At 71.8% G+C, this 57,671-nt stretch carries 43 protein-coding genes and 1 pseudogene (2 of these 44 running past the window's edge); 29 read left to right on the top strand and 15 right to left on the bottom strand.

What is annotated here, in order from left to right; all coding sequences use genetic code 11:
- The 5 genes from ABTY62_RS25095 to ABTY62_RS25075 all read left to right on the top strand — a co-directional run.
- On the top strand, window positions 1–2,380 hold the 3' portion of the coding sequence (locus ABTY62_RS25095; protein WP_352131684.1) for a SpoIIE family protein phosphatase. 125 nt of this gene lie to the left of the window's left edge; the window shows 2,380 of its 2,505 coding nt (coding positions 126–2,505); its start codon lies off the left edge, out of view; the stop codon is at window positions 2,378–2,380.
- Between the two features lie 99 nt (window positions 2,381–2,479).
- Window positions 2,480–3,580, top strand: coding sequence for a sugar ABC transporter substrate-binding protein (locus ABTY62_RS25090; RefSeq protein WP_352131683.1), 1,101 nt, complete (start codon window positions 2,480–2,482; stop codon window positions 3,578–3,580).
- A 5-nt stretch (window positions 3,581–3,585) separates the two neighbouring features.
- Entirely contained in the window at window positions 3,586–4,368 is a 783-nt protein-coding gene (locus ABTY62_RS25085; protein ID WP_352131682.1) for an ATP-binding cassette domain-containing protein, read from the top strand.
- The gene (locus ABTY62_RS25080) at window positions 4,365–5,579 is read left to right on the top strand and encodes a sugar ABC transporter permease (protein WP_352131681.1); all 1,215 of its coding nucleotides are present in this window, start codon (window positions 4,365–4,367) and stop codon (window positions 5,577–5,579) included. Before ABTY62_RS25085 ends, ABTY62_RS25080 begins: the two co-directional genes overlap by 4 nt.
- Window positions 5,580–5,697: 118 nt before the next feature.
- Window positions 5,698–7,593 (top strand): ABC transporter ATP-binding protein, encoded by a 1,896-nt coding sequence (locus ABTY62_RS25075; RefSeq protein WP_352131680.1) that lies wholly within the window; start codon window positions 5,698–5,700, stop codon window positions 7,591–7,593.
- Window positions 7,594–7,720: 127 nt separating this feature from the next.
- Here ABTY62_RS25075 and ABTY62_RS25070 read toward each other — a convergent pair whose 3' ends face one another.
- The 3 genes from ABTY62_RS25070 to ABTY62_RS25060 all read right to left on the bottom strand — a co-directional run bounded on the left by ABTY62_RS25070 (window position 7,721) and on the right by ABTY62_RS25060 (window position 9,776).
- Window positions 7,721–8,215 (bottom strand): inorganic diphosphatase, encoded by a 495-nt coding sequence (locus ABTY62_RS25070; protein ID WP_311730008.1) that lies wholly within the window; start codon window positions 8,213–8,215, stop codon window positions 7,721–7,723.
- An 82-nt stretch (window positions 8,216–8,297) separates the two neighbouring features.
- Window positions 8,298–9,113 carry a carbon-nitrogen hydrolase family protein gene (locus tag ABTY62_RS25065; protein WP_352131679.1) on the bottom strand — a complete coding sequence of 272 codons (816 nt, stop codon included), beginning with the start codon at window positions 9,111–9,113 and terminating at the stop codon, window positions 8,298–8,300.
- A 222-nt stretch (window positions 9,114–9,335) separates the two neighbouring features.
- A complete protein-coding gene (locus ABTY62_RS25060) occupies window positions 9,336–9,776 on the bottom strand; it encodes an SPW repeat protein (protein ID WP_352131678.1) in 441 nt (146 codons plus the stop codon).
- Between the two features lie 122 nt (window positions 9,777–9,898).
- Here ABTY62_RS25060 and ABTY62_RS25055 point away from each other — a divergent pair, with 122 nt between their 5' ends.
- Complete coding sequence (locus ABTY62_RS25055; RefSeq protein WP_502997512.1) at window positions 9,899–12,889, top strand: helix-turn-helix transcriptional regulator; 2,991 nt, start codon at window positions 9,899–9,901, stop codon at window positions 12,887–12,889.
- 215 nt (window positions 12,890–13,104) lie between these two features.
- Complete coding sequence (locus ABTY62_RS25050; RefSeq protein ID WP_352131676.1) at window positions 13,105–13,896, top strand: S1 family peptidase; 792 nt, start codon at window positions 13,105–13,107, stop codon at window positions 13,894–13,896.
- Window positions 13,897–14,011: 115 nt separating this feature from the next.
- Here the strand turns inward: ABTY62_RS25050 and ABTY62_RS25045 are convergent, their stop codons facing one another.
- Complete coding sequence (locus ABTY62_RS25045) at window positions 14,012–14,383, bottom strand: 5-carboxymethyl-2-hydroxymuconate Delta-isomerase (RefSeq protein ID WP_311730013.1); 372 nt, start codon at window positions 14,381–14,383, stop codon at window positions 14,012–14,014.
- Between the two features lie 121 nt (window positions 14,384–14,504).
- On the opposite strand from ABTY62_RS25045, the gene ABTY62_RS25040 reads away from it, so the two are divergent.
- Window positions 14,505–14,636: a hypothetical protein gene (locus ABTY62_RS25040; protein WP_311730014.1), complete on the top strand. Its 132-nt coding sequence runs from the start codon at window positions 14,505–14,507 to the stop codon at window positions 14,634–14,636.
- A 106-nt stretch (window positions 14,637–14,742) separates the two neighbouring features.
- Window positions 14,743–15,327, top strand: coding sequence for a winged helix-turn-helix domain-containing protein (locus tag ABTY62_RS25035; protein ID WP_352131675.1), 585 nt, complete (start codon window positions 14,743–14,745; stop codon window positions 15,325–15,327).
- A 90-nt stretch (window positions 15,328–15,417) separates the two neighbouring features.
- Here the strand turns inward: ABTY62_RS25035 and ABTY62_RS25030 are convergent, their stop codons facing one another.
- Complete coding sequence (locus tag ABTY62_RS25030; protein ID WP_352131674.1) at window positions 15,418–17,631, bottom strand: MMPL family transporter; 2,214 nt, start codon at window positions 17,629–17,631, stop codon at window positions 15,418–15,420.
- A gap of 262 nt (window positions 17,632–17,893) precedes the next feature.
- On the opposite strand from ABTY62_RS25030, the gene ABTY62_RS25025 reads away from it, so the two are divergent.
- From ABTY62_RS25025 to ABTY62_RS25015, 3 genes are all read left to right on the top strand, one after another.
- Window positions 17,894–19,177: a sensor histidine kinase gene (locus tag ABTY62_RS25025; RefSeq protein WP_352131673.1), complete on the top strand. Its 1,284-nt coding sequence runs from the start codon at window positions 17,894–17,896 to the stop codon at window positions 19,175–19,177.
- Window positions 19,178–19,379: 202 nt separating this feature from the next.
- Window positions 19,380–20,834: a hypothetical protein gene (locus ABTY62_RS25020; RefSeq protein ID WP_352131672.1), complete on the top strand. Its 1,455-nt coding sequence runs from the start codon at window positions 19,380–19,382 to the stop codon at window positions 20,832–20,834.
- 5 nt (window positions 20,835–20,839) lie between these two features.
- Window positions 20,840–21,997, top strand: a complete 1,158-nt coding sequence (locus ABTY62_RS25015) for an ARPP-2 domain-containing protein (protein ID WP_352131779.1) — start codon at window positions 20,840–20,842, stop codon at window positions 21,995–21,997.
- 136 nt (window positions 21,998–22,133) lie between these two features.
- Here ABTY62_RS25015 and ABTY62_RS25010 read toward each other — a convergent pair whose 3' ends face one another.
- The gene (locus ABTY62_RS25010; RefSeq protein ID WP_352131671.1) at window positions 22,134–24,272 is read right to left on the bottom strand and encodes a DUF6571 family protein; all 2,139 of its coding nucleotides are present in this window, start codon (window positions 24,270–24,272) and stop codon (window positions 22,134–22,136) included.
- Between the two features lie 207 nt (window positions 24,273–24,479).
- On the bottom strand, window positions 24,480–25,358 hold the full coding sequence (locus tag ABTY62_RS25005) for a hypothetical protein (protein WP_352131670.1): 879 nt from the start codon (window positions 25,356–25,358) through the stop codon (window positions 24,480–24,482).
- A 176-nt stretch (window positions 25,359–25,534) separates the two neighbouring features.
- Between ABTY62_RS25005 and ABTY62_RS25000 the strand changes: the two genes are divergently transcribed.
- The 5 genes from ABTY62_RS25000 to ABTY62_RS24980 all read left to right on the top strand — a co-directional run bounded on the left by ABTY62_RS25000 (window position 25,535) and on the right by ABTY62_RS24980 (window position 29,430).
- The gene (locus ABTY62_RS25000) at window positions 25,535–26,176 is read left to right on the top strand and encodes a TetR/AcrR family transcriptional regulator (protein WP_352131669.1); all 642 of its coding nucleotides are present in this window, start codon (window positions 25,535–25,537) and stop codon (window positions 26,174–26,176) included.
- The gene (locus tag ABTY62_RS24995) at window positions 26,173–27,261 is read left to right on the top strand and encodes an acyltransferase family protein (protein ID WP_352131668.1); all 1,089 of its coding nucleotides are present in this window, start codon (window positions 26,173–26,175) and stop codon (window positions 27,259–27,261) included. The genes ABTY62_RS25000 and ABTY62_RS24995 overlap by 4 nt, the downstream gene beginning before the upstream one ends.
- A gap of 18 nt (window positions 27,262–27,279) precedes the next feature.
- On the top strand, window positions 27,280–27,627 hold the full coding sequence (locus tag ABTY62_RS24990) for a VOC family protein (RefSeq protein ID WP_352131667.1): 348 nt from the start codon (window positions 27,280–27,282) through the stop codon (window positions 27,625–27,627).
- A 435-nt stretch (window positions 27,628–28,062) separates the two neighbouring features.
- Entirely contained in the window at window positions 28,063–28,293 is a 231-nt protein-coding gene (locus ABTY62_RS24985) for a hypothetical protein (RefSeq protein WP_352131666.1), read from the top strand.
- A gap of 33 nt (window positions 28,294–28,326) precedes the next feature.
- On the top strand, window positions 28,327–29,430 hold the full coding sequence (locus tag ABTY62_RS24980) for a hypothetical protein (RefSeq protein ID WP_352131665.1): 1,104 nt from the start codon (window positions 28,327–28,329) through the stop codon (window positions 29,428–29,430).
- 16 nt (window positions 29,431–29,446) lie between these two features.
- On the opposite strand, the gene ABTY62_RS24975 is transcribed toward ABTY62_RS24980, so the two are convergent.
- The 4 genes from ABTY62_RS24975 to ABTY62_RS24960 all read right to left on the bottom strand — a co-directional run bounded on the left by ABTY62_RS24975 (window position 29,447) and on the right by ABTY62_RS24960 (window position 32,427).
- The gene (locus tag ABTY62_RS24975) at window positions 29,447–30,847 is read right to left on the bottom strand and encodes a PT domain-containing protein (RefSeq protein ID WP_352131664.1); all 1,401 of its coding nucleotides are present in this window, start codon (window positions 30,845–30,847) and stop codon (window positions 29,447–29,449) included.
- Between the two features lie 95 nt (window positions 30,848–30,942).
- The gene (locus tag ABTY62_RS24970) at window positions 30,943–31,491 is read right to left on the bottom strand and encodes a TetR/AcrR family transcriptional regulator (RefSeq protein ID WP_352131663.1); all 549 of its coding nucleotides are present in this window, start codon (window positions 31,489–31,491) and stop codon (window positions 30,943–30,945) included.
- A complete protein-coding gene (locus ABTY62_RS24965; protein ID WP_352131662.1) occupies window positions 31,484–31,909 on the bottom strand; it encodes a DUF4260 family protein in 426 nt (141 codons plus the stop codon). The genes ABTY62_RS24970 and ABTY62_RS24965 overlap by 8 nt, the downstream gene beginning before the upstream one ends.
- Window positions 31,910–31,998: 89 nt before the next feature.
- Window positions 31,999–32,427, bottom strand: a complete 429-nt coding sequence (locus tag ABTY62_RS24960) for an ATP-binding protein (RefSeq protein WP_352131661.1) — start codon at window positions 32,425–32,427, stop codon at window positions 31,999–32,001.
- A 138-nt stretch (window positions 32,428–32,565) separates the two neighbouring features.
- Here ABTY62_RS24960 and ABTY62_RS24955 point away from each other — a divergent pair, with 138 nt between their 5' ends.
- The 3 genes from ABTY62_RS24955 (at window position 32,566) to ABTY62_RS24945 (ending at window position 34,407) form a co-directional block, all read left to right on the top strand.
- Window positions 32,566–33,450 (top strand): helix-turn-helix domain-containing protein, encoded by an 885-nt coding sequence (locus ABTY62_RS24955; protein WP_352131660.1) that lies wholly within the window; start codon window positions 32,566–32,568, stop codon window positions 33,448–33,450.
- A 10-nt stretch (window positions 33,451–33,460) separates the two neighbouring features.
- Complete coding sequence (locus tag ABTY62_RS24950) at window positions 33,461–33,664, top strand: DUF397 domain-containing protein (RefSeq protein ID WP_352131659.1); 204 nt, start codon at window positions 33,461–33,463, stop codon at window positions 33,662–33,664.
- A gap of 83 nt (window positions 33,665–33,747) precedes the next feature.
- Window positions 33,748–34,407 carry a response regulator transcription factor gene (locus tag ABTY62_RS24945; protein WP_352131658.1) on the top strand — a complete coding sequence of 220 codons (660 nt, stop codon included), beginning with the start codon at window positions 33,748–33,750 and terminating at the stop codon, window positions 34,405–34,407.
- Between the two features lie 21 nt (window positions 34,408–34,428).
- Here the strand turns inward: ABTY62_RS24945 and ABTY62_RS24940 are convergent, their stop codons facing one another.
- Window positions 34,429–35,397: a helix-turn-helix transcriptional regulator gene (locus ABTY62_RS24940; RefSeq protein WP_352131657.1), complete on the bottom strand. Its 969-nt coding sequence runs from the start codon at window positions 35,395–35,397 to the stop codon at window positions 34,429–34,431.
- A 137-nt stretch (window positions 35,398–35,534) separates the two neighbouring features.
- On the opposite strand from ABTY62_RS24940, the gene ABTY62_RS24935 reads away from it, so the two are divergent.
- From ABTY62_RS24935 to ABTY62_RS24900, 8 genes are all read left to right on the top strand, one after another.
- Window positions 35,535–39,221 carry a S8 family peptidase gene (locus ABTY62_RS24935; protein ID WP_352131656.1) on the top strand — a complete coding sequence of 1,229 codons (3,687 nt, stop codon included), beginning with the start codon at window positions 35,535–35,537 and terminating at the stop codon, window positions 39,219–39,221.
- Window positions 39,222–39,409: 188 nt separating this feature from the next.
- Window positions 39,410–42,535: an alpha-N-acetylglucosaminidase gene (locus ABTY62_RS24930; protein ID WP_352131655.1), complete on the top strand. Its 3,126-nt coding sequence runs from the start codon at window positions 39,410–39,412 to the stop codon at window positions 42,533–42,535.
- Between the two features lie 79 nt (window positions 42,536–42,614).
- Window positions 42,615–45,329: a DUF4132 domain-containing protein gene (locus tag ABTY62_RS24925; protein WP_352131654.1), complete on the top strand. Its 2,715-nt coding sequence runs from the start codon at window positions 42,615–42,617 to the stop codon at window positions 45,327–45,329.
- 33 nt (window positions 45,330–45,362) lie between these two features.
- Window positions 45,363–46,502 (top strand): ATP-binding protein, encoded by a 1,140-nt coding sequence (locus ABTY62_RS24920; RefSeq protein ID WP_352131653.1) that lies wholly within the window; start codon window positions 45,363–45,365, stop codon window positions 46,500–46,502.
- A 7-nt stretch (window positions 46,503–46,509) separates the two neighbouring features.
- The gene (locus ABTY62_RS24915; protein ID WP_352131652.1) at window positions 46,510–48,906 is read left to right on the top strand and encodes a DUF5682 family protein; all 2,397 of its coding nucleotides are present in this window, start codon (window positions 46,510–46,512) and stop codon (window positions 48,904–48,906) included.
- On the top strand, window positions 48,903–50,105 hold the full coding sequence (locus ABTY62_RS24910) for a VWA domain-containing protein (RefSeq protein ID WP_352131651.1): 1,203 nt from the start codon (window positions 48,903–48,905) through the stop codon (window positions 50,103–50,105). The genes ABTY62_RS24915 and ABTY62_RS24910 overlap by 4 nt, the downstream gene beginning before the upstream one ends.
- On the top strand, window positions 50,102–52,201 hold the full coding sequence (locus ABTY62_RS24905) for a YehQ family protein (RefSeq protein WP_352131650.1): 2,100 nt from the start codon (window positions 50,102–50,104) through the stop codon (window positions 52,199–52,201). The genes ABTY62_RS24910 and ABTY62_RS24905 overlap by 4 nt, the downstream gene beginning before the upstream one ends.
- A 70-nt stretch (window positions 52,202–52,271) precedes the next feature.
- Window positions 52,272–54,311 (top strand): hypothetical protein, encoded by a 2,040-nt coding sequence (locus tag ABTY62_RS24900; protein ID WP_352131649.1) that lies wholly within the window; start codon window positions 52,272–52,274, stop codon window positions 54,309–54,311.
- A 29-nt stretch (window positions 54,312–54,340) separates the two neighbouring features.
- Here ABTY62_RS24900 and ABTY62_RS24895 read toward each other — a convergent pair whose 3' ends face one another.
- The gene (locus ABTY62_RS24895) at window positions 54,341–54,868 is read right to left on the bottom strand and encodes a DinB family protein (protein ID WP_352131648.1); all 528 of its coding nucleotides are present in this window, start codon (window positions 54,866–54,868) and stop codon (window positions 54,341–54,343) included.
- A gap of 169 nt (window positions 54,869–55,037) precedes the next feature.
- Here ABTY62_RS24895 and ABTY62_RS24890 point away from each other — a divergent pair, with 169 nt between their 5' ends.
- Window positions 55,038–55,634, top strand: coding sequence for a hypothetical protein (locus ABTY62_RS24890; RefSeq protein WP_352131647.1), 597 nt, complete (start codon window positions 55,038–55,040; stop codon window positions 55,632–55,634).
- A gap of 57 nt (window positions 55,635–55,691) precedes the next feature.
- Here ABTY62_RS24890 and ABTY62_RS24885 read toward each other — a convergent pair.
- A pseudogene (locus ABTY62_RS24885) lies at window positions 55,692–57,071 on the bottom strand (alpha-amylase); the annotation flags it as partial.
- Between the two features lie 80 nt (window positions 57,072–57,151).
- Window positions 57,152–57,671, bottom strand: the 3' portion of a protein-coding gene (locus ABTY62_RS24880) for a sugar ABC transporter permease (RefSeq protein ID WP_352131646.1). 311 nt of this gene lie beyond the right edge of the window; 520 of the gene's 831 nt are visible here — the last part of the coding sequence; the start codon falls outside the window, past its right edge — the gene reads right to left on this strand; its stop codon occupies window positions 57,152–57,154.

The following is a 57,671-nucleotide window of genomic DNA, read 5'->3' as shown; positions in this document are numbered from 1 at the left end:
GCGGCTCACCGAGACGGCCGGCGGCCCGCGCGCCCTGTACGGCCTGCCGACCAGCTATCCGCTGTCCGGGCGCTCCCCCGTCGCCGACGCCTTCCGCACCGGCCGGCCCCAGTGGTCGACCTCCGCGAAGCTCGCCGCCTACGGGGAGGGCGCCCAGCGGGCCCTCCCGGCCGATATGTCGCTGGGCGCGCTGCCGCTGGGGGCGGACGGCAGACGGCTGGGCTGTCTGGTCGTGGTGTATCCGGGGGACGGCTTCGACGCCGAGCAGCGCAATTTCCTGGAGCTGTACGCCGATCAGATCGCCGCCCAGCTCAAGGCGGGCGACCGGGCAAGCGGCGGGGCCCCGGCCCGGACCGGGCCGCTGTCGGTGCTGCGCTCCGCGCTGGACCATCTGCACGTCGGCTCGTTCACCCTGGTGCTGGACACCGGGCGGATCGACGCGGACGCGCAGCTGCTCGAGCTGGTCGACATCGCCCCGGAGTCCTTCGACGGGCGGGTGGAGACCCTGCTGGCGCACACCGTGCCGGAGGACCTGCCCGCGCTGATGTCCATCGTCGAGCCGGGCCAGATGGCGCTCGGCAGCCGTGACCTGGAGTTCCGTATCCGCCGGCCGACCGGCGAGCTGCGCTGGCTGCGGCTGTGCTGCCGGATCCAGGGCGATGCCGTGGGCACCCCGGAGCGGCTGCTCGGCCTGGTGGCGGACGCCTCGTATCTGCGGCCCACCGCCGACGAGGTCTCCCGGGTGCAGCGGCTGTCCGCGGCGCTGGCCAACGCGATGACCGTCCGCGACGTCAGCCTGGTGGTGACCGCGGCGCTGCGCGAGCCGCTGGGGGCCGACCGGGTGGCGCTCGCCGAGCTGGAGGGCGACCGGCTGGTGGTGACCGCCCTCGACCCGCCGGAGCCCAGCGCCTGGCCGGGGATGTGGCGGTCCGAGTGGCGGTCGGAGTGGCCCGATGTGCCGCTCCGCGCGCTGCCCACGCTGGAGACCGCGCTGCGCGAGGGCCGGATCACCCTGCTGCCCCCGGACGGCGGCCTGGAGCCCGGCCTCGCGGACATGGGCGCCGGCGGCCTGGCCGTCCTGCCGCTCCCGGCCCAGGGCCGGGTGGTGGGGGTCTGTCTGGTCGGCTGGGCGGAGCCGCACCGGTTCTGCCCGGAGGAGCGGTCGCTGCTGACCGCGACGGCGGGCCTGGTGGGGCAGGCCCTGATGCGCGCCCACGCGTACGACGCCGAGCACGAGCTCGCCACCATGCTTCAGCGCAGCCTGCTGCCCCGCCGGCTGCCCCCGCTCCCCGGCGGGGTGGCCGTGGCCCGCTATCTGCCCGCGATGAGCGGTCTCGAGGTGGGCGGCGACTGGTACGACGTCATCCCGCTGCCCAACGGCCATGTGGCGCTGGTGATCGGCGACGTCCAGGGGCACAGCGCCGGGGCCGCGACCATCATGGGCCAGATACGCACGGCCATCAGGGCCTACGCGGTGGAGGGCCACCCGCCGGACGTGGTGATCTGCCACGCCAACCGGCTGCTGGTCGGCATGGAGACGGAGCTGTTCGCCACCTGCGCCTATGTCGAGCTGGACATGGAGGAGGGCGACGCCTGGTTCGTCCGGGCCGGACATCTGCCGCCGCTGCTGCGCCACCCGGACGGCACCACCGAGGAGGTGGAGGCCGAGGGCGGGCCGCCGCTGGGGGTGCTCGCCGACGCGGAGTTCGCCATGACGGCGGTCGGGCTGGCCCCGGGCACGGTGCTCACGCTGCTGACGGACGGCCTGGTGGAGTCCGCGGCCCTCCCCCTGGACGACGGCCTGCTGCGGGTGCGACGGGCGCTCTCGGAGGCGGACCCGTCCGACGCCGGGCGGCTGGCCGACTCGCTGCTGGGCGACCTCAGCCGGCGCGACGACGATGTGGCCCTGCTGTTGCTGCGCTACGACGGGATGAAGGTCCGGCCGATCCGGGCCGGGTGGGCGGTGTGGCGGCTGCCCGACGCCGTGATGCACGCGCGCCGCTTCACCGCGCGCACGCTGCGCTCCTGGCGCGTGGCGGAGGAGTCCGACATGGTCCTGCTCGTCGTCTCGGAGCTGGTCACCAACGCCCTGGTGCACACGCAGGGCCCGGTGCGGCTGGACCTCACGCTGGCCGGGGACCGGCTGCGGATCGCGGTGAGCGACGCGTCGCCGCGGGCGCCCGCCAAGCCGGTGCTCGTGGACTGGGAGTCGACCGGCGGCCGGGGCCTGCTCCTGGTCGAGGCGATGTCGGCGACCTGGGGCTCGGTGCCGGTCAGCGGCGGCAAGCAGGTGTGGGGCGAGCTCGTGGTCGCCGCGGGCCGGACGGCCGACGGGGACGGGGACGGGGACGGGGACGGGGACGGGGACGGAACGCAGTGAGCCGGACCCGAGCCGGGCCGGAATCCGGATCCGGAGCCGGAACCGGAGCCGGATCCGGAGCCGCCCCGCCCGGTGCCGGGTGAGGAGGTGCTTCGCACCGTGAGAGCCCATCGGCGCCATGCCGCCCTCCTCGCGGTCGCGGCCTCGCTGGCCCTCGCCCTGGGCGCCTGCGGCAAGGCGGCCGAGTCCGGCACCGTCGTACGGCCCGTCCCGCCCCCGACGACGGGCCACCCGACGATCGGCCTGCTGCTGCCGGACAGCACCACCCCGCGCTGGGACCGGTTCGACCGGCCCCTGATCGAACGGCGGATCGGGCAGTTGTGCCCCGCCTGCACGGTGCAGGCGGTCAGCGCCCAGGGGGACGTGGCCCTCCAGCAGCATCAGGTGGACTCGATGATCATCAAGGGGGTGAACGCCCTGCTCCTGGTCCCCGTGAACGCCAAGGCGATGCACCCCGCCGTCGAGAAGGCACGGAACGCGCGCATCCCCGTCGTCTCGTACGACCGCCTCGCCGAGGGCCCCATCTCGGCCTATGTCTCCTTCGACGGCCAGGAGGTCGGCAGGCTCCAGGCGAAGGCGCTGCTGAGGGCCATGGGCCCGCGGGCGCGCGGCGCCGGGATCGTCATGATGAACGGCGACCTGGCCGACCCCAACGGGGTCGCGTTCAAGAAGGGAGCGCTGTCCGTCCTCCACGGCAGGGTCAGGATCGAGAAGTCGTACGACACGGCGGGCTGGCGGCCGGAGAACGCCTACACCAACATGTCCGGCGCCATCGCCGCGCTCGGCCCGCACCGCATCGACGGCGTCTACGCCGCCAACGACGGCATCGCCTCCGGGGTGATCGCCGCCCTCAGGGCCAACAGCATCCGGCCGATACCCCCGGTCACCGGCCAGGACGCCGAACTCGCCGCCGTACAGCGCATCGTGGAGGGCAAGCAGTACATGAGCGTCTACAAGCCCTTCAAGCCCGAGGCGTACGCCGCCGCCCGGATCGCCGTCAACCTGGCCCGGGGCTCGGGCCCCGGCCCGATCGCCCGGGACCGGGTCCGCGGCGACATCCCGGCCGTGCTGCTCCACCCGATCCCGCTGACCGTCCACAACATCCGGCAGACGGTGGTCAAGGACGGCATGTACACGATTCGCCAGATCTGCACCCCGGAGTACCGGCCGGCCTGTGTGAGGGCCGGGCTCATGCCCTAGGGGAGATGGTTACCGTGCCGGCTGCACCTCTGCTGGCGTTGCGCGATGTCTCCAAGCGGTTCGGCGCCGTCCAGGCGCTCGCCGACGTCGAGTTGGAGATCCACACCGGTGAGGTCGTCGCCCTGCTGGGGGACAACGGCGCCGGCAAGTCCACCCTGGTCAAAGTGATCGCCGGGGTCGGCCCCGCCGACCGGGGCGTCTTCGCGTGGGAGGGCCGCGCGGTCCAGGTCAAGCGCCCCCACGACGCGCAGAGCCTGGGCATCGCGACCGTCTACCAGGACCTGGCGCTGTGCGAGAACCTCGATGTCGTCGGCAATGTCTTCCTCGGCCGCGAGGTGCGCAGATTCGGCATCCTCGACGAGGTGGAGATGGAGCGCCGGACCCGCGAACTGCTGGCGGCGCTGTCCATCCGCGTCCCCGACGTACGCGTCCCGGTGGCCACCCTGTCCGGCGGCCAGCGGCAGACCGTCGCGATCTCCCGGGCGCTGCTGGGCGAGCCCAGGCTCCTGCTGCTCGACGAGCCCACCGCCTCCCTCGGCGTCGAGCAGACCTCGCACGTCCTCGACCTGGTGGAGCGGCTGCGCGACCACGGTCTGGGGGTGCTGCTGATCAGCCACAACATGGGCGACGTCAAGGCCGTCGCGGACCACGCCGCGGTGCTGCGGCTGGGGCGTAACAACGGCTTCTTCGATGTGACCACCACCTCCCAGGAACAGATCATCTCCTCCATCACCGGCGCCACCTCCCATGCCCGCCGGCCGCCCCGCGCCGGGGAGGCGGGGCCGTGAGCGCCCGCGCCCCGGCGCCCGCCCGGCGCGCCGAGGACGGCGTGTTCGGCGAGTTCCGGCGGCGCCTGGGCAGCGGCGAACTGGGCTCGCTGCCGGTCGTCCTCGGCCTGATCCTGCTCTGGGCCGTCTTCGAGATCCTGAACAGCAACTTCCTCTCGCCGCGCAATCTGTCCAACCTGAGCGTGGACATCGTGGGCACCGGGCTGATCGCGGTCGGCGTCGTCTTCGTGCTGCTCATCGGGGAGATCGATCTGTCGGTCGGCTCGGTCAGCGGGCTGGCGGCGGCCGCCTTCGCCGTGCTGAACGTCAACCAGGGCCTGCCGGAGTGGCTCGCCCTGGTCATCGCGGTGCTCCTGGGCGCCCTGATCGGCGTCGTGCACGGGTTCTTCTTCGCCAGATTCGGCGTACCGGCCTTCGTCGTCACCCTCGCCGGCCTGCTGGCCTGGAACGGCCTCACCCTCTACCTCCTCGGCCAGAGCGGCACGATCAACCTCCACGACCAGGGGCTCGTCGCCAAACTGACCAGCTACTACTTCCATGACATCGCCGCCGCCTACGGCCTCGCCGCCCTCGGCCCCACCGCCTTCTTCCTCGCCGCCTACCGCGACCGGTGGCGCCGCAAGGCCGCCGCCATGCCGTACCGGCCGCTCCACGAGATCGCGGTGCGCACCGGCGCGATCGCGGTGGTCGCGTTCGCGGCCGCCTATGTGCTCAACCGGTTCCAGGGCCTGCCGCTCGCCCTGCTGATCTTCGTCGTGCTGGTGGCCCTGCTGGACGTGCTGCTGCGCCGTACGCCCTACGGCCGCTCGGTCTACGCGCTGGGCGGCGGCGTCGAGGCGGCCCGGCGGGCCGGGGTCCGGGTGGCGTGGGTGCGGATCTCGGTCCTCATGGCGTCGGGCACGATGGCCGCGCTGGGCGGCCTGTTCCTGGCCTCGCGGATCACCTCGGTCAGCCAGCCCTCCGGCTCCGCGATCCTGCTGCTGAACGCCCTGGCGGCGGCCGTCATCGGCGGCACCAGCCTGTTCGGCGGCCACGGCAGGACGTGGAGCGCGGTGCTGGGCATCCTGGTGATCGAGTCGCTCGCGTCCGGTATGGCCCTGCTGAACATCCAGTCGGCCCTCCAGTTCATGATCACTGGCGGGGTGCTGCTCGCCGCCGTCGTCCTCGACTCGCTCTCCCGCGGCTCCCAGAAGACGCGCGGCCGGGCCTGACCCCGCCGGCCGGGGCGCCGCGCCATGCCCCGTTCGGGTGGATCCGCGCCGTATGCCGGACGCCGCGGTGGGCCGTACGGCAGCGTGTGGGGCCGACGCACCGCCGCAAGGGGGATCCATGGCGACCCAGACCTCCGACCAGCCGGCCGAACGGCCCACCGAGGAGCTGCGGTACCGGTCGGCCACGCTCGCGGCGCTCGAGCGGAACCCGATCAACAGCCGGTCCATGGCGCGCAGGCTGCCGCTGCTGGTGCGGCGGGCGCTCGCGCTCGGCTGGCAGGTGGACCGCAGGGCGGTGGTCGCGCTGGTGCTGTGCCAGGTGCTGTCGGGGTTCTTCGAGGCGTTCGGGCTGCTGGCCACCACCGGCACGATCACGGCACTGATCTCCTCCGGTCACATGTCCGACCGGCTCCAGGAGGCGCTGCCCTCGCTCGCGGTGCTCGCCGGGGCGGCCGGGTTACGGGCGCTGCTGGGCATCGGCGTGTCCAACATCTCCACCCGGCTGGCCCCCCGGATCTCCCGGGAGGCCGAGATGCGGATGCTGCACGCGGCGATCAACGCCGAACTGGCGGCGTACGACAACCCCGGGTTCAACGACAAGTGGGACGCGGCCGACCGGGGCGCCGTCGTCGCCCAGGACCTGATCATCGAGTCCCAGCAGCTGACGGCCTGCCTCGCCTCCCTGGTGGCGGCGGCGGGCGTGGTGACCGTACTGCACCCGGCGCTGCTGCCGCTGCTGCTGCTCGCCGCGCTGCCGCAGGGCGTGGCCGGGATGAAGGCGGCCCGGGTGCACTACGAGACCTCGCGCGCGATGAGCGCCGAGCGGCGCACGCTCGGGCTGCTGCGCTGGTACATGGTCGACAAGGACATCGCCGACCAGCTGCGCTCGGGCACCATGGCGGCCTTCCTCCTCGGCCGCTACCGCGCCATCGGCGCGCGGGTCGACGCCGCGACCGACCGGGCGGCCCACCGGGGCGCGCGGTACGCGGTGCTGGGCGCGCTGGCCGGAGGGGCCGCCTCCGGGCTGGTGTGGGCGGCGCTGGCGCTGCTGCTGGGCTCGGGGCGGATGTCCGTCGCCTCGGCGGGGACCGCGGTCTTCGCGCTGCGCACGGTGGGCTCCTCGCTGCGCGGCATGGTGGGCTACGGCACCCGGCTGTTCCGCACCGGACTGTATCTGGACGACTGGGCGGAGTTCATCGAGGAGGCGGGCGGCCACCGGGTGCGGCGCGGCGGGCGGGTCGCGTCCGCGCCGAAGGTGGTCAGGGCCGAGGCGGTCACCTACCGCTATCCGGAGTCGGACGCGCCGGCCCTGGACGAGGTGAGCGTGGAGGTCCGGCGCGGCGAAGTCCTCGCCCTGGTCGGCGAGAACGGCTCCGGCAAGACCACGCTCAGCAAGCTGCTCACGGGGCTGTATCTGCCGTCGGGCGGCGCGGTCACCTGGGACGACGTCAAGACCGGGGACCTCGACCCGGACGCGCTGTGGCGGCAGACCGCGGTCGTCCCCCAGGACTACGCCCACTGGCCGCTGACCGCCCGCGAGAACATCACGCTCGGCCAGCCGCACGGCGGGGACGAGGCGGTGAGGGAGGCCGCCGCGCACTCCGGGGCGCACGAGGTCCTGGACGGGCTGCGCAGCGGCCTGGACACGCTGCTGGCCCGGCAGTGGTGGGGCGGGGTGGAGCTGTCCGGCGGCCAGTGGCAGCGGATCGCCCTGGCCCGCGCCTTCCACCGGCCCGCCGGGCTGCTGGTGATGGACGAGCCCACCAGCGCCCTCGACGCGCGCGCCGAGCACCGTATCTTCGCGGGGCTGCGGCGGCTGGCGGAGGACCGCGCGGTCGTCCTGGTCACCCACCGCCTGGCGAACGTCGCGGTCGCCGACCGCATCGTGGTGCTGGACCGCGGCCGGGTGATCCAGCAGGGCACCTTCGGCGAACTCGTCGACGCGCCCGGGCTGTTCCGGGAGCTGTGGACCCTCCAGAACGACCGAGGCCCGGCGCCCGAACCCACGCCCTGACGCCGGCACCGGGCTGCTCCTCGATGGGCGGCTCCGCCGCGCGGGGTGCTCCGCCCCAGCCCCCGGGCGGCCCACCCCGACGCCTACGGCGGGCTGCTCCCCTCCCCGCCAGGCACCGCACGACCGCTCACCCGGCCAGCCCGGCCGCCGCCGCGCGCTGCCGCGAGGCGGCTATTTCGTCGTACGCCCGGTCGCGGCCCTCCCAGTGGGAGCCCTCGACGGACTTGCCGGGCTCGAGGTCCTTGTAGACCTCGAAGAAGTGGGTGATCTCCATCCGGTCGAACTCCGAGACGTCGCCGATGTCCCGCACCTCCGCATAGCGCGGATCGTGGGCCGGGACGCACAGGATCTTCTCGTCCGGGCCCTTCTCGTCGCTCATGCAGAACATGCCGATGGCCCGGCACTCGATGACACACCCGGGAAACGTCGGCTCACCGACCGTGACCAGCGCGTCCAGCGGGTCGCCGTCGCGCCCCAGGGTGTGGTCGATATAGCCGTAGTCGGCCGGGTACTTGGTGGCGGTGAACAGCATCCGGTCCAGCCGGATCCGCCCCGACTCATGGTCCATCTCGTACTTGTTGCGAGACCCCTCGGGGATCTCCACGACGACGTCGAAGTCCATCGCGACCTCCTCCCGCGGCCACCCCCGCGCCCGGCGCGCGCTTCCAGTGTGCGCCGGGCCCGCAGGGCACGCCGTACGAAGGTCACACGCCCCGGCCCAGCCTCCGGTTGGCCAGGACGGACACCTTGCGGCGGACGGCCGTCACCTCGTCGGCGTGGATCTCCGCCACCAGCAGCCCCGGCGTCGCCCCCAGCCGCTGCCGTACGGTCCCGTCGGGGCCGACGACGGCGCTGTGCCCGATGCCGGTGGGGGCCGTCGGGTCGGCCGCCTCCGCGGCCAGGGTGCCGGTGGCCGCGGGGTCGGCCTGGCCGACGGCGGCGAGCCATACCGTGGCGTCCAGCGCCCGCGCCCGGGTCAGCAGTTCCCACTGCTCGCGCTTGCCCGGCCCCGCGCCCCAGGAGGCGGGCAGCAGCGAGAGCCGCGCGCCCGCGTCGGCGTGGGCCCGGAACAGCTCGGGGAAGCGCACGTCGTAGCAGGTGGCCAGGCCGATCCGGACGCCCTCCAGGTCGAAGGTCACCACCTTGGAACCGGGCGCGACGGAGTCGGACTCGGCGTAACCGAAGGCGTCATACAGATGGATCTTGTCGTAGGAGGTCTCGACTCCGGGCCCGGTGGCCAGCAGGGTGTTGGCCACCCGCCCGTCGGGCGCCGGGGTGAACATGCCCGCCACGATCACCACTCCGCAGTCCTTGGCGATCCGCCGGACCTCGGTGGCCCACGGCCCGTCCAGCGGCTCGGCGAGCGGCGCCAGCGGGGTGCCGAAACACGCCATGGCTGCCTCAGGAAAGACGATCAAACGGGCATCGGCCGCGGCGGCGCGATGCGCCTGCTCCCGGAGGACGGCAAGGTTCTGCTCCGGGCGCGGGCCGCTGACAATCTGGCTCAGTGCGATACGCATGACGCGATCTGCCTCATTCCCTGGACGTTGCCTCGAGTGGTCCCTACGGGTGTGTACGTGACGCCCCCGGGGGTGCGCTCATTGTGCGGCCTGCGCATAACTGACCGCCCGTCACCCGAAAGCCGCCGCAGGAAAGCCGTCGGCCGCACGACCGGTGAGGTCATGCGGCCGACGGCCCGTATCCGTCTCCGTATCCGTTTCCGTGTCAATTCACTTGTGGATTCACGCCTCCCGGCTCCTGCGCATCAACACCCCCGCCGCGAAAAGCCCGAGGACGCATGTGATGGCGCCGACAACGACGTTGTTCCAGATCATTCCGGCGTCGGGGAACCGTGTGACCACCCAGGGAGAGATGATCATCCATACACCGATCGCGGACATCGCCCAGCACAGGCTGTACATCCGGCGCGGCGCCGTGGTCAGACCGATGCCCAGCAGGGCCACGCAGATGCCCAGGATGAGGTTGTTGACCGTGAGGTCGGGGCGGGCGCCCGAGAAGTGGACCACCCAGGGGGAGATCGCGAAGTAGAGACCGGCCAGAAGCACCGGCCCGTCGACGAAGACAACATCCCGTGCACCAACCATGCGTGCGTACCGCTCCCGCATTTCGGTTACGTCGGGGTGATGCGTGATATCACTCCTGTGGCGTGAGACGTCGGCCATACGACTCGCCTCCTTCGATCCATGCAAGTCTGACCGCGCAGTGCGGCGCGCTGCCGCACCACCATTGTGCGCCTCGCCTTGATTTATAGGTAGATGTCTGTTTGAGCGGGAGGGAAGCGGATATGCCCGTGAGGCGGCATTCCGAGCCGCATGCCGAATGGCATTCCGAACGGCACTCCGGACCGCGTCCGGAGCCCGCGGTCGGACGCGGCGAACTGCTGGCCCGGGGGCGCGAGCAGCTGGCGCGCGGCGGGAGCGTGCTGTTGCCGGGGCCGGCCGGGATCGGCAAGTCCACCGTACTGCGGGCGCTGGCCGCGGAGGTGTCGGGCGGCGGGCGGCTGGTGCTGCGCTGCTCCCCCGCCGAGTCGGAGCGCCGACTGCCCTATCTGGCCCTGATCGATGTGCTCGGGCCGGTCGCGGACGAGGTCGCGGGCGCGCTGCCCGACTGGCAGCGGTCCGCCCTGGACGAGGCGCTCACCGGGCGGCGCGGCCCCGCCGACCCCGCCGAACAGCACGGCAGGCACGACGGACACGACGGGCACGACGGGCTGACGCTGCGCCTGGCGGTGCTCTCGGTGCTGCGGGCGCTGGCCGAGCGGGCGCCCGTACTGCTGGTGGTGGACGACCTCCAGTGGATGGACCCGCCCAGCCGCGAGCTGTTGGCCTTCGCGGCCCGCCGAGTGGGCGGGCTGCCGGTGGGGATGGTCGCGGCGGTGCGGACGGATCCGGTCCTGGCACCGTCCGGCGGCGAAGCGGAACGGAACAGCCCGGCCTACTTTCTACGCGCGTTGCCCCCGCCCGCGCTCGTCCTGCCGGTGCCCCCGCTGTCGTATCCGCAGGTCGCCACGGTGCTGAGGGCACGAAGACCGGCGAAACTCCCCGGTTCCGTGCTGCGCGAGATCCACCGCACCAGCGGCGGCAACCCCTGCTTCGCCCTCGAACTCGCCCGCGCGCTCGCCGAGTCGGGCAGCGCGCCGCGCCCCTGCGAGCCGCTGCCGGTCCCGGCCGCCCTGCGCGACCTGGTCCTCGACCGGCTGCGCGCCCTGCCCGCGCCGGGCCGCCGAACGCTGCTGATCGCGAGCGCCGCCGAACGCCCCACCCTGGCGCTGCTGCGCGCCGCGGGCCGCGCCGAGGCCGAGGCGGAGCTCGCCGAGGCGGCCGCGCTGGGTTCCGTGGACCGGGAGCACGACCCGCACGCCGCGGTCCGCTTCACGCATCCGATCCTCTCCGCCGCCCTGTACGCCGAGGCGGCGCCCGGTGACCGGCGCGCGGCGCACGCCGCCCTCGCCGAAGCCACCGCCGACCCGGTCGAACGGGCCCGCCATCTGGCCCTGGCCACCGCGGACCGGGACGAGCACATCGCCGCGACCCTGGCCGGCGCCGCCGCCCTCGCGCGCGAGCGCGGGGCGCCCTCGGCCGCCGCGCGCCTGGGCCTGCTCGCCGCCGACCGCACCCCCGCCGAGGCGGTGCGCACCGCCTTCGCCCGGCGGCTTGACGCGGCCGAGGACGCCCTGGTCGCGGGCGAGCCGGAGCTCGCCCGCGACACCGCCCAGGAGGTGCTGGCCAAGGCGGTGCGCCCGGCCGACCGAATACGGGCGTGGCTCACCGTCATCGACTCGGCCGGGCAGGCCATGGCGGACCTGGACGACGCCTTCCCGCAGGCCCTCGCCGACGCCGGAGCCGACCCCCGGCTGCTCGCCCCGCTGCGCCTCCGGCTGTCGCGGCGCGCCCTGCTGGTCCTCGGCTCGCTACCGCGGGCCCGCCGGGAGGCCGCCGAGGCCGCGCGGCTCGCGGCCCTGGCGGGCGACCGCCGCACCGAGTTGCTCGCGCTGTCCTGCCAGGCGCGCGCCGAGGCCCTGATGGGCCACCAGGACGCCGAACACACCCTGGCCCGGGCGCTCGCCGAGCCCCAAGGCCCCCAGGACCAGCAGCTGGCCTGCGCCCCGGACGGGCCCGGCCATACGCGCTTTCGCACGCTGCTGGCGGACGACCGGCTGGAGGAGGCGCGGGCGGCGGGCGCGGCGCTGGTCCGGCTCGCGGAGCGGCGCGGCGCGGTGCCCAGCCGGATCCTGTCTCTGCGCGGGCTCGCCGAGACCGAGCTGCGGGCGGGCCGCTGCGCGCCCGCCCTGGATCTCGCGCACCGCTCCCTGCGGCTGGCCCGGGACGCCGGGGTCGGCGAGGGGCCGGCGCTGCGGCTCGCGGCGCTGGCCGAGGCGTCGGGCGGCGGCGTGGCGCGCGCCCTGTCCCTGGCGCGGGAGGCGGTGCACCGCGCCCAGGAGGACGGGGACCTGCTCCATCTGGCCCGGAACCTGTCCGTGCTCGGCCACGCCCGGCTGGTGGGCGGCGACCCCGAGGGGGCCGTCCTCGCGCTGCGCCGGGTACGGGAGATGGAGCGCGCGCAGGGCGTGGCCGACCCGGCGCGCGGCCGCTGGCAGGGCGACCTGGCCGAGGCCCTGGTGCGCACCGGCGGGCTCGACGAGGCGCGCGAGGTCGTCGAGTCCACGCGCGCCCCGGCGATCCGGCTGGGCCGGGCCGGCGCCCTGGCCGTGCTCCAGCGGGCCGAGGCCCAACTGAGGGCCGCTCGCGGCGACCTGGACGCCGCGGCCGCCGCGCTGCGGGCGGCGGCGGCCCGCCTCCGCGCGCTCGGACACCGGATCGAGGAGGGGCGGGCGGAGCTGGCGCTGAGCCAGGTGGAGCTGCGCCGGGGCGACATCGCGGCCGCGCGCACCGCGCTCGACGCGGCGGCACACGTCTTCCGGCGCGCCCGGGCCCGCACCTGGCTGGAGCGGGTGTCGGCGGAACTGGCCGCGGTGGAGCCGGAGTACGGCGCGTACGTCAGGACGGCGGCGCCGGGAAGCGTCCCCGGCGCCGGACCGCCCCCGGCCGCGCTGCCGCCGAGCGGGCTGCCGTCGAGCGGGCTGCTGGACGCGCTGGCCGAGATGGAGCGCCGGGTGGCCGCGCTGGTCCTGGAGGGCGCGACCAACAGGGAGATCGCGGCCCGCCTGTTCATCAGCGTCAAGACCGTGGAGGCGACGCTCACCAGGGTCTACCGGAAATTGGGGATCCGATCGCGCGTCGACATCGTCAGACTCGCGACGCGCTGGACAGGGTGAGGTGGGCGGGAGGAGCACCGCTGAAGTGGGGCTCAACTCGGGTTTGGCGCGGGGCACATGGGGGTTTCCCTATGCCACAGGTCAAGGGCCAACCCTCATTGGGTGTGTGGTGCAACGGCTTCTAGCGTGAAGCGGCCGTCGGCGATCAGGAGGTCGCCGGCCTGGTGCGCTCCGCTTCCTGTTCCCCCCACTTTCAAGAAGCCACGAGGAGAAGCATGTTCTTCAAGCTCCCCCGCCGCGCCACCCTCACCGCCGCCGCCGTCGCCGCGGCGGCGTCCCTCGCCACCGTGCTGACCGGCACCGCCGCCCAGGCCGCCCCGCAGCCCATCGTCGGCGGCACGACGACCACGGCGACCGCGTACCCGTACGTCATGCAGATCACGGACTCCTCGCAGAACCAGTTCTGCGGCGGCACCCTGGTGTCCCCGACCAAGGTGGTCACCGCCGCTCACTGCATGGTCGGCGAGTCCACCAGCAGCGTCCGCGTGGTCGGCGGCCGCACCTACCGCAACGGCACCAACGGCACCGTCGCGAGAGTCAGCAAGATCTGGATCCACCCCACGTACGCCAGCGTCACCAAGGGCGACGACGTGGCCGTGCTGACCCTGTCGACCTCCATGCCGTACACCGCGCTGCCCTACGTCTCCTCGTCCGACACCGGCCTGTACGCGGCCGGCAGCACCGCCCGCATCCTCGGCTGGGGCACCACCAGTTCGGGCGGCTCCTCCTCCAACCAGCTGCGCACGGCCACCGTGCCCACCGTCTCCGACTCCAGCTGTAGCGGGTCGTACGGCAGCCGCTACATAGCCTCGGACATGGTCTGCGCCGGATACACGCAGGGCGGCGTGGACACCTGCCAGGGCGACAGCGGCGGCCCGCTGGTCATCGGCGGCAAGCTGGCGGGCATCACCTCCTGGGGCGACGGCTGCGCGGCGGCGGGCGCCCCGGGCGTCTACACCCGGCTGACCACGTTCTCCTCGCTGGTCGCCACCCAGATCAACTCGTAGCTCCGAAAGTCCGGTTTCGGCCGGGGCCCGCGGCCCCGCCGGACGGCGCTCCGACGCCCGTAGGAGAGGTCCCTGATCTCCCCTGCGGGCGTCCGCCGTGGGCGCCGGGCCGCGGTCAGGCCGGGAAGACCTCGTCGTGCTTCACGTACCAGGCGCGGTCGAGGTCGGTCACATTGACGGTGGTCCCCACGGTCAGCCCCGGGACGGGCGCCAGATGGGCGCGCGCCACCTCCAGCACCGCCTGGGACAGCTCACGCTTGGTCTCCGCGTCCCGGCCGGACAGGATCGCCACCTCGATGTGGATCATGGCGTGGTGCGGGGCGCCGTCCGCGATGACGGCGTCCTCCAGCCGGCGGAACCGGGTCTTGCAGCCGGCCACCTGGGTGTCGATGGTCTTGGCGACGACCGGGTGCAGGGCGAGGCCGAAGGCGCGGCGGTCGAAGGCCTCGGTCAGGGTGTCGGAGTACTCGACGACGATGTGCGGCATGGGGAATGCGCTCCTTACGGGGTGGCGGCGGGCTGCGCTCGCCAGGACCTGTTGCCCGGGCATCGTCGCACCCGGCCACCGCGGCGCGCGCCGCGGGCGGGTCGTCTGCTTCAATAGGGGAATGGCCAGCCTCCATGACGCCGCGACGGGTCCCCTCGACCTCGAGCCGTTCTGGCCGTCCCGGCAGGCGCACCACTTCGACCGCGAGTGTTGCCGCGTATCGCATGCGCGGGCCCGCTCGCTCGGCCGCTGACGCCACCCGACCGCTCAGCCGCCCTGCTCCCGGGTGATCTCCCGGCGGCACAGCCCGCGCGCACGACGTCCACCGACGCCCCTTGAGCGCGAAAGAGCCGATTCCCATGACAAACGTCCGTAGTCTGTCCACCTCCGGCGCCCCCACCTCCGCCGCCCCGGCCGCCGCGTCCGGCCGCCACCCCCATCCCCACCGGCAGCGGCTGCGAGCCGTCGCGCCCGACGAGGTGCCGCCGGTCGCCGAGCTGCTGCACTCCGGCGCCACCTGGCTGCCCGCTCCCCCGCACACACTGCCCGCGCTCCCCGGGCAGCCGCCGATGGTCGGCTATCTCGTGCTCGTCCCGGCCGCCGACACCGCGACGGCGGCGGCGGACCGGCCCGAGCGGAGCGAGGCGGTCACGGGCGACGAGCTGGTACGGATCGACCCCGAGCAGCGCACCGCGCAGGTGGCCGGGCGGCCGCTCGACCTGACGTATCTGGAGTTCGAGCTGCTGGCCCACCTCGTGGCGCATCCGCACCGGGTGCACACCCGCGACCAGCTGGTGACCACGGTGTGGGGCTACGGCCACGTCGGCGACGGCCGGACGGTGGACGTCCATGTCGCCCGGCTGCGGCGGAAAATGGGCGCCGAGCACCGGGGCACGATCGTGACGGTCCGACGGGTCGGCTACAAGTACGTGCCGACCGCCTGAGGCGCCCCGTACGACAGCGCGACGCCCGCCGCGCCGGGTCAGGCGGCATACGGCCTGATCCGGCGCGGCGGGCTGGTGTCTGCGGTGAGATCAGCGGCCGATGGACACCGGCGGCTGGTGACTCGGGGCCGCGGGCGACAGCGGCTCCTGGTCGTGCCCGCCGTGGTTGAGGGTCGGCAGCCAGGCGAGGGCTCGCGGAAGGTACCAGTTGCGCTCTCCGAGCAGCGCCATCACCGAGGGCAGCAGCACCATCCGGACGAGCGTGGCATCCACCAGCACCGCGACCGCGAGGCCGACGCCCATCTGCTGCATGTCCTGCATCTGGAGCAGGGCGAAGACCGCGAACACCGCGACCATGATGGCGGCCGCCCCGGTGATCGAGCCCGCCGTGGACCGGATGCCGTCGCGGATCGCCTCCCGGGTGGGCAGGCCCCGCTCGTGCGCCTCACGGATCCGGGAGACCACGAAGACGTGGTAGTCCATCGAAAGACCGAAGAGGATCACCAGGACGAACAGCGGCATCCAGCCCTCGACCGCCCCGGCCGGCTCCATGCCCAGCGCCTCCGCGCCCCAGCCGTGCTGGAAGACGGCGGTCATGGTGCCGTACGCGGCCCCGACCGACAGCAGGTTGAGCAGGATCGACACGATGGCGATCGGCAGCGACCGGAAGCAGACCAGCATCAGCAGGAAGGTCACGGCCGCGATGAAGAGGAGCACCGGGCCGAAGTCGTCGGAGAGCTGGTCGTTGAAGTCGACGTTCGCGGCCGTCTCGCCGCCCACGTACGCCTTGTCCGCGACCGGGCCGAGGACCTGCGGGACGAGGTCGTCCTTCAGGGTGCGCAGGGCGTGCTTGGAGGCGTCGTCGGAGCCGTTCCCGGCCAGCGGCACCTCGATGCGCGCCACGTCCTTGTCCTGGTGCAGCTCGACCTTGACGTTCTTGCCGAACTCGCCCGTGGCGGCGAGCTTCTTCTTCAGGTCGGCCACCGCGCCCTGGAAGCGGGGCGAGGAGACGTCGTCGGACCGTACGATCACCTCGGCCGGGGCGGGGCCGCCGGGGAAGGACCGGGTGATCGCCTTGAAGGCCACCGTCAGCTGCGAGTCCTTGCCGAACTGCTTCTCCATGCCGAGCTGTTCGGTCTTCATCCCCAGCGCGGGGGCGCACAGGGTCAGCAGCAGCGCGCCCGAGAGGACGGCGAACAGGCCCGGCTTGGCCAGCACCGGCTTCATCAGCCGGCCGGAGATGCCGCCGCTGGCGTGCGCGCCCTTCTTGCCGCGGCGGTTGAGGAGCGGCACCCGCCCGGTGTCGACCCGATCGCCGAGCCAGGACATCATCGCGGGCAGCACCGTCACCGAGCCGAGCATCGCGGTGAAGACGACCAGGATGGTGGCGACCGCGAAGCCCTTGAAGAGCAGCAGCCCCGACAGGAACATGCCCGACATGGCCAGCATGACCGTGATGCCGGAGACCAGCACGGCCCGTCCGCTGGTCGCCGCGGCGATGCGCAGCGCCGTCTCGGGGTCCCGGCCCGCGGCCCGCTCGTCGCGCTCGCGCCGCAGGTAGAACAGGCAGTAGTCGACGCCGACGGCCAGGCCCACCAGGAACATCACGGACTGGGTGCTGGAGAACATCGGCAGCTTGTGGCTGGCCAGCGCGAGCAGGCCGAAGGTGCCGATGCACGCGGTCACCGCGAGGAAGACCGGCAGCAGCGCGGCGACCAGGGCGCCGAAGACCACCAGCAGGATGCCGAGCGCCAGCGGTACGGCCGTGAGCTCCGCCGTCTTCAGGTCGCCGGAGAGGATGCCGTCCAGGCTGTGCGCGAAGCTGGCGTCGCCGAACTCGTACGCCGTGACGCCCTCATGGGCCGCCTCGGTCTGCTTCACCGCGTCGAGCACCGGCTCGACCCGCTCCCCCGCGGTGTCCGCGTCGCCCTTCATCTCAAAGGTGATCAGCCCCTCCCGGCCGCTGTCGGAGCGCACCGGCGACTGGATCCGCACCGCCTCGCCGGTCTTCTCCAGCCGCTTCGCGAGGTCGCCCGCCGCATCCCGCCAGCCGTCGGGCTCGGCGCTGCGCAGCATCACCATCTCCCCGGCGGGGTCCTTGAGCCCGGCGTCCTCGAGGATCTTCTCGGCACGCGCCGAGTCGCCCGTCCCGCCTTCGGAGTTGGTCATCTCATTGACGCCGGCCATGCCGCCGATGACCGCGATGGCCACGACGAACAGCAGCCATCCGATGATCGCGGTCTTGCGGTGTCGGGTGCTCCACCCGCCGAGTCGTACGGCGAGCCCCCGCCTCGTTGCACTCATGTCGTCTCCCCCCGGGAGGTGTGAGTCCTGAACGGAACCGACAGGACTGAACGGACTGAACGGACTGTTGCGGTCACGTCATCGACACTAGAAACGGGCGGGCTCGCGCCCCAGCCGCACAAGCCCCCAGTCGGGGGAAGCAAAAGGAGAGTGCCGGGGGTGGTGCTAGGTCTACCTCGGGACGGGGGCAGGACCGAGTGACGGGCCGTGCCCGGTCCGCCAGACTTGAGCGGTGGAGGCGAAGCGTTCAAGGGGGTGTCTGATGAGGGTGCGCAGGGGGCTGATGGCCACTGCTCGGGGGCTGGGGCTCGCGATCGCCTCGCTGGCCGGGTCGATCACGCTGTTCACGCTGGCGGTGTTGTCCCTGGTCTTCATCCCGCTGGGTATCGGGGTGATCGCCACCCCGCTCGTGCTCGCCCTGGTCCGCGCGCACGCCAATCAGAGACGGCTCCTGGCCGCCCGCTGGTCGGGCGTCGAGATCCCCCTGCCGTACCGCGCCCTGCCCTCCGTGTCGCGCCCCGGGGTGGTGGGCGTGGTGGACCGCTGCACCAGGCTGCTGAAGGACCCGGCGACCTGGCGGGATCTGCTGTGGCTGTTCGTCGACCTGACCGCGGGGGCCGTCCTGGCGCTGCTGGCCGCCGGCCTGATTCCGTTCGGGGTGGAGGGCTGGACCCTGGCGCTGGGCACCTGGCGGCCGATCGTGGACGGCGGGGGCGCGTACTGGTATGGGTTCGTCCGCGTCACCTCCCAGGCCACCGCGAATTACGCCGCCCTGCTGGGCTCCGGGGCCATGGTCCTCGGTGTCTTCGCCTCCCCCGTCCTGCTGCGCGCCCACTTTCTGGTCGGGCGGGCGCTGCTCGCCCCCACACCGCGGATGACGCTCGCCGAGCGGGTCCAGCGCCTCACCGAGACCCGGCACGACGCGGTGGACACCTCAGCCGCCGAGCTGCGCCGCATCGAGCGCGATCTGCACGACGGCGCGCAGGCCCGCCTGGTCGCCATGGGCATGAGCCTGGGCACCGTCGAGGCGCTCATGGAGAAGGACCCGGCGAAGGCCAGGGAGTTGCTCTCGGCGGCCCGCGCCAGCTCGGCCGAGGCGCTGGCCGAGCTGCGCGACCTGGTCCGCGGCATCCACCCGCCGGTGCTGGCCGAGCGGGGCCTGGGGGATGCCGTGCAGGCCCTGGCGCTGCGGATGCCGCTGGCCGTCGAGGTGGAGGTGGACCTCCCGGGCCGGCTGGGCGAGCCGGTCGAGTCGGCTGCGTACTTCTCGGTCAGCGAGCTGCTGACGAACGCGGCCAAGCACTCCGGCGCCGAGCGGGTGTGGGTCGACATCCACCACGACGACCCCACCGGCACCCTGCGCATCGCGGTGACCGACGACGGGAAGGGCGGCGCGTCCGCCTCGGAGGGCTCCGGGCTGAGCGGGGTGCGGCGGCGGCTGGGCGCCTTCGACGGGGTGATGGCGATCAGCAGCCCGGTCGGCGGGCCGACGATGGTGACCATCGAGATACCGTGCGAGCTGTCCGCCCCGCGCCCCACGGCCTGAGCCCACCGCCCGGGGTCGCCGGTCCTCCTGGAAACCCGAAGGCGCGGCCGAATCCCGGGGTGTTAGCGTGCGACAGTCGGCCGCGGGACTCCGGCGCGACTTCCGGAACCCGCCTGTTAAGCGATGATTCGCAGCTCGTGCCCCCATTCCCCGGCCGACCCCTTCATGCCATCGCCGCCGTGCCGCCAGGGGGAGCCCCTCGATGGAGAACCAGGCCGACCTCGTGGCGGCCGAGGACCTGCTGCTGTTCGTGAACGCGGCGATCACCTCGACCGGACAGCGCGAATTCCGTTCCCAGGCGGACGAACAGCGGATGTCGCTGGCCTTCCTGCACGCGTATGTGCTCGGCAACTACCGCGAGCTGTACGCGGCGACGCTCGCGCTGGACATCAACCACCACAACGCGGCGCTGATCGTGCGCAGGCTGCTGGAGACCGCCTCCGAGGCGACGCCCGAGCAGCGGCACACCGAGGGGCGGCTGATCGCCGGGCGGCTGGCCGTGCTTCCGCCGCAGCGGGTGTACCGGCTCTTCCGCGAGGTGCGCCGGGCCGGGGTCAACAACCGCCGCACCCGGGCCATCATGCGGGACTGGCTGGCGGCCCGGCCCGATCCGGCGCTCGACGCGGTCAAGTACCGCTCCGGGGTCAAGGCGGTCGCCCGCCATGCCCATCTGCGGCTCGACCGCGATTTCGGCCTCCGCGAGCCCGGCCTCGGCGAGCTGGGCCCCTTCCTCTTCGCGCCCCACACCCGGCGCACCGGCTTCACCACCCCCCTGTTCGAGTCCTGGCGCCGCGCCCATTACACCCAGAGCGCGCTGTACGAGCTGCCGTACACGGTCGCCGAGGGGTTCGCGGCGCGGCACGGCATCGACCGCGGAGTCTTCCTGGAGCGGATCGCCCCGCGGCTGACCCGGCTGGAGCGGCTGCGGCTCCAGGAGTCGGCCCGTGCACACCGGGCGGACGCGGTGGCCGCCGACCTCGCCGCCATGCCCCTGACCCGGCTGGCGAGCTATGTCCTGGCCCTCCCCCTGGACGACCGGGTCCGCCGCCGCGAGGAGCTGACCGCCGCGCTGCGGGCGGCCGCGCTGCGCACCGCGGGCCCGCGCGCGGGCAGCTGGGGCCGGGTGGCCGCCGTGCTGGACGACAGCTTCTCGGCCTTCGGCTCGGCGCAGAAGCGGCGCCGGCCGCTGGCGGTGGCGCTGGGCTGCCACTTCCTGCTGGAGGCGCTGGCGGGCGAGCTGATCCCGCTGTGGCTGTCCGGCCGCACCGACGCGCTGCTGACGTACCCGATGGGGCCGACGCCGCTGGGCACCCGCGTCCTGGACGCGCTGGAGCACCGCCCGGACCGGCTGGTCATCGTCTCCGACGGCTGGGACAACGCCCCGCCCGGCCTGGCCGGCGAGGCGCTGCGGATCTGGCGCACCCGCCTGGACCCCCGGGGCCGCACCAGCGTCGTCCACCTCAACCCGGTGTACGACGCGGAGGACTTCGACGTACGGCGGCTGGCACGGGAGGTGCCGACCGTCGGGGTGCGGGACGCGGAGGACGTCCCGGCCCTGGTGGAGCTCGCCCAGTTCGCGGAGGGCCGCAGCCGGGCGGCCGAGCTGTGGGCCCATGTGGACACCCGCGTACGGCGGTTTCTGGAGGTGGAGCGGTGAAGCCGGTGAAGCAGGACACGACGGGCGTGGCGCTCACGGGCCTGACCCCGCTGCCCTCCCAGGTGTGGGGCGCCATCCGGCTGGTGCCGCTGGTGCGCGAGGAGCCGATCGCCGATCTGCGCCTGGACGACCGGCTCTACGGCGACGACTTCGCGGCCGTCGAGCTGGACCGGCGCACCGCGTACTGCTCCTACATCCCGCACGGCTTCGTCGCCAACTGGACCGACGACGGCACCCCCGCGGCCTCCTACGGCACCCAGCTGCGGCCGGATCCGCGCGGGCCGCGCCCGCCATGCGTCCCGCTCCGCTTCCACCGCCGGATGGCCCGCCGCGTCGACAAGAACCGGGTGCGCTTCCTTCCCCTGCACCTGGCCCTGGAGGGCTATCTGGCGCTGCACTTCGGCGGCCCCGAGGTGGCCTGGGAGGAGTGGTCGCACCGGGCGGTCGCCCGCGGTCTGTCCCCGCGCGTCGAGCAGGCGTATGTCGGGGCCGAGGTGGAGGGGTTGCGCGACGCGCTGCGGGTCTTCGAGATCCACCCCGGCCAGTGCGGGGTCATGGTGTACGCGGCCGACGCCCTGGCCGCGGCCTTCGTGGTGCCGCACCCCGACGACTACCGCGCCCTGCACCCCTCGCTGGTCCTCGACCTCTTCGGGGAGCTGATCCACCACTACACCACGCTGCACGCGCCGGTCCCGGAGTTCCGGGCCCGGATCGACGACAGAGCGGTGGGCTCGCTCGCCGATCTGCGGGCGGAGGCCGCCCGGCTTCAGCGCGAGTGGACGGAGTTCCACGACGGCACCATGGCGGGCGGGTTGCTCGACGAGTCGTACACCCTCCAGCGCGTCCGCACGATGGGGCCGTTCGCCCTGTCCCGCTTTCTGCCGCCCTTCCGCCGGAACACCGAGCAGCACATCGGCGAGACCATCACCCACGAGGACGGGCGCCTGGCCTACCTCAAGACCTTCCGGCTGTCGGAGGCGCAGGTCCGCCGCGGCCATCTGCTCACCCTCCTCGCCGCCCACGACTGGCACCTGGAGGCGACGGCCGAAGCCCAGGGCGTGACCCTCGACCAGCTGGCCTCCCGCATCGAGCACGCGGGCTTCGGCGCGCTGCTGCGCCAGGACATACGCGACCACTACCGCGCGGCGGCCCGCGCCCGCTAGGGACACCCGGCGTCTCTTTCCCCTACCCGCCCCTTCCCACAACTGGGGCTCCGCCCCAGGCCCCGGGCCAGGCGCGCAGCCCCTGCCACGCGGCGGGGCCGCACATCGCCGCCACGGGTAGAAGCGCTGGCGGCCGTCAGAACCCCGGGCGGCCGAGGGCCTGGAGGGCCTCGCGGCGGGCGCTGTCGTGGCGCTCCTGGCCGGAGCCGACGAGCGTCCTGGTGAGACCGCTGTCGGCGGCCTCACCGTGTTCCTTGCTCCAGCCCACCACGAGGGCGTCCACCTGCCGCTGCCCGACGTCGAACGCCTTCATGTTGTCCTGCGCCGCCGACGCGCCGGCCTGGGCGACGTGGTCCTTGCCCCACTCGTACATGCCCGCGTAGAGGATGGACTGGGCCGCGTCGCCGAGGACCGGCACCGCGGCGGGCGTGGAGGGCACGAAGTTGAGCGCGAATCCGGGGACGATGAAGGCGGCCGTCCGGACGTCCGAGGCCCACTGCACCGCCTTGTCCCTCTTGTCGAAGAGGATGTCGGAGCTGACCCCGTCGTAGAAGCCGAAGGTCGAGGAGGCCGCGTTGATGGCGGCGGTGCGGTCGTTCGGGTGCTTGAAGTCGGTTCCGGCCAGCGTCTGCGCCGCGTACTGCCGCTCCGCGGCGTACATCCCGGCGTAGGCCGCGGGGTCCTCGGACACCCCGCGCATGATGCGGGACAGCTCCTCGGGGGACACCGCCATCCGCACCGTGCCGCCGTCGTTCCACACCCCGTCGCCGTCCGCGTTGACCTTGTAGTTCTCGTTGGTGCGGGACAGGATCTCGTGGGTGTCGGACGTGTAGTCCATGAGCATGTGGCCCAGGCTCGACCGCAGGTTGGCGGGCATCTCGTCGCCGTGCCAGTCCTTGTTGAGGAGCTTGATGGTGTCGTGCATGACCCGGGCCTCGCCCTCGGTGTGCCCGCCCAGCGGATGCTCGGTGCCCGGCACGGCGCCCGTGGCGGCCGCCTCCAGCGCGGCCCCCAGGCCCAGCCGGTTCCCCGGGGCGTCCTGGCTGAGCGAGCCATAGCCGGTGGCGGTCTCCCAGGAGGGCCAGTCACGGTCCTGGAGCAGATACTTCAGGCGCTCGTTCCTGCCGTCCGCCCCGGGGTCCAGGAAGGACGTCGCGACGTCGGGCTGCCCGCCCATGATGCCGAGCAGGGTGTCGAGCGGGTCGCCCGTGAAGTCCCGGTGGCCCGCGTTCAGCTGCTTCCACCGGCCGGTCCCGAAGTCGTCCTTCTGCTCCACGGCGATGATGTCGTCGCCGACATCGGTCAGGAACTGCTTCCCGTAGTTCTCGCCGTGCGTCATCAGATCGACGAACGACTGATATCCGGTGAGCGGGTTCAGTTCCTTGTCGAAGTTCTCGTCGCCGACCTTGCGCAGGCCCTCGCGCCACTTCGTGTAGAAGGGGTCGGAGGCAGTCCTGGTGGCCGTGGCGATCGAGGTCGCCACGCCAGTCTGGAGAGCGGTGAATTCCTTCTTGTCCTCGCCCTTGCCGAGGCTGTGGAATTTGTTGTTGAGCTGAATGACGCCCTTGGGGCCCAGCCCGTCCAGGAAGGTCTGGCTGAACGCCTTGTCGTGCTCGTTGTCCCGGAACAGCCGCTGGAACTTGGCCAGTTCCTTGCCGCTGAGCCGGTCGCCGGAGTTGAGCCTGGTCGCAAGGTCCTGGGCCGCCTTGGCCTCGACCTTCTCGATGTCGCCTTCCGCCTCGCCGTTGAACCCGTTGACCGCGCCGTCAAAGGGGTTCGTGTCCCGCACGGCCTCCTTCAGCGCGAGCTTCACGCCCTGGTCGGCGTCGTCGACCGCCTTGACCGCCGCCGCGATGTGCTCCGTCCACGACTGCTCGGTCCGGTGCAGATCCGGGTCGTGCCGCGCGGCATTGGCCGTTGACTCGGTCGCCTTCGAGAAGTCGTAACTCGCGATACCGGCGTCCGAGACCATCATTCCGGCCTTCACCGCCTCCGCGACCGCGGATTTCACCTTTCCGCGCAGCTCCACGAACTGGCGGTGCGCGTCGGTCAGCAGCGAGGCAATGGCCTTGGCCTCCGTCTGCGCGGCGGTGAACTGCTTGTCCGTGATGTCCATGCTGTCAACGGCGACGAGGTTCGCATCGCCGGTCCAGCTGCCGTCCTCGCCTACCGACTTGACTCGCTCCTGGTAGACCTTCTGGACATCCGAGAATTTCTTCGCGGCCTCTTTCCATTGCTCGGCTGCGTTCTCCAGGTACGACAGGTCGGCTGTCATGACCTGGTGGTACGTGAGCACGGTCTCCCCCATGGCAAGGCTTCAGGCGGTAGCGGTAGCGGTACGTCGGGTCGAATCGCGACAGTACCCCTGGCCTGGGGAAACAAGGCCTGTTCAGGGCCCGGTTCATCATGTCGAAAGAAATACTTCACAAGAAACGGGAGCGCCCCCGTCCGGTCACATCCGGAGAGGGGCGCACTCACCTCGCTACTTCGGGTCCTCCACCCGAACCTCCTTGCGGAGATCGGCCGCGATCCTGGCGGAGTCGTCCAGCGTCAGGGACTTCGTCCCCTCGCTCGGCACCACCACGGCCACCGTGTCGAAGTCGGCCCACGCGCACAGCGGCAGCTGGCTGGGCTCCCCCTCGCCCGGGTCCTCCTTCGCCTTGATGAGCTGGCACTTCATGATGGCGTTCTCGAGGCCCTCGGGCGACTTCCGCTCCGGGGTGCCCACCACGAGCGCGTCACTGTCGCTGCTGCCCGCCGTCTCGCTCCTCTTCTTCAGGGTGCTGAAGAACGCGTCGACGGACTTCTCCGGGTCCTTCACCTCCCCGTACGCGCCCAGCAGCTTCAGCTTCTTCGCACCCCCGGCAGCGCGCCATTCCGCGTCCAGGCCCATGCCGCTCGTCATGCCGAACGCCTGCGCCTTCTCGCCGATCAGCGGTACCTCGCCGGAGTCGTCGCTCGCGTACTCGCCGAGCACGGTCTTGGGTGCGGTGAGCTTGTAGTCCTTGCCGTCGTCGGTGAGCTTGCCGCCGTCCCCGTCACTGCCCCCGCCGAGCAGCAGGACGCCCCCGACGATCGCCGCGACCACGACCACCGCGCCGATCACCAGGCCCATCGTCTTGCCCTTGCCGCCGCCGCCCGGCGGGGGCTGCGGCATACCGGGCATGCCGGGCGGCGGATAACCCTGCTGCGGATAGCCGGGCGGCGGATAGCCGGGCTGCGGCTGTTGTTGGGGGTAGGCGTAGCCGGGCTGAGGCGGCTGCGCATACGGATTCGGATTCGGCCCGCCCTGCGGCGGCTGGCCGGGCGGCGGACCTGGAGGCGGGCCGTACGGTCCGGGTGGCGGCTGGTTGTGACTCATGCGCTGCGGCCTCTCCCCATGCTGCTTTCTGAACACACGTCAACAGGCGTTACACAGCTGGACGCGACAAGCGTCGCGCCGGGTTCCAGCTGCGGCCTGCGGCAAGGATGCCAGCTTCACCGGCGGCTTCGATACCGACGGGTACTGAATACCCATGGGTATGCTATGCTCTGCACATGTCAGATACAGACAGTCATCGACACCCACAGGAGCCGGTCCCCCGCCTCCCCCGCGAGGAGGTACGCCGCCGGCTGCTCACCGCCGCCGGGCGAGTGTTCGCCGAGCGCGGCTACGCCGACAGCAAGCTGGAGGACATCGCCCACGCCGCCGGCTTCACCAAGGGCGCCGTCTACTCCAACTTCGGCAGTAAGCGGGAACTCTTCGGCGCGCTACTCAGCGAACGCGCCGAAGCCGAACTGGCCGGCGTGATGACCGGCATCGACGAGGCCCCGAACGTGTCCGCGCTCATCGATCAGGCCGCGCGTCTGGTCGCGCAGCGGATCGTCCAGGACACCGTCAGGGGCCGGCTCGGCCTCGAATTCGCCACCCATGCCACCCGCGACGAGGAGACCAAGGCGGCGATCGCCCCCATGCGCCGCGCCCAGCGGGCGGCGGCGGCCGGCGCCGTCCGGGCGGCCACCGAACGCGTCGGCATCAGACCGCCCATCGACCCCGAGCTGGCCGGGGTGATCCTGCACTGCCTGACCAACGGCCTGTCGATGGAGCATCTCGTCGACCCCGAAGGGATCGACGCCTCCACCGCGGAGCGGGCGCTGGGCGCCGTGCTCGGCTGGCTGACCGGGGAGGCACCGTCATGAAACGCAAGGAATACGTCGACTGGCTGCGGAACTTAGGGATCGTCTTCCTGTTCCCCTTCCACACCGCGCGAATCTTCAACGACAATGCGGAGTTTTACGTCAAGGGCCCGGAGAACGTCTTCTCCTCCACCTTGGTCAACGTCTCCTCCTTCTGGTTCATGCCGCTGCTTTTTCTCCTGGCCGGCATGTCGAGTTATTACGCGCTGCAGAAGCGAGCAGCCCGGGGCTATGCGAAGGAACGCTGTCTGCGGCTGCTGGTACCGTTCCTCTTCGGCTGCGCCGTCATCGTGCCGCCGCAGGCGTACTACGCGATGAAGTTCCACCACGGCTATCGCGGCAGTTACCCCGACTTCCTGTGGTCCTACTTCACGGATTTCTCCGACTGGTCGGTGCTGACCTCGATCTCACCGGCGCATCTGTGGTTCATCCTCTTTCTCTTCGTCATATCGATCACCCTGCTGCCCCTGATGCTCACGGTGATCCGGCGCCAGTACACGCCGGCCTGGCTGAACGACCCGGTCCTCGCACTGTTCCCAGCGGCCGGCCTCGCGATGCTGTCCTTCCTGCCGGAGATCGGCGGGGAGAACATCTTCACCTACGCCGGATATGTACTGCTCGGATTTCTCATCGCCACAAGAGACACGATCATCGACACCCTGGAAAGGGCACGGCGCGGCTATCTGTGCATCGCCGTCCCGGGCGCCGTCGGGATTCTTGTCGAGAGATTCACCACAGGCAGCCAGACGGATCCGCTGTCCGCCGCCTGGCACTATCCGGTGTACTGGGCGACCCTGCTGGCCATGCTCGGGTACGGGAAGCGGTATCTGGACCGCGCATCAGCCTTCATGGACTATTTCAGCCCGGCGGCTTTTCCGGTCTATATCCTGCACCAGACCTATCTGATCATCACCGCGTACTATGTTCTGCGGACCGTGGAGCACAGCGCCATCGCCTTCGCGATCATCATGGTGCTGCCGCTCTGCCTCAGCGTCGCGAGCTACGAAGTCATCCGCAGAACGCCAGGGCTGCGGACCATGTTCGGCCTGCGGGCACACCGGCCGGCCGCCACGCTCCCGATCAGTTGACGAAGTGAGGAGTTCTCCATGACCATCCGCCGCGCCATGCCCATCGTCCACTCGGAGGACATGGAGCAGAACCGGGACTTCTACGGCCGACTGGGCTTCGAGGAGGTCATGAACCACGGCTGGATCATGACCCTCGCCTCCCCCACCACCCCGGCGGCCCAGGTCAGCTTTATGACGAGCGACAAGACCGCACCGGTCTCGCCCGACATGAGCGTTGAGGTGGACGACGTGGACGCGGCGTACGCGGCGATGCGCGAGGCCGGCGCGGAGATCGTGCACCCGCTCCAGGACGAGGAGTGGGGCGTCCGCCGCTTCTTCGTCCGCGACCCCAACGGCCGCGTGGTCAACGTCGTGAGCCACCGCTAGCTTGCGCGGCAGAACAACAACTTTGCGCTACGGGTCAATGACACCCCGAAGGCCTGGATGGGACGATAGGCCTGCCCCAAGGCCGCGGAGCAGCCCATGCCAGCACCGCCGCACCCTCAAGGAAGTCATCAACTCCTTCCTGGGCCCCGCCGCCACCGAACCAACCGAGCCTCCCAAGGGTCCGTAGCCGTTTCTACCGACATCGGTTCACCACCGAAGGGACACACCACCATGCCCGTCCCGTCGCCGACGCCTGGCTTACCCCCGTCCCCGCCCACCCCCGAGGGGACCCGGTCGAGCCCGCAGCCGACACCGTCGCCCACGCACAACCCTCCCCCGCATCCCGTACCGCCATGGGGTGACCCACCGGATCTCCAGGTCTCTCCACAGTGGCTGGAAAGCCGGGCCAAGGACTGCGATGCCGCATGCGAGGTCTTGTGGCGGCTTCTGGGGCCCGCCAAGGAAGCCTTCGACGCGCTGGGCAGGGCAGCGCCCGGCTGGAGCTTCGTGGACAGCATCGACGACATGGAGGGGCGCTGGGAGAAGCTCAATGGCCTGGTGCGGCAACGCCTGGGGACGGCGGCCGACAACTTCCGGATGAGCGCGGGAGAATTCAACCGCATCGAGCACGACCGTGAGCGTGAGTTCCGGCAGGTCCGCGACTGAGCGGGGTATCCGATGATCACCATATCGCAGCTGATGCGGCTCGACGTCACCGCGTTCGAAACCTTGGCGGACGACTGGGCCGCCATCCACCGCAAGGTCCAAACGGCTCGGACGGAGTTCCACGACGACGTAATCCTCGGTCTTCAAAACGACCACTGGATCGGCAAGGGCGGAACGACCGCGCAAGCCTACTGCGACCGGATTCTGCTCGATATCGACGCATTCGACGCCGAGGTACGAAGCCTGCGCAATTACCTCGACGAGACGGCCGACGGGGCGAGCGGGCGCGGCGGAGTCAAGGGTCTGGAAGGGCATCAGCGGATGGTGGCGGAACTGCACCAGCAGGCCCTGAACGCCGGTATGACGGTGACCGATACGGGCGAGGTGCGATGGGTGGAGATGCACGCGCCCGGACCCCCGTCACCCGACGACGAGAAGCACATCGCCGAGCGGAACCGCACGGCGGCGCAACTGGAGCAGAAGATCAAGGCGGAACTGTCCGCCGCCAACGAGATCGACGGTGAACTGGCACGCGATCTCAAGGTCATCTTCGGTACGCCGGACAACTTCGAGACGGAGAATCGGAAGTACGGCATCGCCGCCCCGGGGCTGGGTGACCGGTGGGCATACCAGAAACTGGAAATCGTCGAAGCGGGCATGCGGGACGGCAAAGGCTGGACCAACGCCTCAGCGCTCCTCGGCCACTACCTGCACGGCAACGGTGAGCCGTATCAGATCGACCCCGCCACGATGCTCGCCGACATCCCGCAGTTCCAGCACGATGTCAATGGAACTCTGAACGGCGTACGTCAGGGGCCGGACGGCAAGTTCACCACCCCCTGGACCACGACCGCACCTCAGCTGTCGGACGGCGGCAAAAACCTCGACTGGTATTACGCGCTCAACCACTTCCAGTACCGCACGGTCGGGGAGAAGCGCGACGGGCGGATCACCTACCACGTCGAGGTTCAGAAGCGATACGACTGGGGCACCCCCAGCGAGCACCGCAGGAACGTCTCGGGCGTGGGCGGCCTGATCACCCTGGAACAGGCCGACATCGCCCACCTCAACACCACGGGGATGGCACACGACTTCGACGTACGCGGCCGCTCAGGGGAGAGGACCGCGCCCGGATAGAACGAGCAGCGCGCGCTCAGTCAGTGATGTACCAGTCGTCCTTCATGTACTCCAGGGTGCTGGTCCCGATCTCGTCTTCGGAGAAGGTGACAGATGCCTTGACCGCCGCAGCCGAGATGTCGAACTTGTCGGGGCTTCGTACGACGACCTTCTGCGGGTCGACCGTCGCGGTCTGCAGAGCCTTCTTCTGCGTAGGCGAGATCATCTGGAACGTGATGAGGAACGTGGACGTGCACGGACCGAACCCCTGGTCCTCCGCCTGCTTCGCCGCGGGCCCGGCGATCTCGCAGACCGTCTTGATGTCCTCCCGCCCCACGGCGTGCAGATACTCCTCGTACCGCCGGATCGCCCCGTCCTTCGTCCTGGGCGCGGCCTGGTCCCCGGGCTGATCCGTGGGCTGATCCGTGGGCTGATCCGTGGGCTGATCGGTGGGCTGGTCCTTGGGCGGATCCGTCGGCTTCTTGTCGGCGGGCCCACAACTCTCGTTGGTGAAGATGCCCGGCAGCAGACGCCCCGGGTTCGGGCCCATCGGCCCGTTGAAGCCGCTCACATGCTGCTGCGAGCCCCACCACCCGGAGTACCCCCACCAGGGTTCGCCGTCGGCGGGGCGGGCGTTGTCCCATGTGCGCCACTCGGTGCCCTTAGAGGTCCGGTCGAACGTGGTGTTCACCCGGTGGTATCCCTTGGTCGGGTAGGAACCGTGTGAACCACGCGCCGAGTACACCGTCGGATGCCCGCTCTGCGGGTCCAGGTCCGACCACTTCACGCTGCACGGATCGCCGCCGTGCTTCGCGAAGGTCACGGCCTCCGGCTTGCCGTCGCGCAGTTGGACGGCGACGCGCTCCCAGTCGCCCTCGTGCCGGTTGCCCGCGATCAGGTCGTTGTAGGCGTAGAAGAACCAGTACACGTACGCCGCCCGCTTCGGGTCGGACTTGTGCTTGTGGTACTCCCAGTAGACCGGCGCGTCAGTGCCCTCGCCCTTGCGCACCTCCTCCGGCGGGTCGAGATAGAAACCGCCGCCGGACTCGGTCGAGGTGTGCCACTTCTCCCCGTGTCCGGGGCAGGACACCGGCTTGGACGACGACTTCCCCGGCTCCACGTCCGCGTGCTTGTAGGGATTGTCCTTATTCCCCAACCGCCGCGGGTCGATCGGCTCGGCCACCGGTCCCTCGTCACGGCAGAAGCCGTCGTGGTCGAAGCGCAGCGCGGACCGCCCGATGAACCGCGTCGCGTCCATCGGCAACAGCGACTCCCCCTTGGCCAGCTGCACCAACGGCGCGAACCGCGCGGCCTCGGCCGCGGACCCCTTCGAAGACTCCGCCCCCGTGTACTCCTTCTCCTTGTCCGGCCCGCACGCCACCAGCGCCACCGAAAGCGACACCGCCACGCCCACCATCGCCCGCATCCGACCCCGCACCGGCTCCCCCTTCGCTCGCCCGCCACCAGCCGGCAGCACGTCAGGACATCACGCGCAATCCGGCAGAACGGTTCCCGGCGCGGCGTCGACAGTCCTCAGCGGTCGGCCGTCGCCGGCTGGAACGCGGCCGCGCCCGTTTCCCACGCCTTGGTCAGGTCGGCACCGTCCGGGAAACGGCCGTTGAGCTGGAGGACGACCATGCCGTGGGCGAACGCCCAGACGGCGCGGGCAAGATCCTCGTCGCCGCAGCAGGCGCGGAGAAGAGGCGCGGCGGCGCGGTACTCCAGACCGGGCGGAAGCGCGGCGCGCGGGAGAGGGCGCTCAGTGGTGAGCCGGTAGAGGTGCGGGTGGGCCAGGGCATGCCGGCGGTAGGCCTCGGCAAGCGCCGGTACGGACCCCGGGTCGGCGGCCTCGGCGGCCTCCAGTACCTCGGCGGTCTCCCACAGCGACAGGGCGATCAGCTCCGACTCCACCGCCGCCTTGTCGGGGAAGTGCTTGTAGAGGGAGGGGGCCCTGATGCCGAGGCGGTCGCCGAGCCGGCGCATGGTCAGTGCTTCCGGACCCTCCTCCTCGAGCAGCGCCCGGGCGGCGCTCACGATGTCCCGGGCGCGCGGGGTGAGCCGGTCGGTGAATGGGTCAGCCACGCTGGAAGCCCTCCTTGGTGCGCGGTCCGTAGCCGAAAGCCCGATCGTACGAAATGTGGGCCATCCAGCCGCAGAGTGCCGCGAAGGCAGGCGCCCAGACGAACACACCGAACGTATAGACCACCATCAGGGCCAGCGGGACCAGCGGATGGTGGGCGGCGTTGTAGTACGGAACCGCGCGCGGAAGGAGCCGGCCCCGGGCGAGCCCGGCGGACGCGGCCTCACGGACACCGATCAGCATCGTCAGGTCGGGGGCGAGCAGGAAGGCGAAGGCGAGCAGACCGGCGGCCCAGCCGTACTTGACCGCCTCCAGTACGGCGAAGGCGGACCAGAACAAGGCGCCGCCGAACCACGCGGCACGGCGGACCACGGTGAGCGTGCGGCGCGGGGCCGGAGTGACAGGGGTCGCTTCGCTCATAGGGGAGCCTCCTTCGAGATGCGCGGGCTAACACCGTTAGCCACAACCTAAGGCTAACGGCGTTAGCCGTCAAGGGCGACGCCCCGCGCTCAGCCGTGCCGCTCCCCTGCCTTCGGCGGCGCGAGGGCGAACCACACCGCCTTGCCGGTGACGCCCGCGCCCTTGTCGGTGTAGTCGACAACCCCCCAGTCGTCCGAACACGACTCGACGAGCGCCAGCCCCCGACCGCCCTCGTCGTCGGCCTCGGCCTGCACGGGCTGGGGCAGGGCCGCGCCCGAGTCCCATACGGTGACGCGGAAGTCCGGGGGCTTCGGCTGCCAGTCCATGCTGACGTAGGAGTCGGTGGTGGTGTTGCGCAGGGCGTTCGTCGCCAGCTCGGAGACGAGGAGTTCGGCGGTGTCGACGAGGCAGTCGAGGCGGGCCGATTTGAGGATGTGGCGGATGGTGGCCCGTACGACGCCCACGGCGCGGGGGTCGTGGGGGATGAACAGGCCGTAGGACCAGGGCTCTTCGGGCATGCGCATATGGCAGCCTCCGGGTGAGTACCTTGCGTGACTGGCGCCGCACTCAAGGTAGCGCCGAGGGTTGCCAATCCACAACACGATCGGCACGCTTCGTGGTTGAGTAGTCACGCTAGCCACTACGAGGGAGGGCGTATGGGACTTCGGACCAACCCCACGTACCGTCAACGACGCTTTGGAGCTGAGGTTCGCAAGCTGCGCGAACGTGCTGGCCTCAGCGTTGGCCAAAGCGCCGCGGTGATGAGCATGAACCAGTCGCACATCAGCAACGTCGAGTCCGGACGCACCGGCCTGTCGCCGGAGCGGCTGCGTGCTCTCGCCGCTGCCGCAGGGCGCGAGAACTCAACCTACGTTGACGCTCTTGTGGAGATGGGCCAGGCGTCGGGCAAGGGATGGTGGACCGCGTACCGGGGCAAGCTGCGCCCCTCACTCATGGACTTGTCGGAGCTGGAAGCCGGCGCTGACTCGATCCTCTGCTACGAGCCGACGTTCATCCCCGGACTGTTGCAGACGCGGGAGTACGCGACAGCCATCCATCGAGCCGGTTACGTCCGCACCTCACGCGAGGAGGACGAACTGGCCATCGAGTTCCGTCTGGAACGCCAGAAGGTGCTCACCGACGAGCGGGCTCCACGGTTCCACGCGATCATCCATGAGGCCGCGCTACGTCCGTCCCTGGGAGACCGCACCCTGATGCGCGGGCAACTCCTACGGCTGATCGAGCTGTCCCGACTCCCCAACGTAACGCTGCAAGTGGTCCCGTTTGACGGCCCCGTGCCGTTCGGCTCGTCCTTCACGGTGATCGAGCCCACCGTGGCGGAGTTGAGCACGGTGATCGTGGCGCATGTGGAGAAGTCCATGTACCTGGGAGACGCCGATGCACTCACCCGCTACAACGGGGCTCTCGCTAAAATGTGCGACGTGGCGTTGCCTCCTGTCGACGCGACCGTCTCGCCGGAGGCACGTGGCGTGAAGGACTCGTTGGGACTCATCCAGCGGCTCCTGTACCCCCTGCTCTAGGAAGGCGTACATGGACCAGCTCAATTGGCGGAAGTCGAGCTTCAGCGAAGGCCACTCCGACACCTGCGTCGAGGTCGCCACCGACCCCACGGGCACCCCCCACCTCCGGGAGAGCGACGACCCCCACGCCGTCATAACCACCACCCCCACCGCCCTCCGCGCACTCCTCCGCACCATAAAGACCGGCACCCTAGATCGTCCGGGCCGCCAATAACCCCCGCTCACCTCACGGCGGTACATTCGTCGGATTCGGTCACGTCCCCCACCCCAGGGGCCCGACGAAGTCTTGGAGCCGCCGTGCGCGTTGTCCTCGCCGAAGACCTCTTCCTCCTGCGGGACGGTCTGGTCAGGCTGCTTGAGGCCTACGACTTCGAGATCGCGGCGGCCGTGGACACCGGGCCCGACCTCACCCGCGCGTTCGCCGAGCTGAAGCCGGACGTCGCCGTCGTGGATGTGCGGCTGCCGCCCTCGTTCACGGACGAGGGGCTCCAGTGCGCGCTGGCCGCGCGGCGGGCTCGGCCGGGGTTGCCGGTGTTGGTGCTGTCGCAGCATGTGGAGCAGTTGTACGCGCGGGAACTGCTGGCCGACGGGAGCGGCGGGGTCGGGTATCTGCTCAAGGACCGGGTGTTCGATGCGGACCAGTTCATCGACGCGGTGCGGCGGGTGGCGGCGGGCGGGACTGCGATGGATCCGCAGGTGATCTCGCAGCTGCTGAACCGCCGGTCGCAGGACAAGCCGATGGGGAACCTGACGCCACGCGAACGGGAGGTGATGGAGCTGATGGCGCAGGGGCGGTCCAACGCGGCCATCGCCACACAGCTGTTCGTCACCGAGCGGGCGGTCGCCAAGCACACCTCGAACATCTTCGGGAAGCTGGGTCTGCCGCCGTCCGACGACGACAACCGCCGGGTGCTGGCCGTGCTGGCCTATCTCGACCGGGGGCATGCGCGGGGTTAGCGGTCAGGATCGGCGCGCTGTTCAAACCCATCCGCGTCTGGTCGCTTCGACGCCGGCGTGGAAGCGGCTTTTGGCCTGGAGAGCGGCGAGGAGGTGCTGTACGCGTCGGCGCACCGTGCGGGTGGTGATGCCGAGTTGCCGGGCGATGGCCTCGTCCTTCATCCCGGCGGCGAGCAGGGTCATGACTTCGCGTTCTTCTTCGCTCAGTCCGGTGGGGTCGCCGCCTATGGGGACGGCCCGGCTCCAACTGGTCTCGAAGAGCATCACCAGGCCGTCGAGGAGCGGGGAAGAACGCAGGTGCAGGGCTTTGGCGTTCTGCGGTTCGTGGTCGAGTGTGATGACGGCGGTGGTGCGGTCCGCGATGGCTCCTCGGAACGGAAGGTCGGGGTGGATGCGGGCCTGGAGTCCGCCGATCGAGGCGCGTTGGGCGCTCACTTCCGGTGTGAGGCCGTCGGGGTCGCAGAGCTGGCGGAAGGTCACGCCCCGTTGCAGGGTCTGCTTCTCCATGCTCCCGGTCTCACCGGCGACGTAGGGGGCGGTGTCCCACATGAGGATTTCGTCGCGGGCGTCGCGCAGGAGCTGGTGGTAGCGGTGCCCTACGTCCTCCCAGGCGTCCAGCTGATCGAATGGGCGCTCGCCGTGGTCGGTGCGCCGGGAGCGGCGGTAGGCCTCGTGAAGGTGCGGCAGCGAGCCTTTGACCTGGAGCAGTTCGGTTTCGTGTTTGAGGATCAGCGCTCGCAGGGCGCGATCGGGGTCGGCCGCGGACCATTCGGCGCCGGTGTCACCGGACGTGGCCAGGACGTTGGCGCGAAGGGCAAGGCCGTTGGCGCGCAGCCAGTCGAGGAGGGTCGTTGTGGACTCGATGGTGCGCCCGGTGTCGCGGGCGAGGTCGGATGTGGTGGCCGTTCCGCGGTTGAGGAGGGCGAGGTATACCGCCTCCGTGCCGTCCGGCATCCCGAGGCCGGAGAGTGCCGACAACTCCCGAGGCATCGCGGCCCTTTCCTCTAGCGGACAGAATCCGCTTGCTGACGACTTCAGTTCCTAGTCATGAACAGGACACTTGCGACAGCATCCTCCGGTAACCGGGCCGGTGCGTCCAGCAGCCCGGGCCGAAGGAGGAATTCTCTATGAGAGACCCCGGAAGACTCCGCGCGGCGACCGTACTCATCTCCGCCGCCGCGGTAGTTGCGGGAACGCTCGTGGCCGGACCGGCCGCTGCCGACCCCGCACCGGCCGCCCGGTCAGCCGAGCCCGGTTCAAGCCCGCAGGCGATGGCGAAGCCGGTCCGGACCACACTGATCACCGGCGATGTCCTGACCGTGCGCAGCATGAACGGGAAAAAGACGATCAGCGCGGACAGCTCCGGGCCCTCTCGGGGCATCGTGACGCTCTACGAGGAGAACGGCCACACCTACGCCATCCCCTCCGCGGCCCAGACCGGTGTCAACGGCGGCCGCATCGACCGCGAGTTGTTCAACATCGACACCCTGACGAGCTTCGGGTACGGCGCGTCCAAGCCGGTTCCCGTCATCGTCGACAACCAGGACAGCGCCAAGGCTCCGACGAAGCCCTCTCAAGCGGAAGGGGGCCGTGCGCTCAAGAGCATCAACGCGCTCGCGGTCACGGTGGCCAAGGACAGGGCGGAGAGCTTCTGGCGCGGCTACGACAGCGCGAGCGACCTGCGGAAGCGCGGCGTGGAGCGGATCTGGCTCGACGGCAAGGTCAAGATCGACCTCGCGGATTCGGTTCCCCAGATCGGTGCGCCGGACGCGTGGAAGGCCGGGTTCGACGGCAGGAACGTCACGGTCGCCGTCCTCGACACGGGCGTCGACGCCACCCACCCGGACCTGAAGGGACGGATCTCCCGGAGCAAGGACTTCACCGGCGGGACGGACGCCGTCGACCACCACGGGCACGGCACCCATGTCGCCGCGACCGTGGGCGGCAGCGGCGCGGGCAACGGCGCCAGGGGAGTCGCGCCCGGCGCCGACCTGGTGGTCGGCAAAGTGCTCGGTGACGACGGCTCCGGCACATTCAGCTCGATCATCTCCGGTATGGAGTGGGCCGCCCGGAACGGGGCCGACGTCATCAGCATGAGCCTGGGCAGCGACGCCCCGGACGACGGCAGCAATCCGATGAGTGCTGCGGCCGACGAACTCTCCGAGGAGACCGGCTCGCTGTTCGTCGTCGCCGCGGGCAACACCGGCCGCCGCACCATCGGCAGCCCCGCCTCTTCGAGCGCCGCGCTCACCGTCGGGGCCGTGGACAAGGCCGACGCGCTCGCCCCGTTCTCCACCCGCGGGCCGCGCAGTGGTGACTACGCGGTCAAGCCGGAGATCTCGGCGCCCGGCGTGAACATCCTCGCCGCCCGCGCCGCGGGCACCTCCATGGGCACCCCGGCAGACGACCTCTACACCTCCGCCAGCGGCACCTCGATGGCCACCCCGCACGTCGCCGGTGCCGCCGCGATCCTCAAGCAGCAGCACCCGGCCTGGACCGCCCAGCAGCTCAAGGCAGCCCTCGTTACCACTTCCAAGCCGGGCGGCTACCAGGTCGCCGAAGGCGGCGCCGGACGCGTCGACCTGACCCGGGCCGTGTCCCAGAACGCCTACGGCACCCCCGCGGCGCTGAATCTCGGAGCGATCCGCTACGCCGAGGACGGCGACTACAAGCCGGTCTCGCGCGAGATCACCCTGCACAACACCTCCGGCACCGACCGGACGTTCACCCTCAAGGACACGGGCGTCAATGCCGCCGGCAAGCCCCTGCCGGACGACGCCGTGACCGTGTCCGCCGCCTCGGTCACGGTGCCGGCGGGCAAGTCCGCCGGCATCACCGTCACCGCCGACCCGAACCTCCTGGCCCGGGACACGCATTACAGCGGTCGGTTGTCGGCCACGGCCGAGGACGGCACCACCGTCGTCTTCCCCTTCTCCTTCCTCATGGAGAAGCTGATGTACGACGTCACCATCAAGGGCATCGGTGCCGACGGGGTCGCCGCCGGCGGCCCCAGCCAGGCGTATCTGTTCCAGGCGGACATCCCGATCCGCACCGCCTCGACGTTCGACGCCCAGGGGGTCGCCCGCCTGCGCGTAGCACCGGGCACGTACAAGATGTACGCGAACATCTTCACGCCCGACGCCGCCCGCAACTGGATCGACGAAGCGACGGCGGCCTTCGACTCGTCGGTGACCGTCGACCGCGACCTCACCTTCACCCTCGATGCCCGCAAGGCGACCGACGTCAAGGTCGACACCGGCCGCACCACCGAGTGGCGAGGCGGCGCGTTCACGTACAACGAGTACGTGCTCCTGCTGCCCGGGAACATCAAGAGCATCTCGACCCTGCCCTCACCCGGCGACGAGAAGACCGGCTTCGAGCTCTTCTCCTCCGTCACGGCCCCCGTGCTGACCGCCAAGGCGAAGACCTACCAGCCCCTCACCCTGGCCCCCACCCAGCTCGACGGCGCCAGGAAGTTCAGCGGCCACCGCACGCTCACCCTCGTCGACGCGGGGACCGGAACGGCCGAGGAGTACCGCAGGATCCGCGCCCGCGACAAGCTCGTCCTGGTCACCCGCGGCACCGACCTGCCGATCTCCGAGCAGATCAACACCGCGGCCGAGCACGGCGCCGCCGCCGTGGCCGTCGCGAACGACACCCCCGGCCGCCTCGTCGCCCCGGCCGGCTCCACCGCCGTACCCGCCTTCGCCCTCGACGGCGAACAGGGCGAACGGCTGGCCGCACAGGCCGCCAAGCGCACAGTCCGTGTCGAGCTGAAGGGCACCCCCTACAGCCCCTTCCAGTACGACCTCGTCAATTCAGCGCGCTCGATCCCCGAGAGCGGGCTGAAGTTCGTCGCGGACAAGACCAACACCGCACGTATCGACGCCAACTACTACGCCCACGCCCAGAAGGAGGGAAACCTGCTTCAGGCAACCGGTCACGTCGGCGGCCTGTTCTACGCCTCCACCACGGTCCCGATCCGGCTGGGCACCGCACGCGAGGAGTACGTCACCGCCCGCCCCGAGGTCGACTACTGGACGGGAGTCGACATCGCCGGGTCCGACGGCGTCGCCGTATTCGACACCGGCTGGCACGACTTCGCCCCTGGTGAACGGCGCACGGTCGACTGGTTCAAGCAGGTCGCCAACCCCACCCGAGGCGGGACCTGGATGGCCCAGGGCTATTCGTCGGCTGTCGGTGACTACCTCTCCGTCGGCGCCATTCCGTTCCCCGACGGCGAGTCCTCGCACCTGCCGGTCGCGGTCTGGAACGACAAGATGTCCGTCGTCCTGTACCGCGGGGAGAAGGAGATCGCCCGCAAGGACGACTACTTCTACACGACCTTCTACGTCGATCTCGAACCGGGCACCTACCGGGCGGTCCAGAAGATCGACCGCGATGCGCCCGGCTGGGAGTTCTCCAGGTCCGCCACCACCGAGTGGACCATCAACGTCACCAAGACGGGCATCGTCAGGCAGATCCCGATGCCCACACTCTCCTACGACATCGGCCTCAATCTGCGCAACCAGGTCAGGGCGGGCAAGAAGCTGCCCATCACCGTCAACGCCGAGCTGCCGCCGAACACCGACGGCAAGGTCACCCGGGTCAAGACCTGGGCCTCGTACGACGACGGCGCCACCTGGACCCCCGTCGAGCTGAGCCCGTCCCAGGACACCGGCGAGTACACCGGCACCCTGCGCCTCCCCCGCGCCTCGGCAACCCCCGGCTACGTGACGCTGCGCACCGAGGCCACCGAAGCGTCCGGCAACACCATCGACCAGACCGTCGAGCGGGCCTTCGGCCTCGAGTAACCACTCACCACGACATCACCGCCGCGGGATGCCCCGGAGTGACATCCGGAGGCGTCCCGCGGGCTTTCCGGCGCTCGGGCCCGTACGGGTGGACACCCCGTACGCACCATTGCTGCCACGCCGTCCCCCTCGTTAACGTGCCGCACACATACCACCGTTGGCCCGGGCCGGGCGTCATTGGGGGCATCATGAGCGATCTGAGCAGACGTACGCTGATCGGAACCGCCGGAGCACTCGGCGTCGGGGCCGCCCTGGGGAGCCAGTCCCCGGCGGCCGCCGAGGGAACGGAAAGCGCGGAGGACCACGCCGTGTTCGACACCGCGCCCGCGCATGCCGCGCTGAAGCGGCTGCTGCCGGCCCACGCCGAGCAGTTCCGGCTGGTGCCGCTGGCGGGCGAGGGCGGCGAGGAGCGGTTCGAGGTCTCGGGGCGGCCGGGGCGGATCGAGGTGGCGGGGACCAGCCCGGCGGTGCTGCTCGCCGGGGTGCACTGGTATCTCAAGTACACCTGTCATGCCCTGATCACCTGGGCCGGGGACCAGCTCGACCTGCCCAAGACGCTGCCCGCGCCCCGGGCCCGCGTCGAGCAGTCGACCGCGCTCCCGCACCGCTTCGCCTTCAACGACACCCACGACGGCTACACCGCGCCGTTCGCCGGCTGGGACCACTGGGAGCACCTGATCGACGTCGCGGCCCTGCACGGCTGCAACGAGCTGCTGGTCACCGCCGGGCAGGAGGCCGTCTACCACCTCGTCCTCAAGGACTTCGGCTACTCCGACGAGGAGGCGCGCGCCTGGCTGCCCGCGCCCTCCCACCAGCCCTGGTGGCTGCTCCAGAACATGAGCGGATACGGCGGGCCGGTGAGCCCCGAGCTGCTGGCCAAGCGCACCGCCTTAGGGCAGAAGATCGCCGGCCGGCTGCGCGAGCTGGGCATGCGGCCGGTGTACCCCGGCTACTTCGGGACCGTCCCGGACGGGTTCGTCGAGCGCAACCCGGGGGCGCGTACGGTCCCCCAGGGCACCTGGAACGGGCTGAAGCGCCCCGACTGGCTCGATCCGCGCACCGAGTCGTTCGGGCAGGTGGCCGCCTCGTTCTACCGCCACCAGCAGGAGCTGTTCGGCGAGTGCGAGCTGTTCAAGATGGACCTGCTGCACGAGGGCGGCGCCGCCGGGGACGTCCCCGTGGCCGACGCCGCCCGCGCCGTGGAGACCGCCCTCCAGACCGCCCGGCCCGGCGCGACCTGGGTGATCCTCGGCTGGCAGGCCAACCCCCGGCGGGAGCTGCTGGACGCCGTGAACCACGACCACATGCTGGTGGTGGACGGCCTGTCGGACCTGGACTCGATCGGCGACCGGGAGCAGGACTGGGGCTCGGTGCCGTACGCCTTCGGCACCATCCCCAACTTCGGCGGCCGCACCACGATCGGCGCCAAGACCCACATCTGGGCGCGGCGGTTCACCCAGTGGCGCGACAAGCCGGGCAGCAAGCTGGTCGGCACCGCCTATATGGCGGAGGCGGTGGGGCGCGATCCGGCGGCGTTCGAGCTGTTCAGCGAGTTGGCGTGGCGGGATACGGCGGTGGACCGCGAGGAGTGGTTCCGCGCCTACGCAGACGTACGGCTGGGCGGGCGGGACGAGCGGGCCCGGGACGCGTACGCGGCGCTGCGCGACACCGCGTACCAGATCACCAGCTCCGACGGCCGCCCGCACGACTCGGTCTTCTCCGCCCGCCCCAATGTGACCGCGCGCTCCGGCACCAACTACGCCACCCGCATCCCGGCCTTCGACCTGGCGGACTTCGACGCCGCATTCGCCGCGCTGCTGGACGTACGCCCGTCGCTGCGCGAATCCGATGCCTACCGCCACGATCTGACCGATATCGCCCGCCAGGCGCTCGCCGACCGCTCCTGGACGCTGATCCCGCATCTGCACGACGCGTACGAGCGCAAGGACCTGGAGACATTCCGGGTGCTGGCCCGGCTGTGGCTGAAACTGATGCGGCTGAGCGACGACATGACCGGCGCGCACCGGGGATTCATGCTCGGGCCCTGGCTGGAGGACGCCAAGCGGCTGGCATCCGACGAGGCGGAGGCCGCGCGCTTCGAACATCTCGCGCGCACCCTCATCACCACCTGGGCGGACCGGATCACCGCAGACACCGGGAAGCTCGCCAACTACGCCAACCGCGACTGGAACGGCCTGATCGGCGACTTCCACCTGCCGCAGTGGCAGAGCTACCTGGACGAGGTGGAGGACGCGCTCGCCGAGGGGCGCGAGCCGCGCGACTTCGACTGGTTCGCCGTCGAGGAGCCCTGGACGCGCGAGGGCAAGAGCTACCCGGTCCGGCCCACGACGGACGCCCACCGCACGGGGCGCCGGGTGTACGAGGCGCTGGCCAAGGCCCCGTACCAGGGCACAGCCACCGTCTCCACCACCCCGTCGGGGGTGGCGCCCGGGGGCACCGCCGACATCGCCGCGGCCCTGCGCAATATGAACGGGCTGCGCGCCACCGGCCGTGTCGACTTCGACCTGACCGTGACCGGCCTCGACCCGAAACCGCAGGGCGACACCTGGCTCGGCTCGATCCCGGCGGCCAGGACCGGCGAGGTCCACTGGCGGGCCACCGCGCCCGACGAGCCGCTCGAGAACCCGCTGAAGCCGCTGCCGTACGAGCTCGGCGTGGCGTTCGGGCCGCGCGGCGAGGACCGGGTGCGGCTGGTGCGCACCGGCACGCTGTGGGTGGCCGGGCCGCTGGACGCCGGCCTGAAGACGGTCACCAACAACGACGCGGTCTTCGGCCAGTTGTCGGATCGCTTCGCGATCGACGGGGCGGGGCGGGACCTGTGGAAGGCGACGGCCGAGTTCGGGTCGGTGTACCGGGAGGGGGCGCTGGCGGTCGACACCGCCGTCACGGTGAAGGTGGTCAGCCAGGCCGTGACGGGCGCGTGGGCGCGGGCGGGCATCATCGCCCGCGACAGCCTGGCGACGGCGGGCTCCCCGGGCTTTGTGAACCTGGCCGCCACCCCGTCCAGCGGCATCGTGCTGTCCTACGACTCGAACGGCGACGGCACGCTGGACGCGTACAAGCGGATCACCGGCGTCAAGGCGCCCGTGCTGCTGCGGCTGACGCGGGTGTCCGCCACCTCGTACAAGGGCGAGCTGTCGACCGACGACGGGACGACCTGGCGGGCGGTGGGGACGGTGACGGCGCCGGGGGCCTCGGGCTCCGCGCAGGATGTCGGGATCTTCATGACCGCGACGCACGGGGGGAACGTGGCGCGCGGGACGGCGGAGTTCAGCGGGTGGCGCATGGGGTGACCGCTGCCCCCGCGGCCGTTGTCGTACCCCTGAACTAGTCTTCTGGATCAACGGGGTTGACAATCAACGGGGAGACACGATGGGCCAGTCTGGACTCGACCACGGCACCGGGGCCGGGGCGCCGGAAGAGTGCGAATTCGTCGTACCGGAGGCGTGGCGGGACCGCGTCCACGCACGCCGCGGGGGGATCGCCGCGGACGTGGCGCGGGTCGACACCCGCGCGGCCGGGGCCATTCGGTGCAGACTGGCGAAGATCCAGGCCGATGTGGACGGGGCGCTGGACCACGAGCAGTCCGAGAAGGAGATGGCCCAGGCGGCGCGGGACCATCTGGGCGGGGAGCCGAACCCGCTCGGCGCGGCCGTGCTCGCGGCGCTGATCTGGTCGCTGTCGAACTGGGACGAGGAGAAGTGCGAGAGCTTCACGGACGCCTGGGCCGCGCAGCACGGTCTGCTGTTCGCGGCCCGGGCGACCGCCGAGCTCAGCCGTGTGATCGTCCAGTACCGCGCGAAGCGGCCGACTTTCGACGGCTGGGTGGGGGCTCTGGACGACGACAGTGGGGCGTCCGGCTTCGATGACATCGAGGGGGCCGCGCACCGGATGCGGGAGTTGCTGGCGGTCGCTGGCGACGCGGAGTACCAGGAGGTCGAGGCGGCGCTCGCGGATCACCGGCTGACCGGGTACCAGCGGGTGGTCGTCTCCTACCTGTTGCCGACCCGGGCGGACTGGGTGGACGCCCTGGTCGCCACCCCCTTGAAAGCCTCGTACGCGCGGCGCTCGCCCATGCTGGTGGGTGCGCTCGGCTCGGCCGGGCAGCTCTCGCTCCTGCGTGAGCGGCAGGGGGATGCCTGGCTGGAGATTCCGCGCCTGGCTCACACGGTGGCCGAGGGGGTGGGCTCCGCCCTCGGGCCGGCGCTGGTGGAGTTGCTCGACGGAAAGCAGGTGCGCGACCGGGCGGCTCTGGGCAGCGTGTTCGGTGTGCTGGCCGCCATGCCGGGCGACGAGACGTTCGACGCGCTCGCCACCCGGCTCGGCGAGCCGGGCGCCCATGCGGCGGTGCAGGAGGCGCGGGAGCGGTTTCCCGTGCGGGCGCTGCGGCTGCTGGCCTCCGTCGCGTGGGGCAACTCCCGCAGGGCCAGACTGGCCAAGCGGCTGCTGCGGGACCACGTCAAGGCCCGGCCGGCGCTCGTCGAGGAGATCTCGCCGCAGCTGTCCGACAGGGACCGCAAGGCGATCGGAGCGGCCCTGCGGGCGAGGGACTGGGTGATGGAGGAGGCGGCGGCCGACGCGCTTCCCCGGTCGCTGAGGGAGCCGACCAGCACGGGCGAGCCGGACGGCGCGGGCGGGTCGCGGACCACCGGCGCGGCGGAAGCGATCGACGCGTATCTGCTCCCGCAGGTGCTGCTGCGCGGGCGCCGTCAGGCCCTGCCCATCGCCGCCGTACGGCGGCTGGTGGCACTGCTCACCGCACTCGGCACCGGCGAGGCGGGCGAGGCGGACGCGGGCATCGACGCCGTCAAGGAGGCGTGCGACCCGGCGTCGCTGGACGAGTTCGTCTGGGCGCTGTTCCAGCAGGCGGGCGAGGCGGCCTGGGCGCTGGCCGCGCTGGAGCGGCTCGGCGGCGACGAGACGGCACGCGGGCTCACCGCCCTCATCCGCACCTGGCCGAAGCGCGGGTACCACCGCAAGGCCATCGCGGGGATCGATGTGCTGGTGGCGATCGGAAACGACGTCGCGCTCATGTATCTGATCGGGACGGCGCGGAAGACCACACACGACAGCGTCAAGTCGGCGGCCCGGGACCGCATCGAACGGCTCGCTGCCGCGCGTGGGCTGTCCGCCGAGCAGTTCACCGAGCAGGCCGTGCCGGACTTCGGCCTGGAGCGGGACGGCAGCCTGACCCTCGACTACGGCCACCGCCGGTTCACCGCCGCGTTCGACGAGCGTCTGAGGCCGTATGTCCGCGACGAGGCCGGCAAGCGCCGTAAGGGCGTTCCCCGCCCGGGAGTCCGCGACGACCAGGTCCTCGCGCCGCTCGCGCACCGGCAGTTCACCGGGTTGAAGAAGGACGTGCGCGTGGTCGCCGCGGACCAGATCCGGCGCCTGGAGCGGGCGATGGTGACCGAGCGGCGCTGGACCCTGGCCGAGTTCCGCGCCTGCTTCGCCGACCACCCGCTGCTGTGGCACATCGCCCGTCGGCTGGTGTGGACCGCCGAGGACGCGGGCGTGTGCCGCGCGTTCCGCCTCGCGGAGGACCGCACGCTCGCCGACGCCGATGACGACACCCTCACCCTGCCGGAGTCGGCGACGGTCGCGGTCGCCCATCCCGTCCACCTGACGGATGTGGAGGTCTGGGCGGAGGTGTTCGCCGACTACGAAATCCTCCAGCCCTTCCGCCAGCTGGAGCGGCCCGTCCACACCCTGGCCGACGACGAGCGGGACAGCACGGACCTCAAGCGGTTCCTCGACATCGCCGTGCCGACCGGCAAGGTCCTCGGTCTGGAGCAGCACGGCTGGCGGCGGGCCGCTCCCCAGGACGGTGGCGTCCAGCCGTGGATCTCCCGGGAGATGCCCGGTGGCCAGTTCGTGGTGGTCGGGCTGAGCCCGGGGATCGTGGTGCGGTCCCCGCTGAGCTGCCCCGAGCAGACCGTCGTCAGCGTCCTGGTCTCGGACCGTCCCGACGGCGTCCGGGCCCCGGACAGCCCGCTGCGCTTCGGCGACCTCGGGCCGGTGTCCGTCTCCGAACTGCTGGCCGACCTGACCGCCCTGACCGCCCTGACCGAGACGACGCTCTGAACCGCGAACCGCGAACCGCGAGGCCACCACACCATGACCGCACCACCGGTACCCCCCGTACCCGCCGCGTCCGCTGCGCCCGCATCCCCGCAGCACCCATCCGCCGAGGTCAGATTCGCCGGCGAACTGGCCCGGCTGCGCGAGAGCGACGACGGCCACCGGCCGCCCGGCTGGTCGCTCAGCCTGGACGCCGCCCGCCGGTTCATCGTCGGGGACGAGAAGCGTGACATCAGCCGCAAGTTCGTCGGCGACTCGGCCCTTGTCGACCGCGCCCTGATCACCCTGGCGACCAGCCGCGGACTCATGCTGGTCGGCGAGCCGGGAACGGCGAAGTCGCTGCTGTCCGAGCTGATCGCCGCGGCCGTCTGCGGCGAGTCCACCCTGACCGTCCAGGGCGGCGCGGCCACGACCGAGGACCAGATCAAGTACTCCTGGAACTACGCCCTGCTGGTGTCCGAGGGCCCCTCCCCCCGGTCCCTGGTGCCCGCGCCGATGCTGCGCGGCATGCGGGAAGGCAGGATCGTACGGTTCGAAGAGATCACCCGCTGCCCGCTCGAAGTACAGGACTGCATGCTCTCGCTGCTGTCCGAGCGGGCGCTGGCGATCCCCGAGCTGGCCGGCCCCGAGGGGATGGTGTTCGCGGCCGAGGGGTTCAACGTCATCGCCACCGCCAACACCCGCGACCGTGGCGTGAACGAGATGAGCGCGGCGCTCAAGCGGCGCTTCAACTTCGAGACGGTGTTCCCCATCGCCGACCCGGCCACCGAGCTCGACCTGGTCGAGCAGGAGGCCAATGCGCTGCTGCGGCGCTCCGGGGTGGAGATACCGGCGCCACGGGACGTACTGGAGGTGTTGGTCACCGCGTTCCGTGAGCTGCGTACCGGCGGTACGGAAGCGGAACAAGGGAGCGGGTCGATCGATCGGCTGTCCACGGTGATGAGCACCGCGGAGGCGGTCTCGGTCGCCCACGCCGTGGGCCTGCGCGGCTGGTATCTGCGGGGCGAGGCGGGCACCCCCGCCGACATCGTGGAGTGCCTTGCGGGAACGGCGGCGAAGGACGACGCCGAGGACCTCGCCCGGCTGCGCCGCTATCTGGAGCAGCGGGTGCCACGGAAGAAGGGCAAGCAGTGGCAGGCCCTGCACCGCGCCCGGCACCTCCTGCCGGACCGGTGAGGGCGGGGTGAGCGTCACCTTCGTCCCGGTCCGTCACCACAGCCCGGCCTGCGCCCGGCTGGTGCGCTCGGTCATCGCGTCCCTCCAGCCCGCGTTCGTACTCGTGGAGGGGCCCGCCGACGTCAACGACCGGCTGGACGAACTGCTGCTCGGCCACCAGCTGCCGGTCGCGATCTTCAGTTCGTACCGGGACGGTGAGCGGTACGAGGCTTCGTGGACGCCGTTCTGCGCGTACTCCCCGGAGTGGGTCGCGCTCACCGCGGGCCGGACGTGCGGCGCCGAGGTGCGGTTCATCGACCTGCCCGCCTGGCACCCGGCGTTGGCCGGGTTCGGCAACCGGTACGCCGACGCGGAGCTGCGGCACGCGGAAGCGGTCGCACGCCTCTGCAACACCTTCGCGGTGGACAACGTGGATGTGCTGTGGGACCACCTCTTCGAGGCCGAGACCGAGAACGGGACCGAGGACGGGACCGAGGACGGCAACGGGCTGGAGGAGCGGCTTACGGCGTACTTCGACCTGGTGCGCGGGGAGTCGCGCGCGGCCGAGGACGACGAGGCCCGCGAGGCGTACATGGCGCGATGGATCAGGGCGGCCGTCGCCGAGGCCGGCGACCGGCCGGTCGTGGTGGTCTCCGGCGGTTTCCATCAACCCGCACTGCGCACCCTGTCGGCCAAGGCCGCCGAAAGCACCGCGGACGGGCCCGAGGGACCCGAGTGGCCCGAGGTGCCCCGCCCGCCCCAGGACGCGTTGGCGGACAGCTTCCTGGTGCCGTACTCGTTCCCGCGCCTGGACGCCTTCACCGGCTACCAGTCGGGCATGCCGTCCCCGGAGTACTACCAACGGCTGTGGGACGAGGGGCCGCAGGCCGCCGCCACCGGTCTGGTCAAGGACGCCGTGGCCCGGCTGCGGCAGCGTGGACACGTCGTGTCCACGGCGGACCTCATCGCGGCGCGCACGATGACGGATGGTCTCGCCCGGTTGCGCGGCCACCGCAGCCCGTCCCGTACCGACCTACTGGACGGGCTGGCGAGCGCGCTGATCTCGGACGGCCTGGGGCAGCGGCTGCCGTGGTCCTCGCGCGGCGCCCTGGCCCCCGGCGCCCACCCCGTCGTCGCCGAACTGATGGCGGCGTTCAGCGGGGACCGGGCAGGCCGGCTGCATCCGGACACCCCCGCGCCGCCGCTGGTCCATGACGTGCGGGCGGAGCTCGAACGCCTCGGTCTCGACCGTGCCGGGGCGTTCGCCCTGAGCCTGGACCTCTCCGACGACCGGGGCCGCGGCCGCAGCCGCGCCCTGCACCGGCTGCGGGTGCTCGGCATTCCCGGCTTCCAGCGGCGGTCGGGGCCGGCCGGCGGAGCCGACCTCGTCCTGAACGAGCGCTGGGGCGTGGCCCCTTCGGAGCTGCGGCTGCCCCGGCTGATCGAGGCGGGAGCGTACGGCGCCACCTTGCGGGACGCCGCGACCGCGGTGCTGCGCGAGCGGATCGCCGACGCGGGCAACGAGATGGTGCCGCTCGCCAGGGTGCTCTTCGACGCCGCACTCTGCGGGCTCGCCGAGCTGTCCGACGGAGCGATCGAGACCATCGAGGCCGCTGTCGCGGGGGCGAGGGACCTGGGCGCACTCGGCGAGACGCTGTCCACCGTGCTCGGCCTGTGGCGGCACGACCGGCTGCTGGGGAGTGCCGGAAGTCCGGTGTTCGGTGCCGTCGTCAGCGCCTCCGTCGCCCGGATCCTGTGGCTGGCCGAGGGCGTCCACGGCGGCCCGGCCCCCGCTGACCGAGCCAGGCTGCACGCGCTCGCGGCGACCCGGGACGCGCTGGTGCACGCCGGGCCGGCCTTGGGCCTGGACCGGTCGGCGGCGCTGGGCACCGCGCGCCGGATCAGCGCGGATGCCACAGCGCCGCCGGATCTGCGCGGAGCGGCGTTCGGACTGTGCTGGTCCCTGGATGACGCGGAGGGCGGCGACATCCCCGGCGGAAGCGTGGCCCACAGCGCCGGTCCCGACGTACTCGGCGACTGGCTCGCCGGACTCTTCGCACTGGCCAGGGCCGAAGTGCTGGCAGCCAAGGGCAGCGAAGGCAGTGAGGGCAGCACGGGCATGTTCGGGGTGCTCGACACCGTGGTCGCCGCGATGTCCGAGGACGACTTCCTCGTGGCCCTGCCCGCCCTCCGGCAGGCGTTCGCGTACTTCCCACCCCGCGAACGGGAAACCATCGCGCGCGGGCTGCTGGACCGCCGGGGGCTGCGCGGCTCGGCCAGGTCCCTGACCCGGACGGCCGCCGACCCCCTGCTGACCGCCGAGGGGATGGCGCTGGAGGCCAGGGTGACGCGGCTCCTGGCCGGCGAAGGACTCGCCCCGGCCGAAACCACAGTCAGCGCCATTGATGCGAAGGCGGACTCATGACCGCACCGGACCCCGAGCTCGAACGTTGGCGGCTCATCCTCGGCGCCCCGGCCGAGGCCCATACGGGTGCGCCGAGCAGTAAGGCCGCCGATCGTGACGCCGCCCTGGACTGGCTCTACGGCCGCGACGCGGAGCTGGAAAGGCGGCACATACGGCGCGGCGGTCTCGCAAGGAAACGGGGCGACGGGACCGAGGAGAGCGAGGGGAACGGCGGAGCCGAGGCATCCGGCCGAGACCGGCGCGCCGGTTCCGAGCCGTCGGTGCTCACCACCGTGGACTGGCTCGACGACATCCACCGGCTGTTCCCCAGGGAGACCATCGAGCGGCTGGAGCGGGACGCCGTCGAGTCCTACGGGATACACGAAGTGGTCACCGACCCGGACGTTCTCTCCCGCGTCAAGCCCAACGCCACCCTGCTGCGCGCGGTGCTGCGCACGAAGCACCTGATGAACCCCCAGGTGCTGGTGCTCGCCCGGCGCATCGTCGAGGCAGTGGTCCGCGAACTGCTGGAGCGCCTCACTCCCGAGATCCGGTCGTCCTTCTCCGGCACCAGGGCCCGGCGGCCGAGCCGCTTCCGCCAGGCGCGCAATTTCGACTTCCACGCCACCATCCGGGCCAATCTCGCCCACTACGACCCCGCGACGCGGCGGATCGCCATCGAGAACCCCCGCTTCGTCTCGCGCACCCGGCGCCACATCGAGCAGTGGCAGCTCATCCTCCTCGTGGACCAGTCCGCGTCGATGACGGCCTCGGTCATCCACTCGGCGGTGACCGCCGCCTGCCTGTGGAGCCTGCCGGGGCTGCGCACCCACCTGATCACGTTCGACACCGCCGTGGTGGACCTCACCCAGGACGTCACCGACCCGGTGGAGCTGCTGATGAAGACCCAGTTGGGCGGCGGTACGGACATCGCCAAGGCGGTCGCCTACGGCGCCACGCTCGTCGACAACCCGCGCCGGACGATCCTCGCGGTCGTCACCGACTTCTACGAGGGCGGGGACGAACACCGCCTGGTGCGCACCGTGCGCGGCCTGGTGGAGCAGGGCACGCAGGTGCTCGGGCTCGCCGCGCTGGACGAGGAGGCGAACCCCGACTACGACCACGACCTGGCACAGCGCCTGGCGGACACCGGTGCGCATGTCGGCGCCATGACGCCCGGCCGGCTGGCGGCGTTCGTCGCGGAGAGGATGGGCCGGTGACCCGCGACGACCTCCTTACGCTCACCCCGGACGTACTCGCCGCGCTGGCCAACCGGGGCCTGGTCAAGCGCGCCACCAAGGCACTCGACGCCGGGACGGCCCCGGCCGTCGAGGTGGGCGAGGACGGCACGGTCCGCGGCAGGTTCGAGGACGGTGTGGAGGCGGCTCTGCCCGTCCACACCGATCTCCGGGCGGCCACCTGCACCTGTGCGGCGCCCGGGGTATGCCGTCACCGGGTCGGCCTGGTCCTGGCGTATCAACGGCAGTTCGGCCCACGGCAGGCCGACAACTCCGACGGGAGGTCCGGGAAGCCCGAGGACGACACCGGGAAGCCCGACGACCCCCCAGAGCCCACCCCGCCGGCGGCGCACACCCCCTGGTCGCCGGGGAGCGTCGACGACGACACGCTGACCCGGCTGTACGGCGCGCCCGCCCTCGCCGCCGCCCGGCGCGCCCTCACCGCGGGCTTCCCCGCGCGGCTGAGGCGTCCCACGTCCGCCGATCCGGTGGCGCGCGCGGATCTGCGGTCGTGCACGGTCCGCTTCCCGGTTCCGGATGAGGTGGGCTACGCGTACACCGACGCGGCGGACACGGCCCGCGCCGAGATGGTCGTACTCGCGGTATGGGCGTTCCGGGCGGCGGACGAGCGCGGCCTGAACGCGGCCGACGTCCACCTCGACGTGGGCGGCCCCGCTCGCGAGCTCGCCGACTCCCCCCTCGCACCGTCCGGCCTGGCCCCCGTCCTCACCGTGGTGGACGAGCTGCTGCTCGACGGGGCCGGGCACGCGGACGGGGTGCTGGTGTCCTCGCTGCACCGGGCCGCCCGGGACCTGGGCGAGCAGGGGCTGCGCTGGCCGTCCGCCGCGCTGGACGACCTCGTCGAGCAGCTGGGCGCCTACCGGGAGCGTGCCACCCGGCACCGGCCCGAGCGCGTCGCGGAGCTTCTCGCCGAGCTGCACGCCCGGCACCGGGCGGCCGTCCACAGCGGCGGTGCCACCCCGCGCTCCCGGGTGCTGGGCAGTGACGAACCCGCCGAGACCCCGCTGCGCCGGGTCCGCCTCACCGGCCTCGGCTGCCGGATCACGGGCACGGACACCAACGGCACCGACAGCGAGGGCACCACCGCCGAGCGCACCGCCGAGGTCTTCCTCGCCCACCCCGACAGCGGCACCGTCCTGGTGCTGCACAAGCGCTGGCCGGTTTCCGGAGCCGACGGCGAGCCCCTGACCGGCGCGGATCTCGCCACCCGCAGACTCAGCGGCGTCCCGCTGCACACCCTGGCCGCCGCGCACCTGGTCTCCGAGTCCGCCTCCCGCAGCGCCGGCCGGGTCGTACGCCTGGCCTCCCACCGGGTCGCCAGGACCAGCGTCAGGCCGCTGGACAGCCAGGCGTGGGAGAGCCTGCCCGACTCCGTGACGGCCCGCGATCTCGCCACACTGGAGCGTCAACTGGGGGGCCTCGCCCCGAAACTGATCCGGCCCCGGGTGGAGGCGGAACTCGTACGGGCCGTGCCGGTCGCCGAGGTGCTCGCCCTCGGCTACGACCCCGGTGACCAGCGCCTCGACGCGGTGATCACGGACGCCGCGGGAATGACGGCGACCGTGTCCGCCACCTACGACGCCGCGCGCCCAGGGGCGTTGGACTGTCTGGCCGCGGCTCTCGGCGGTGACCTGGGCACGCCCCTCTTCGTCAGCGGCGTGGTGCGCCGGGCCCGCGGCGGAATCACCCTGCGCCCCCTCGCGGTGATGACCGACCAAGGCCCGGTCCTCCCCGACCTCGCCCCCGGCAGCGGCGACGCGGACCTCGTCGCCGCCCCCCGTCGCCCTCAAGGCCCGGAGGACGCCCTGCACGACGCCCTCCACACGGCCCTCGGCGTCTGTGCCGACGCCGCCCACCAGGGCCTGCGTAACCCCACCACCGCCCTCCGCACCCGCCTCACCGACGCTGCGGCAGCCCTGTCCGCGGTGGGGCTGCGCACCACGGCCGGTCTGCTCACCGCGCTGTCCTCGGCCTTGACCGGGGGCGATCCGGAGACGATGGTCACCGCCTGGGTAGCCGCCCAGGTGCGACTCACGACCACGGCGGAACTCTGCTGATCGGGCGTGGCGCCGCCGGTGGCACCGCGCCCAGCGGTGACCATCGCATGCGGCGCTCGTTCTCCACACCGTGGAGCAGCAACAGGCGACAGCCAACCTCTCCGGCGATTCCCTCTCCCTCATCGACGTCGAGCAGGCCGAGGCCGCCATCGTCGAGCACTACCCGCGCCTGGTGCGGCTCGGCTACCTGGTGCTGCCGCCCGGCATGGGGCGCACGCGGCGGGTGTTGGCGGCGCACGCGCTCGCGCAGCGCGCGCTGCCCCGCAACCGGACGAACACGGGCGCGGATACGGGCGCGGATACGGGCGCGGACACGGTCGCGGATACGGACGCGGACACGGAGCCCGACAGCGGCGCCGGCTCCGGGCCCCGGCTGCCCGGGCAGCGCGCGCCGGAGAGCGCGGCGGTGGACGCCGGATACGCCTTCGTACGGCTGCGGGTGCTGCGCGGAGCGCTGCGCGCCGCGCGGCGGCGGCGCGGGCCGCTGGCCCCGGCGCTGCCGCGGGTGTGGGGGCTGCGGCTGTTCCCGCGGCCGGGCGGGGCCGATGAACTCGCCCTGGACAAGGCGCTGTCGGAGCTGTCGGGCCCGGGCCGCGCCGCGTATGTGCTGCGCGGCCTGGAGCGGTTGGGCGACCGCGAGGTGCGCGAGGTGCTGAAGGCCGCTGGGGTCGCCGACCCGCGGGACGCCCTCGCGGAGGCGGACACGGTGGAGGACCCGGCGGGCAGCCGGGACGGGGCGCTGCTGGAGTCCCCCGAGTTCGACCCGTGTTCGCTCCAGGCCCGGCCCACCGATCTGCTGCGGCGCCGCCAGCACGGGCGGGCGGCGCTGGCCGCGGGCGCCGCGCTGTTGGTGTGCGGCGCGCTGCTCGGCCTGCCGGGCGAGGGCTGGGGCCCGGGCGGCGCGGCAGCGCCCCCGTACGCGCGCAACCCGGCCTCGGAGCGGGCGCTGGACCCGGCCCGGCTGACCCGCGCCACGCCCGAGGTGTGGCGCACCGCGACCCGCGCCGACTTCTCGTCCTGGCCCGCGCGCGGCGACCGTACGGAGGACATGCCGCTGCTGCGCCGCGCGCTGGCCGTCTGGGCCCGGCCGGGCCGCTCGGTGCTGGTGTCGGCCACGCCCGGCACCCAGTCCGGCCCGCCGTCGGGGCCGCCGCAGCTGCTGTACGCGGGCGAGGTCGACCAGGTGACGGTGGTCCTGCTGTACGACGGGCTGCGGTTGGTGCGGTACGCCGAGCAGGGGCGCGGCGACGGCGGCCGCGTGGCGGTGGAGTTCGCGCGGGCCGACGCCGCCGACGCGGCCTCCTCGACCGCCCTGGTCATCACCCGCACGGACGGGAACGTCCGCTATCTGACGGCCCCTTGGGTGCGCCACCCCTCCGTACGCGACCTGGTGCGGCCCGGCGAGGCGGCGCGGCCGCTGCGGCTGGCGGCGGACGGGGTGACCGACCCGGTGCGCGCGGGCGGTGCGGGCCTGGTGCGCGGTCCGGGGCGGGCGCCGGACTGCGAGAGCTGGACGGCGCTGCGGCTCGGGTCGCGCCTGGTGACGGACCTGGGCGAGCTCGTCCCGGCCCGGCTGACGTACGGCGCTCCGGGCGGGCGGGCCGGCGGGCCGCGGGATGTGGCGGGCGCGCAGGCCCGGGAGGCCTGGGCGCACACCGCCTGCCGGCTGCCGCTGCTGCACGCGCGGGGCGTGCGCTCGGTGAACGCCTGGCGGTTCGCGGCGCAGCGGCTGCCCGAGGGCGGCGGCGCGGCGGACTGGGTGTGCACGCGCGCCGAGACCTGGCGGGGTGCGGGCGACCGGGTGCTGGCCCAGTTCCAGCCGCCGGCCAGGGACCCGGGCTCCCCGGCCGCGGTCGTCGCGAGCGCGGACGGCTCCCCGGCCTGCGGGCCGCGTGAGCCGCGGGTGCTGATGGGCGCGCTGTGGAAGTCGCGCACCGGGCGGTGGTATCTGCTGGCCGCGGGCAGCACCCAGGTGACCTCCGTCGCGGCGCGCGGCGATGTGCGGGGCAGGGCGGCGGGACGGCTGCTGGCGCTGCCCGCCCAGGCGGGCGACCAGGCCCGGCTGAGCGGCCGCCTGTCATCGGGCGGCCGGCTCACGGCGCTGCGCTGACGGGCGGGCCCGCGACGCTGCGCTGACGCTCAGTCCCGGGACGCCGCGCGGGCCAGCCTCAGCTGGCCTGTCTCGGCGGCGTTCTTCATGAGTTCGGCGTTCACCCAGCCGGCCATGTGGGCCACGCTGTACTGCGGGTCGCCCTGCCAGGGGAAGTGCGCGACGGCGTCCAGCTCGGCGTCGCCGAGCCCGTCCAGCACCTCCAGCCAGTCCTCGCGCAGCGCGCGCAGCCACTTGACGGCCGCCTGTCCGTCGCCCGGCCAGGTGACCTCGGTCCGCTCCTGGGGCGTCCGGCCCTCGGCGTGGTCGAGGGCCGTGCTCCACCACCAGCCGATGTGCCAGGTCAGCCAGGCGATGGTGGGGACCGGGACGGGATCGGGCTCGGTGTCGGCCCAGTCGGGCACCCACTTTCCGTCCGGCTGCTGACGCACCGTCCAGCAGTGGGCGGCGGGCTCCCACAGGAAGTCCTCCGGCTCCAGCCGTTCCAGGTGATACTCGAACAGGGCCCAGGTCAGCTCGAACTGCCAGCGCAGCAGGTCACGTCGGGAAGTGTGCACCCGCCGACCCTGACATACCGTCGCTCCGCCCGGAAAGCGATTATCCGCAGTACAGCGGAACTGATCCAGAGAACCCCGGTGAACGCTGGATTTCGACTTGCCGCGCGTGGAAGGCTCGCCGGGGTCCATAGAAATTCCGAATATTGAATCGGGTACGGCAGGATATCTCGTGCGGATAACGACTTCGATCGCCGCCACCGCCCTCGCGGTGCTGGCACTCACTCTGACCGGCTGCGGAAGCGACGACGGCGACGGAAAGTCGGCGGCACCGGCCAAGGAAGACAAGAGCGCCAGTCAGGCCGAGGAAACGGGCAAGCCCACGCCTTCCGGCACCGGTGAGTCGGACGATATGAAGTCCGCCGACCCCACGGCGACCCCGAGCCGCAGCAAGGCCCCCGGCAAGACCGTGACCCCAGTTCCCAGCCGCACCACCAGCGCGCCCAGCAAGGCCCCGGTCCCGAGCCGTACGAGCGTCGCCCCGCCCACCGCCTCCGGCCAGTTGGCGAGCATCCAGGGCACGTGGTACTACCGGGTGCGGGACAATAAGGGCGGCTTGATCACTATGAGGATCAACGGCGCGACCTTTGTCGTGAGCGGCAACGAAGGGACCTGCACCGGGACCATCAGCGCCTCGATGACCGCTTCCTTCACCTGCAAGGGCCAGACCTTGCACGGCACGGGCCAGGTCAGCAACGGCGGCCAGACCCTCACCCTCACCTGGAACAACGGTACCCCCGACCGGTTCAACCGCACCAAGCCCGCGTAACGGCGCAGGAGCCGCACATCAGCCGATGTGCGGCTCCGAACCAACGCCAGGAACTCAGCCGCAGCTCCTCGCGCCCGTGTGCAGGGCCACCGCGGTGTTGCTGCCGAGGGTGGCGGTGAACTGGCCGGAGGAGTTGACCGTGACGCCCCTGCCGCTCTGCACATCGCAGTAGTCGCCCGCGGGCAGCGAGGTCTGGAAGGTCCGGGTCAGCGAGCCGCTCTCGTGGTTGATGGCGACGTACGCCCTGTCACCGCGCCCGAAGGCGATGGCGTTGTTGCCGTTGTCCCACCAGTTGGTGACCGCCGTGCCGCGCGCCGTGTTGCGGAAGGCCACCATTTTGATGATCTCGGGCCATTTGTGCTGGCATTTCCAGCCGTCCTGCCAGCAGGCGTTCACCGTGCCCCCGTTGGGCGGCCCGGCGTCGTTGTCGGAGAACTCATAGCCGGAGTGGACGTCCGGGGAGCCGTAGGGCCAGGCCAGCATGAAGACGTTGGCGAGGGTGTAGTTGGCGTTGTCCTTGTAGGACAGGGTGGAGCCATTGCGCTCGGTGTCCCAGTTGTCGACGAAGACACCGGATTTATCCGAGGCCATATAGCCCCAGCCCTCGCCGAAGTTGTTGAGGTAGGCCAGTTTCTCGCCGGTGAAGACGCGCTTGAGATCGCGGCCGTAGCGGAATTCCTGGACATCGCCGTTGCCCAGGTACTCGGTCGGCGAGACGGCCTCGCCCGCGCCGTAGATGGCCTCCTGCTTCCAGTAGACGTTCGGGTTGCTGAGCTTGCCCTTGATCGCGGCCAGGTCGTCGGCGGCCATGTGCTTGGCGGCGTCGATCCGGAAGCCGTCGACGCCGAGCGAGAGCAGGTCGTTGAGGTACTGGGCGATCCGGTCGCGCACATACGGCTCGCCGGTGTCCAGGTCGGCCAGGCCCACCAGCTCGCAGCGCTGGACGTTCCAGCGGTCCTGGTAGTTGCTGATCTGCGCGGTGCAGTCGTCCATGTCCTGGGACTGGTAGATGCCGGGGTAGTCGTACTTGGTGTACGAGGAGCCGCCGGTGCCGGTGCCGGACCCCGCCGACATGTGGTTGATGACGGCGTCGGCGACGACCTTCACGCCCGCCGCGTGGCAGGTGTCGATCATGTTCTTGAAGGCGGCGCGGTCGCCGAGCCGACCGGCGATCTTGTAGCTGACGGGCTGGTACGAGGTCCACCACTGACCGCCCTGGATGTGCTCGGTCGCCGGGGACACCTCGACATAGCCGTAGCCGGCCGGCCCCAGCGTGCTGGTGCACTCCTTGGCCACCGAGTCGTACTTCCACTCGAAGAGTTCGGCGGTGACGTCCTTGTCGCCGGGCGGCGCGGCCTGCGCCTGCCCCGGCAGGGCGGCGGTCAGCGCGGCGCCCGCCGCCAGGGCGAGGGCTGCGGCGAGGGTTCTTGTGGCCATCGTTCCTCCTGCTGGGTGGGGGGAGTGCAAGGGACGATCGAGACACTGGAGACACTGCTGCAAGAACTTGCGCAAGGAACTTACGACTTGGTCGCGCCGGAGGTGAGCCCGGCGACCAGGTGGCGCTGGGCCCAGGAGAACACCAGGGTCGCCGGGATGGCGATCATGACGGCGGCCGCGGTCATGGAGCCCCAGTCCGAGCTGTACTGGTTGACGAAGGTCTGGAGCCCGGCCGAGAGGGTGAGGTTCTCCTCCCCCGTCATGAAGGCGGAGGCGTAGGCGACCTCGGCCCAGGCGGTGATGAAGGTGTAGAACCCGGTCACCGCGAGGCCCGGCTTGGCCAGCGGCACCACCAGCCGCCAGAAGGTGCCGAAGGGGTTGAGCCCGTCGACCCGGCCCGCCTCGTCGATCTCCACCGGGATGGTGTCGAAGAAGCCCTTCATCATCCAGGCGCAGAACGGCACGGCGACGGTGAGGTAGGTGACGATCAGGGCCACCGGCTGGTTGAGCCAGCCCAGCGTCGACATGATGTTGTACAGCGGGACGATGAGGATGGCCACCGGGAACATCTGGGTGATCAGCAGCAGCCACATCAGCGGG

The sequence above is a fragment of the Streptomyces sp. NPDC097640 genome (assembly GCF_040302705.1).
Taxonomy (GTDB): domain Bacteria; phylum Actinomycetota; class Actinomycetes; order Streptomycetales; family Streptomycetaceae; genus Streptomyces.
The sequence above is the reverse complement of the archived record's forward strand: the minus strand, read 5'-3'. Positions and strand labels throughout refer to the sequence as shown.

Bases quoted from the DNA above. Each gene is read 5' to 3' on its own strand.
- ABTY62_RS25030 (WP_352131674.1), bottom strand. From the start codon at position 17,631: ATGAGTGCAACGAGGCGGGGGCTCGCCGTACGACTCGGCGGGTGGAGC.
- ABTY62_RS25055 (WP_502997512.1), top strand. From the start codon at position 9,899: ATGCCCGTGAGGCGGCATTCCGAGCCGCATGCCGAATGGCATTCCGAA.
- ABTY62_RS25075 (WP_352131680.1), top strand. From the start codon at position 5,698: ATGGCGACCCAGACCTCCGACCAGCCGGCCGAACGGCCCACCGAGGAG.
- ABTY62_RS24920 (WP_352131653.1), top strand. From the start codon at position 45,363: ATGACCGCACCACCGGTACCCCCCGTACCCGCCGCGTCCGCTGCGCCC.
- ABTY62_RS25065 (WP_352131679.1), bottom strand. From the start codon at position 9,113: ATGCGTATCGCACTGAGCCAGATTGTCAGCGGCCCGCGCCCGGAGCAG.
- ABTY62_RS24950 (WP_352131659.1), top strand. From the start codon at position 33,461: ATGGACCAGCTCAATTGGCGGAAGTCGAGCTTCAGCGAAGGCCACTCC.
- ABTY62_RS25045 (WP_311730013.1), bottom strand. From the start codon at position 14,383: ATGCCGCACATCGTCGTCGAGTACTCCGACACCCTGACCGAGGCCTTC.
- ABTY62_RS24965 (WP_352131662.1), bottom strand. From the start codon at position 31,909: ATGAGCGAAGCGACCCCTGTCACTCCGGCCCCGCGCCGCACGCTCACC.
- ABTY62_RS24925 (WP_352131654.1), top strand. From the start codon at position 42,615: ATGGGCCAGTCTGGACTCGACCACGGCACCGGGGCCGGGGCGCCGGAA.
- ABTY62_RS25010 (WP_352131671.1), bottom strand. From the start codon at position 24,272: ATGACAGCCGACCTGTCGTACCTGGAGAACGCAGCCGAGCAATGGAAA.
- ABTY62_RS24935 (WP_352131656.1), top strand. From the start codon at position 35,535: ATGAGAGACCCCGGAAGACTCCGCGCGGCGACCGTACTCATCTCCGCC.
- ABTY62_RS24940 (WP_352131657.1), bottom strand. From the start codon at position 35,397: ATGCCTCGGGAGTTGTCGGCACTCTCCGGCCTCGGGATGCCGGACGGC.
- ABTY62_RS24980 (WP_352131665.1), top strand. From the start codon at position 28,327: ATGCGGCTCGACGTCACCGCGTTCGAAACCTTGGCGGACGACTGGGCC.
- ABTY62_RS24960 (WP_352131661.1), bottom strand. From the start codon at position 32,427: ATGCCCGAAGAGCCCTGGTCCTACGGCCTGTTCATCCCCCACGACCCC.
- ABTY62_RS25060 (WP_352131678.1), bottom strand. From the start codon at position 9,776: ATGGCCGACGTCTCACGCCACAGGAGTGATATCACGCATCACCCCGAC.
- ABTY62_RS24990 (WP_352131667.1), top strand. From the start codon at position 27,280: ATGACCATCCGCCGCGCCATGCCCATCGTCCACTCGGAGGACATGGAG.
- ABTY62_RS25005 (WP_352131670.1), bottom strand. From the start codon at position 25,358: ATGAGTCACAACCAGCCGCCACCCGGACCGTACGGCCCGCCTCCAGGT.
- ABTY62_RS25025 (WP_352131673.1), top strand. From the start codon at position 17,894: ATGAGGGTGCGCAGGGGGCTGATGGCCACTGCTCGGGGGCTGGGGCTC.
- ABTY62_RS24910 (WP_352131651.1), top strand. From the start codon at position 48,903: ATGACCGCACCGGACCCCGAGCTCGAACGTTGGCGGCTCATCCTCGGC.
- ABTY62_RS25070 (WP_311730008.1), bottom strand. From the start codon at position 8,215: ATGGACTTCGACGTCGTCGTGGAGATCCCCGAGGGGTCTCGCAACAAG.
- ABTY62_RS25050 (WP_352131676.1), top strand. From the start codon at position 13,105: ATGTTCTTCAAGCTCCCCCGCCGCGCCACCCTCACCGCCGCCGCCGTC.
- ABTY62_RS24955 (WP_352131660.1), top strand. From the start codon at position 32,566: ATGGGACTTCGGACCAACCCCACGTACCGTCAACGACGCTTTGGAGCT.
- ABTY62_RS25085 (WP_352131682.1), top strand. From the start codon at position 3,586: ATGGTTACCGTGCCGGCTGCACCTCTGCTGGCGTTGCGCGATGTCTCC.
- ABTY62_RS24930 (WP_352131655.1), top strand. From the start codon at position 39,410: ATGAGCGATCTGAGCAGACGTACGCTGATCGGAACCGCCGGAGCACTC.
- ABTY62_RS24995 (WP_352131668.1), top strand. From the start codon at position 26,173: ATGAAACGCAAGGAATACGTCGACTGGCTGCGGAACTTAGGGATCGTC.
- ABTY62_RS25000 (WP_352131669.1), top strand. From the start codon at position 25,535: ATGTCAGATACAGACAGTCATCGACACCCACAGGAGCCGGTCCCCCGC.
- ABTY62_RS25035 (WP_352131675.1), top strand. From the start codon at position 14,743: ATGACAAACGTCCGTAGTCTGTCCACCTCCGGCGCCCCCACCTCCGCC.
- ABTY62_RS25020 (WP_352131672.1), top strand. From the start codon at position 19,380: ATGGAGAACCAGGCCGACCTCGTGGCGGCCGAGGACCTGCTGCTGTTC.
- ABTY62_RS25040 (WP_311730014.1), top strand. From the start codon at position 14,505: ATGGCCAGCCTCCATGACGCCGCGACGGGTCCCCTCGACCTCGAGCCG.